The organism is Ornithinibacillus caprae, from assembly GCF_009728145.1.
Lineage (GTDB): Bacteria > Bacillota > Bacilli > Bacillales > Amphibacillaceae > Ornithinibacillus > Ornithinibacillus caprae.
In genome coordinates this window covers 57,672-115,342 of record NZ_WOCA01000001.1, presented here as the reverse complement: position 1 = coordinate 115,342, position 57,671 = coordinate 57,672, and the positions used below count along the sequence as shown (strand labels likewise).

The 57,671-nt window shown below is 34.9% G+C and carries 60 protein-coding genes and 1 other annotated feature (2 of these 61 cut by a window edge); of the genes, 9 read left to right on the top strand and 51 right to left on the bottom strand.

Annotated features, from left to right (window positions below; translation table 11 throughout):
- From thrS to polA, 10 genes are all read right to left on the bottom strand, one after another.
- On the bottom strand, positions 1–629 hold the beginning of the coding sequence (thrS, locus tag GMD78_RS00575; RefSeq protein WP_155666114.1) for a threonine--tRNA ligase. The gene continues 1,318 nt to the left of window position 1, outside the view; 629 of the gene's 1,947 nt are visible here — the first part of the coding sequence; its start codon is at positions 627–629; its stop codon lies off the left edge, out of view.
- A gap of 83 nt (positions 630–712) precedes the next feature.
- Positions 713–933: a binding site (T-box leader), on the bottom strand.
- A 58-nt stretch (positions 934–991) separates the two neighbouring features.
- On the bottom strand, positions 992–1,852 hold the full coding sequence (gene ytxC / locus GMD78_RS00570) for a putative sporulation protein YtxC (RefSeq protein ID WP_425495034.1): 861 nt from the start codon (positions 1,850–1,852) through the stop codon (positions 992–994).
- Positions 1,853–2,112: 260 nt separating this feature from the next.
- Positions 2,113–3,045, bottom strand: a complete 933-nt coding sequence (gene dnaI, locus GMD78_RS00565) for a primosomal protein DnaI (protein ID WP_155666110.1) — start codon at positions 3,043–3,045, stop codon at positions 2,113–2,115.
- A gap of 5 nt (positions 3,046–3,050) precedes the next feature.
- Complete coding sequence (locus tag GMD78_RS00560; protein WP_155666108.1) at positions 3,051–4,439, bottom strand: replication initiation and membrane attachment family protein; 1,389 nt, start codon at positions 4,437–4,439, stop codon at positions 3,051–3,053.
- Between the two features lie 183 nt (positions 4,440–4,622).
- Positions 4,623–5,093, bottom strand: coding sequence for a transcriptional regulator NrdR (gene nrdR, locus GMD78_RS00555; protein WP_155666106.1), 471 nt, complete (start codon positions 5,091–5,093; stop codon positions 4,623–4,625).
- 20 nt (positions 5,094–5,113) lie between these two features.
- Positions 5,114–5,500 carry a cytosolic protein gene (locus tag GMD78_RS00550; protein WP_155666104.1) on the bottom strand — a complete coding sequence of 129 codons (387 nt, stop codon included), beginning with the start codon at positions 5,498–5,500 and terminating at the stop codon, positions 5,114–5,116.
- A 145-nt stretch (positions 5,501–5,645) separates the two neighbouring features.
- Positions 5,646–6,674, bottom strand: coding sequence for a glyceraldehyde-3-phosphate dehydrogenase (locus GMD78_RS00545; RefSeq protein ID WP_155666102.1), 1,029 nt, complete (start codon positions 6,672–6,674; stop codon positions 5,646–5,648).
- 457 nt (positions 6,675–7,131) lie between these two features.
- Entirely contained in the window at positions 7,132–7,731 is a 600-nt protein-coding gene (gene coaE / locus GMD78_RS00540) for a dephospho-CoA kinase (RefSeq protein WP_155666100.1), read from the bottom strand.
- Positions 7,732–7,768: 37 nt separating this feature from the next.
- Entirely contained in the window at positions 7,769–8,596 is an 828-nt protein-coding gene (gene mutM / locus GMD78_RS00535; RefSeq protein ID WP_155666098.1) for a DNA-formamidopyrimidine glycosylase, read from the bottom strand.
- Between the two features lie 12 nt (positions 8,597–8,608).
- Entirely contained in the window at positions 8,609–11,245 is a 2,637-nt protein-coding gene (polA, locus tag GMD78_RS00530) for a DNA polymerase I (protein ID WP_155666096.1), read from the bottom strand.
- A 230-nt stretch (positions 11,246–11,475) separates the two neighbouring features.
- Between polA and GMD78_RS00525 the strand changes: the two genes are divergently transcribed.
- On the top strand, positions 11,476–12,495 hold the full coding sequence (locus GMD78_RS00525; protein ID WP_155666094.1) for a serine hydrolase domain-containing protein: 1,020 nt from the start codon (positions 11,476–11,478) through the stop codon (positions 12,493–12,495).
- Between the two features lie 54 nt (positions 12,496–12,549).
- Here GMD78_RS00525 and GMD78_RS00520 read toward each other — a convergent pair whose 3' ends face one another.
- The 7 genes from GMD78_RS00520 to citZ form a co-directional block, all read right to left on the bottom strand.
- Positions 12,550–13,095, bottom strand: coding sequence for a CBO0543 family protein (locus GMD78_RS00520; RefSeq protein WP_155666092.1), 546 nt, complete (start codon positions 13,093–13,095; stop codon positions 12,550–12,552).
- Between the two features lie 352 nt (positions 13,096–13,447).
- Complete coding sequence (gene pnpS / locus GMD78_RS00515) at positions 13,448–14,806, bottom strand: two-component system histidine kinase PnpS (protein ID WP_155666091.1); 1,359 nt, start codon at positions 14,804–14,806, stop codon at positions 13,448–13,450.
- Positions 14,803–15,498, bottom strand: a complete 696-nt coding sequence (locus GMD78_RS00510) for a response regulator transcription factor (protein WP_155666089.1) — start codon at positions 15,496–15,498, stop codon at positions 14,803–14,805. The genes pnpS and GMD78_RS00510 overlap by 4 nt, the downstream gene beginning before the upstream one ends.
- 171 nt (positions 15,499–15,669) lie before the next feature.
- Entirely contained in the window at positions 15,670–16,146 is a 477-nt protein-coding gene (locus GMD78_RS00505; protein WP_155666087.1) for a MaoC/PaaZ C-terminal domain-containing protein, read from the bottom strand.
- 361 nt (positions 16,147–16,507) lie between these two features.
- Complete coding sequence (gene mdh, locus GMD78_RS00500; RefSeq protein WP_155666085.1) at positions 16,508–17,446, bottom strand: malate dehydrogenase; 939 nt, start codon at positions 17,444–17,446, stop codon at positions 16,508–16,510.
- Between the two features lie 91 nt (positions 17,447–17,537).
- A complete protein-coding gene (icd, locus tag GMD78_RS00495; RefSeq protein ID WP_155666083.1) occupies positions 17,538–18,809 on the bottom strand; it encodes an NADP-dependent isocitrate dehydrogenase in 1,272 nt (423 codons plus the stop codon).
- 84 nt (positions 18,810–18,893) lie between these two features.
- Positions 18,894–20,009, bottom strand: coding sequence for a citrate synthase (citZ, locus tag GMD78_RS00490; protein ID WP_155666081.1), 1,116 nt, complete (start codon positions 20,007–20,009; stop codon positions 18,894–18,896).
- Between the two features lie 415 nt (positions 20,010–20,424).
- Between citZ and ytvI the strand changes: the two genes are divergently transcribed.
- Positions 20,425–21,531 (top strand): sporulation integral membrane protein YtvI, encoded by a 1,107-nt coding sequence (ytvI, locus tag GMD78_RS00485; protein ID WP_196493684.1) that lies wholly within the window; start codon positions 20,425–20,427, stop codon positions 21,529–21,531.
- 8 nt (positions 21,532–21,539) lie between these two features.
- On the opposite strand, the gene GMD78_RS00480 is transcribed toward ytvI, so the two are convergent.
- From GMD78_RS00480 to dnaE, 8 genes are all read right to left on the bottom strand, one after another.
- A complete protein-coding gene (locus GMD78_RS00480) occupies positions 21,540–21,929 on the bottom strand; it encodes an FxsA family protein (protein ID WP_155666077.1) in 390 nt (129 codons plus the stop codon).
- A gap of 151 nt (positions 21,930–22,080) precedes the next feature.
- Complete coding sequence (gene pyk / locus GMD78_RS00475) at positions 22,081–23,841, bottom strand: pyruvate kinase (RefSeq protein WP_155666075.1); 1,761 nt, start codon at positions 23,839–23,841, stop codon at positions 22,081–22,083.
- Between the two features lie 59 nt (positions 23,842–23,900).
- On the bottom strand, positions 23,901–24,860 hold the full coding sequence (pfkA, locus tag GMD78_RS00470; protein ID WP_155666073.1) for a 6-phosphofructokinase: 960 nt from the start codon (positions 24,858–24,860) through the stop codon (positions 23,901–23,903).
- 376 nt (positions 24,861–25,236) lie between these two features.
- Positions 25,237–26,193, bottom strand: a complete 957-nt coding sequence (accA, locus tag GMD78_RS00465; protein ID WP_343042040.1) for an acetyl-CoA carboxylase carboxyl transferase subunit alpha — start codon at positions 26,191–26,193, stop codon at positions 25,237–25,239.
- Complete coding sequence (gene accD / locus GMD78_RS00460; protein ID WP_155666071.1) at positions 26,190–27,050, bottom strand: acetyl-CoA carboxylase, carboxyltransferase subunit beta; 861 nt, start codon at positions 27,048–27,050, stop codon at positions 26,190–26,192. Before accD ends, accA begins: the two co-directional genes overlap by 4 nt.
- 136 nt (positions 27,051–27,186) lie before the next feature.
- The gene (locus GMD78_RS00455; protein ID WP_155666069.1) at positions 27,187–27,813 is read right to left on the bottom strand and encodes a FadR/GntR family transcriptional regulator; all 627 of its coding nucleotides are present in this window, start codon (positions 27,811–27,813) and stop codon (positions 27,187–27,189) included.
- A gap of 31 nt (positions 27,814–27,844) precedes the next feature.
- Positions 27,845–29,071 (bottom strand): NADP-dependent malic enzyme, encoded by a 1,227-nt coding sequence (gene ystJ, locus GMD78_RS00450; RefSeq protein WP_343042038.1) that lies wholly within the window; start codon positions 29,069–29,071, stop codon positions 27,845–27,847.
- A gap of 115 nt (positions 29,072–29,186) precedes the next feature.
- Complete coding sequence (gene dnaE, locus GMD78_RS00445; protein ID WP_155666067.1) at positions 29,187–32,528, bottom strand: DNA polymerase III subunit alpha; 3,342 nt, start codon at positions 32,526–32,528, stop codon at positions 29,187–29,189.
- Positions 32,529–32,668: 140 nt separating this feature from the next.
- On the opposite strand from dnaE, the gene GMD78_RS00440 reads away from it, so the two are divergent.
- From GMD78_RS00440 to GMD78_RS00430, 3 genes are all read left to right on the top strand, one after another.
- The gene (locus GMD78_RS00440; protein WP_155666065.1) at positions 32,669–33,004 is read left to right on the top strand and encodes a YtrH family sporulation protein; all 336 of its coding nucleotides are present in this window, start codon (positions 32,669–32,671) and stop codon (positions 33,002–33,004) included.
- Positions 33,004–33,507 (top strand): sporulation membrane protein YtrI, encoded by a 504-nt coding sequence (gene ytrI / locus GMD78_RS00435; protein WP_155666063.1) that lies wholly within the window; start codon positions 33,004–33,006, stop codon positions 33,505–33,507. The genes GMD78_RS00440 and ytrI overlap by 1 nt, the downstream gene beginning before the upstream one ends.
- A 124-nt stretch (positions 33,508–33,631) precedes the next feature.
- Complete coding sequence (locus tag GMD78_RS00430) at positions 33,632–33,829, top strand: YtzJ family protein (protein WP_155666062.1); 198 nt, start codon at positions 33,632–33,634, stop codon at positions 33,827–33,829.
- A 91-nt stretch (positions 33,830–33,920) separates the two neighbouring features.
- Here GMD78_RS00430 and GMD78_RS00425 read toward each other — a convergent pair whose 3' ends face one another.
- Entirely contained in the window at positions 33,921–34,865 is a 945-nt protein-coding gene (locus GMD78_RS00425) for a DHH family phosphoesterase (protein ID WP_343042037.1), read from the bottom strand.
- Positions 34,866–34,988: 123 nt separating this feature from the next.
- Between GMD78_RS00425 and GMD78_RS00420 the strand changes: the two genes are divergently transcribed.
- Positions 34,989–35,285, top strand: a complete 297-nt coding sequence (locus GMD78_RS00420; protein ID WP_155666060.1) for a YtpI family protein — start codon at positions 34,989–34,991, stop codon at positions 35,283–35,285.
- A 17-nt stretch (positions 35,286–35,302) separates the two neighbouring features.
- On the opposite strand, the gene GMD78_RS00415 is transcribed toward GMD78_RS00420, so the two are convergent.
- The 12 genes from GMD78_RS00415 to GMD78_RS00360 all read right to left on the bottom strand — a co-directional run bounded on the left by GMD78_RS00415 (position 35,303) and on the right by GMD78_RS00360 (position 45,107).
- Positions 35,303–36,610, bottom strand: coding sequence for a DRTGG domain-containing protein (locus GMD78_RS00415; RefSeq protein WP_155666058.1), 1,308 nt, complete (start codon positions 36,608–36,610; stop codon positions 35,303–35,305).
- A gap of 82 nt (positions 36,611–36,692) precedes the next feature.
- Complete coding sequence (locus GMD78_RS00410; protein ID WP_155666056.1) at positions 36,693–36,911, bottom strand: hypothetical protein; 219 nt, start codon at positions 36,909–36,911, stop codon at positions 36,693–36,695.
- A 104-nt stretch (positions 36,912–37,015) separates the two neighbouring features.
- On the bottom strand, positions 37,016–37,540 hold the full coding sequence (gene pilO / locus GMD78_RS00405) for a type 4a pilus biogenesis protein PilO (RefSeq protein ID WP_155666054.1): 525 nt from the start codon (positions 37,538–37,540) through the stop codon (positions 37,016–37,018).
- A complete protein-coding gene (locus GMD78_RS00400; protein ID WP_155666052.1) occupies positions 37,533–38,075 on the bottom strand; it encodes a hypothetical protein in 543 nt (180 codons plus the stop codon). The genes pilO and GMD78_RS00400 overlap by 8 nt, the downstream gene beginning before the upstream one ends.
- 11 nt (positions 38,076–38,086) lie before the next feature.
- Complete coding sequence (pilM, locus tag GMD78_RS00395; RefSeq protein WP_155666050.1) at positions 38,087–39,001, bottom strand: type IV pilus biogenesis protein PilM; 915 nt, start codon at positions 38,999–39,001, stop codon at positions 38,087–38,089.
- Between the two features lie 12 nt (positions 39,002–39,013).
- Positions 39,014–39,766: a prepilin peptidase gene (locus tag GMD78_RS00390; protein ID WP_155666048.1), complete on the bottom strand. Its 753-nt coding sequence runs from the start codon at positions 39,764–39,766 to the stop codon at positions 39,014–39,016.
- A gap of 83 nt (positions 39,767–39,849) precedes the next feature.
- Complete coding sequence (locus GMD78_RS00385; RefSeq protein WP_155666047.1) at positions 39,850–40,215, bottom strand: prepilin-type N-terminal cleavage/methylation domain-containing protein; 366 nt, start codon at positions 40,213–40,215, stop codon at positions 39,850–39,852.
- Positions 40,216–40,378: 163 nt separating this feature from the next.
- Entirely contained in the window at positions 40,379–41,578 is a 1,200-nt protein-coding gene (locus GMD78_RS00380) for a type II secretion system F family protein (protein WP_155666045.1), read from the bottom strand.
- A 3-nt stretch (positions 41,579–41,581) separates the two neighbouring features.
- The gene (locus GMD78_RS00375) at positions 41,582–42,619 is read right to left on the bottom strand and encodes a type IV pilus twitching motility protein PilT (RefSeq protein WP_343042036.1); all 1,038 of its coding nucleotides are present in this window, start codon (positions 42,617–42,619) and stop codon (positions 41,582–41,584) included.
- An 11-nt stretch (positions 42,620–42,630) separates the two neighbouring features.
- Positions 42,631–44,253 (bottom strand): GspE/PulE family protein, encoded by a 1,623-nt coding sequence (locus GMD78_RS00370; protein ID WP_155666043.1) that lies wholly within the window; start codon positions 44,251–44,253, stop codon positions 42,631–42,633.
- A 1-nt stretch (position 44,254) separates the two neighbouring features.
- A complete protein-coding gene (locus GMD78_RS00365) occupies positions 44,255–44,686 on the bottom strand; it encodes a hypothetical protein (RefSeq protein ID WP_155666041.1) in 432 nt (143 codons plus the stop codon).
- Positions 44,679–45,107: a prepilin-type N-terminal cleavage/methylation domain-containing protein gene (locus tag GMD78_RS00360; RefSeq protein ID WP_155666039.1), complete on the bottom strand. Its 429-nt coding sequence runs from the start codon at positions 45,105–45,107 to the stop codon at positions 44,679–44,681. The genes GMD78_RS00365 and GMD78_RS00360 overlap by 8 nt, the downstream gene beginning before the upstream one ends.
- 65 nt (positions 45,108–45,172) lie before the next feature.
- On the opposite strand from GMD78_RS00360, the gene GMD78_RS00355 reads away from it, so the two are divergent.
- On the top strand, positions 45,173–46,024 hold the full coding sequence (locus tag GMD78_RS00355) for a type II secretion system protein (protein WP_155666037.1): 852 nt from the start codon (positions 45,173–45,175) through the stop codon (positions 46,022–46,024).
- Positions 46,025–46,070: 46 nt separating this feature from the next.
- Here the strand turns inward: GMD78_RS00355 and GMD78_RS00350 are convergent, their stop codons facing one another.
- From GMD78_RS00350 to GMD78_RS21270, 4 genes are all read right to left on the bottom strand, one after another.
- On the bottom strand, positions 46,071–46,751 hold the full coding sequence (locus GMD78_RS00350; RefSeq protein WP_155666035.1) for a metal-dependent hydrolase: 681 nt from the start codon (positions 46,749–46,751) through the stop codon (positions 46,071–46,073).
- Positions 46,752–46,944: 193 nt separating this feature from the next.
- Entirely contained in the window at positions 46,945–47,610 is a 666-nt protein-coding gene (locus tag GMD78_RS00345; protein ID WP_155666033.1) for a PspA/IM30 family protein, read from the bottom strand.
- Between the two features lie 338 nt (positions 47,611–47,948).
- Positions 47,949–49,064, bottom strand: a complete 1,116-nt coding sequence (gene ald, locus GMD78_RS00340; RefSeq protein WP_155666031.1) for an alanine dehydrogenase — start codon at positions 49,062–49,064, stop codon at positions 47,949–47,951.
- A 141-nt stretch (positions 49,065–49,205) separates the two neighbouring features.
- Positions 49,206–49,358 (bottom strand): hypothetical protein, encoded by a 153-nt coding sequence (locus GMD78_RS21270; RefSeq protein WP_196493683.1) that lies wholly within the window; start codon positions 49,356–49,358, stop codon positions 49,206–49,208.
- A gap of 155 nt (positions 49,359–49,513) precedes the next feature.
- Between GMD78_RS21270 and GMD78_RS00335 the strand changes: the two genes are divergently transcribed.
- Complete coding sequence (locus tag GMD78_RS00335) at positions 49,514–49,948, top strand: universal stress protein (RefSeq protein ID WP_155666029.1); 435 nt, start codon at positions 49,514–49,516, stop codon at positions 49,946–49,948.
- Positions 49,949–50,037: 89 nt separating this feature from the next.
- Here the strand turns inward: GMD78_RS00335 and GMD78_RS00330 are convergent, their stop codons facing one another.
- The 6 genes from GMD78_RS00330 to GMD78_RS00300 all read right to left on the bottom strand — a co-directional run bounded on the left by GMD78_RS00330 (position 50,038) and on the right by GMD78_RS00300 (position 54,988).
- A complete protein-coding gene (locus GMD78_RS00330) occupies positions 50,038–50,547 on the bottom strand; it encodes a MogA/MoaB family molybdenum cofactor biosynthesis protein (protein ID WP_155666027.1) in 510 nt (169 codons plus the stop codon).
- Between the two features lie 408 nt (positions 50,548–50,955).
- Complete coding sequence (locus tag GMD78_RS00320) at positions 50,956–52,137, bottom strand: acetate kinase (protein ID WP_155666023.1); 1,182 nt, start codon at positions 52,135–52,137, stop codon at positions 50,956–50,958.
- A gap of 22 nt (positions 52,138–52,159) precedes the next feature.
- Positions 52,160–53,143 carry a class I SAM-dependent methyltransferase gene (locus tag GMD78_RS00315; RefSeq protein WP_155666021.1) on the bottom strand — a complete coding sequence of 328 codons (984 nt, stop codon included), beginning with the start codon at positions 53,141–53,143 and terminating at the stop codon, positions 52,160–52,162.
- A gap of 117 nt (positions 53,144–53,260) precedes the next feature.
- On the bottom strand, positions 53,261–53,761 hold the full coding sequence (gene tpx / locus GMD78_RS00310; RefSeq protein ID WP_155666019.1) for a thiol peroxidase: 501 nt from the start codon (positions 53,759–53,761) through the stop codon (positions 53,261–53,263).
- 82 nt (positions 53,762–53,843) lie between these two features.
- Positions 53,844–54,353, bottom strand: a complete 510-nt coding sequence (ytfJ, locus tag GMD78_RS00305; protein ID WP_155666017.1) for a GerW family sporulation protein — start codon at positions 54,351–54,353, stop codon at positions 53,844–53,846.
- Between the two features lie 38 nt (positions 54,354–54,391).
- Entirely contained in the window at positions 54,392–54,988 is a 597-nt protein-coding gene (locus tag GMD78_RS00300) for a DUF2953 domain-containing protein (RefSeq protein ID WP_343042075.1), read from the bottom strand.
- 198 nt (positions 54,989–55,186) lie between these two features.
- On the opposite strand from GMD78_RS00300, the gene GMD78_RS00295 reads away from it, so the two are divergent.
- Positions 55,187–55,984: an NAD kinase gene (locus GMD78_RS00295; protein ID WP_155666013.1), complete on the top strand. Its 798-nt coding sequence runs from the start codon at positions 55,187–55,189 to the stop codon at positions 55,982–55,984.
- A 65-nt stretch (positions 55,985–56,049) separates the two neighbouring features.
- Here GMD78_RS00295 and GMD78_RS00290 read toward each other — a convergent pair whose 3' ends face one another.
- The 3 genes from GMD78_RS00290 to GMD78_RS00280 all read right to left on the bottom strand — a co-directional run.
- Complete coding sequence (locus GMD78_RS00290) at positions 56,050–56,253, bottom strand: alpha/beta-type small acid-soluble spore protein (protein WP_155666011.1); 204 nt, start codon at positions 56,251–56,253, stop codon at positions 56,050–56,052.
- A 126-nt stretch (positions 56,254–56,379) separates the two neighbouring features.
- A complete protein-coding gene (gene thiI, locus GMD78_RS00285) occupies positions 56,380–57,585 on the bottom strand; it encodes a tRNA uracil 4-sulfurtransferase ThiI (protein WP_155666009.1) in 1,206 nt (401 codons plus the stop codon).
- Positions 57,586–57,591: 6 nt separating this feature from the next.
- On the bottom strand, positions 57,592–57,671 hold the 3' portion of the coding sequence (locus tag GMD78_RS00280; protein WP_155666007.1) for a cysteine desulfurase family protein. 1,060 nt of this gene lie beyond the right edge of the window; the window shows 80 of its 1,140 coding nt (coding positions 1,061–1,140); its start codon lies off the right edge, out of view; the stop codon is at positions 57,592–57,594.

Here is a 57,671-nt window from a genome sequence, read left to right as displayed (position 1 = left end):
TCTCCACGCCAATAAGCACCTGAAATACTTAATAATTTGAAGGCTTTAAGTTTACTTGTTGAAGGAACATGAACACCTCGACAAAGATCAAAAAACTCACCTTGTTTATAAATAGTCACTTGTTCTTCTTCAGGAATAGCATCAATTAATTCTAATTTTAACTCGTCACCTATTTCCTGGAACATTGACTTCGCTTCTTCTCGAGATACTTCGATTCGTTCTATTTCCAAATTCTCATCTACAATTCGTTTCATTTCTTTTTCGATTTTTGGTAAGTCTTCAGGTGTAATAGATTGCTCTAAATCCATGTCATAATAAAATCCTTCTTCAATAACAGGACCAACACCAAATTTAACATTTTTATAAGTACGTTTTATAGCTTGTGCCATCAAGTGGGCTGTTGAGTGACGTACAATTTCAATTCCTTCTTGATTTTTGTACGTAATAATTTCAATAGCTCCACCATTCGTAAGTTCTCTTCTTAAGTCATATAACTCTCCATCTAACTTAATTGCTAATGCTTGCTTTTTTAAACCGGGTGAAATTGATGCCGCAATATCTTCTCCAGTTGTACCTTGAGGAAAAGATTTACTTGCTCCATCTGGAAAAATAAATTCAATTTCTGCCATCTTGAACACTCCTTTTTTTGTATGTATTGTTTAGGGTTAAAAATTAAAAATAATCAAAAAACGCCCACCCCTTTGCCTAAATGCAAAGGGACGAGCGCTTGGTCACGTGGTTCCACCCTATTTCCCGCAAAATACATTGCGGCTCATAGATCTTTAACGCAGATGGTACGCCTCTATTTACTAGAAGTTCAATAGAAGAGTTCAAAGGTGGTAATCATTTGAGTAGTAGCGGAAGCTTTCAGCCTTGACTTCCTTCTCTGTACAACTAGTAGACAAATGATCATATCCTTCTCATAACTTGTTCGTTTATCGTATAATATAAACATCATTATAGCGTGAGTTAAATGTATAATCAAGCCCAATTATTGATTTTTTAAATAGTACGGAAAAGGAAATTTACTAACTGGTTCAAATTCCACTCTTTCTTGGAATACATTAATGACTGTTAATGTTTTTGGCTCAGAGGGATGATCTCCATAAATTTTAATCTTTTTTGGTGCCATGGCAACTAATGGAGCTAGATTTAATTCATCACTTTCTAAACCAACAATGTATAATGGCTCTTGCTGCAATATCATTCTTAATTCCATTTTAGAAAACCGTTTTCCATTTGGCTTAAAAAACGAAAAAGGATTTCCTTGTAATATATGAATCGTATTATATTTTGGTTCTTTTTTGGTAATAAATTCCCTGAGCATGTTCACAAATTCTTGATGATCCTCTTCTCGTTTAAATTCATCAATGGCTAAGCCAACAAAGTAAATAATTTGATCTTTAAATGCCTTCAATCGAAAATTTACTATAGAGTCAAAATGAACAGGACTTGTGTTTTTAATATTAGCTATAAATAATGAATATAAAAGCTCTGTAGGATCTTCCTTACTGTTTCTTACCTGTAGACTGTCATCATCTTCTCCTGAGACAATCCAATGGGTAATTTCTAATATCCTTTCAATTTCATCCGCATTTGTATAATAATAAAAATCCTCTATAACTCCTTTGATCATCGGTGAAAGACGATGTGATTTGAAGACATCGACCATCGATTTAGCTACAGTTTCAAACGTTTCATGATTCGTATCTTGATCATCAATCTGTAAATGATTCCCCCAATCTTCATGTGTTTTCCAATGTAATTCAATTTTTTTGTTATAACGAAATAATTGCTCGCAAAAACTAATTACTTCTTTATTCGAACTAAAATAAACATCCAGCAACAACATCACCCTCATCCAAAACCAAACTGTTACATTATATGGACAAGGAATCAAAAAAATGATTAATCAATCAAAACTAGTAACTTTAGTTAATTCTTCTATAAGAATACTTGGATTTCACCAAGCTTTACATGTTTTTATTAGAAAACTTGGCATTCGCCAAACCATTATGGTGATGGCCATAGTTGCATTTATGCAAGATAGGAAAGTTATTCTCTTTCTATATACTAAAAAAATAGCTAACAAAAATGTTAGCTATTTTTTGTCTACCCTCTTCGGTTTTCAGCAAAGATAGGAACTTCTCTACTTACCTGCCTAATTCTCTCTAATATACGCCCTGCCTTAACTTCATCTATATCGCCACGGTTGGTTTTAGCTAGATGACTTTCTAGTTGCTCCATACTATAGTTTGATGTAAAAAATACAGGTAATCCTTCCATCATACGGTATTGTAAAATAGATCCCAGTACTTCATCTCGAAACCAAGCAGACTGCATTTCTGCCCCAATATCGTCGATCATCAACACATCCGCTTTTTTAAAGTAATCAATCTTTTCATTGATTGAATCGTCTTTAAGGGAAGATTTTATTTCTCGAACAAATTCTGGCATATAGATTAGCATGGACGATATATTAAATTTTTTCAGTTCATTAGCTAACGCACCAATAAAATACGTTTTACCTACACCAAACGGACCGTAAAAATAGATTCCTTTAGAAGGGATTTCCCCTTCTCGAGCTTGATCAAGAAATGTAATTAACTCTCGTACTGCTTGACTTCTTTTCGGATCATGGTCTATATCAGGAATAGTTGCCTGCAATATCTCCTTAGGCATATACAGACTTTGGATTAAGCTTTGTTGCTTTTGCTCCTTTTCATACACAATTCTACTATGACACTTTTCATAGGATAAATGAATTTCATTATTATCCACATGCAACACAGGGGTGTACCCTTTAAGCATATTTTGGCAGGAATGTATGGATGAACACTGGTCACATTGTTTAGATTGCGATTTGTATTCATATAATTTAATCAGTTTTTTATCAATTTCTGTTTGAGGAATTTGCGGGTGTTGCTCTAAAAATTCCTTGATTTCTGGATCACTTAGTACTTCATTTTTTATTTTTGTATAATTTTCCTTGAAGTTACTATTCTCTTGCATCCATTTTTTTAATGTTGATTGTACTGGTTTCATTGAAATCATCCTTGGAAATGATTATTTTTAGACGACGTACTAGAATAACGATTTAATAATGCAGCAATCTCTTCTTTTTCCTTCTCTAAATCAACGGTTGCTTGTTTATTAGAAACTGAACCTTGTGGCTTTTTACTTTTTCTTTCCTTAAACCAATCAGGAATCACTTCCTTAGATTGCTGTTTCTTATAGTTATTATTATACGTTTGTGTTTTGGCTGTACTTGTACGATAACGTTCTCGCTTAGCAAAAACCATAGCTTCCTTTGCTGTTTTTAAATTAGCTCGTGACCAATGGCTTGCAATTTTTTCTAAATAGGCCTTTGATAGTTTCATATTTGACTGTAGTAATACGTAGTGAATTAACACATTCATAACTGGTGATGGTAAGCCTTGAGAAGTCATAACCTCACGTATTACTTTTAAATCTTGTGTAGAAGCTTGATTCCCACTTGAAAGGTCCTCTAGTAATTGCTTAGGAGATATTGTTTCTAATTCCTTAATTAACTGCTCTTCTTTTGATAAAGGTTTCATTTTATCTTCAGACCGATTGTCTACTATATGTTCATTTTTTTCAACTAATCTAACTTTAGATTGACTAGGTTTTTCACTGAATAAATCATGACATGCTTCTTTAAATTCTTCAATATTTAACCTATTTTCATCTGATAATGCCCAAAGAATAGCTTTTTCAATCTCATGACTTGCCAGGTCGTATAGTACCATCATCTGATTAATAATTCGTCGATTGTCATTTGTTAACACTTGTTTTGCAGGAATCATTCGTTGCTTTAACATTTGCTCAATCCAGGAAAAATCTAATTCTTCAATATTTGGTCCTCTATGCACTTGCTGGCTAGGTGCCGGTCCCTTTGTTCCATCCATTGGTGAAAAAGTATTAAAAACTTCACGAAATGTGACGGTCACTTCACGTCCATCTTCTTCCACCTGGTCGCTCTTTCGTACATAATGGTTTTGCAGCATGATATATTTATTTTGTCCGATATGATGTAATAATAATTGCGAAAGCATTCCGTCCTGAAAGAAATCGTGAGGCGCAAAAGGGCTCTGTAATACATACGTAAATGTCGTTTTGTCAGGTGAATTAGTTTCAAACGTTTTTAATAAACCGATTCCTTCCAACTTCAAACGTGCTTCATATATTTCATCTAAAGGAAGATTTAAATAATTCATTAATGTGTGGTGTGTTTGTTGAGGCGAATCATACTGAAAATCCATTTCATGGAGAAGAGTTTGATACAGCATGACTGCTTTCCCCCCGATTAATGGCTGATATAAATGAGTTAATGATTGCATATAATCAACTGGTAAAGCATTTCCTTTATAATGGACATGGTAACCATCGACCGGTAAAATTTTGCCGATAAAATTCATAAGTCATCTTTCCCCTTTAATTTAGAAAACTTAGCTTTCGTAAAGCTTTAGTAACACGTCTGCAGGATTAGAAAACTTTTATTTTCTTATCTGCAAAAAAACGTAACTTCCGTCAAGTCTTGATGACGAAAGCCTTCGTTTTCTTGATGTCTATCCACCAAAAGAAAGAGCCTATTTGTTGGCTCATTCAGATTCTTTTTTATCTATATTAATCAAGTCCTTTAATTCTTCTAAAAACACACTAATATCTTTAAATTGTCTATAAACGGAAGCAAAACGAACATAGGCAACTTCATCAATTTTTGAAAGTCTTTCCATGACCATTTCTCCAATTTCATTGCTGTCTATTTCAGAAGCTCCTGTATTCCGTAATTCCTTCTCAACATCAAGTGCTAGTGATTCGATCGTTTCAATAGATACTGGTCGTTTTTCACATGACTTGATAAGTCCTCTTATTAGTTTTTCTCTACTATATTCCTGTCTTGTTCCATCTTTTTTTACTACAATTAATGGGATTTCCTCAATACGTTCAAATGTAGTAAAACGAAATCCACATTGTTCACATTCGCGCCGTCTTCTGATAGATCGACCTTCCTCTATTGGTCTTGAATCTAGTACTTTAGTGCTCTTATATTGACAATTTGAACATCTCATCTGCATTAACTCCAATCATTTTACTTCTTATCGATCAAAGGTAATTCCTTATTGATCTGCCCATACAATTCTACTATTAACTTAGAACTATAACCAAAGTCGATAGGAAGCATTGATTCTGTTGTTACAGAGAAATCAATTGCAGTTTGATATGGACGTACCATAATTACAGTAATTACGATAAATGCTTTCTTTCCTTTTTTAACATGAACACTAATCTCTCCGTGTTCATGTGATAAGGAGTTTAATTTATATTTTGAAGCATTGTTAAAATAGTTCTCTAAAGAAGCTAAAGCTTTGTCCTTTGTTGTTTTATAATATTTTGTTTGTAATGCAGGATCCCAGTGTGATTCACTTGTTTCTGCATGATTATTTAAATACTTAGATACTTTATGACGAATAGCCATCTATGTCAACTCCAGTTATAGTTTAATTCCGACAAAATACTCTATTATTATTTTAACATGTTTTAGAAAAATCCCCTAGTAATTTTGGGCATAAAAAAAGAGCTGATTCTCATTTTGAATCAACTCCGGTAAAATTTCTATTAATCTAGGTTAAATTTACATGTTTTTCATATAGAAATGATCCGACATATTTGGTTAAATTAACGACTCGTTTCGAATAACCCCATTCATTATCATACCATGCTAGAACCTTGATTTTATTGCCTTCCATGACCATAGTTGATAATCCATCAATTATTGCAGAATGTTCTGTTGTCGTATAATCAATAGATACAAGAGGTTCTTCACTATATTTAATAATTCCTTGTAATTCGTTTAATTCAGCATACTTAAATGCGTGATTAACTTCATCAACAGTTACAGTATCTTCCACATCTACAACTAAATCTACTAATGAAACATTTGGAGTTGGAACTCGTAAAGCCATACCGTGTAATTTTCCTTCTAAATGTGGTAAAACTTCAGCTAACGCCTTTGCTGCACCGGTAGATGTTGGGATAATAGATTGTGTACAACCTCTAGCCCGTCTTAGATCCTTATGCGGGTTATCTAAATTTTTTTGATCATTGGTAAATGCATGAACTGTCGTCATTAATCCGTTAACAATTTTAAAGCGATCATCCAGTACTTTAACAACCGGTGCTAAACAGTTCGTGGTACAGGAAGCATTGGAAATAACCTCATCACTTTCTTCATAGGTATGATGATTTACACCCATTACAATAGTTTTATCAATATCTTTACCAGGAGCTGTAATTACTACTTTCTTTGCCCCTGCCTTTAAATGTAACCCAGCACTTTCTTTTGTCTTAAATTTACCAGTTGCTTCTATTACGACATCAATATCATTTTCTTTCCAAGGAAGTTTTTCAGGTTCTCTTGAATTAACTAAAAGAATTTCTTTCCCATTCACCTCTAACGCCTCTTGAAGCGCTTCCACTTTTCCATCAAAAATTCCATGGACACTATCGTATTTCACTAAATGGGCAAGTGTTTCTGGAGGATAACTTGCATTGATTGCAACAACCTCTAATTGATCATCTTGAATTGCTTGGCGAAATACCATTCGTCCAATGCGGCCAAATCCATTAATTGCAATTCGGGTTCTCTCCATTGATAGTCCTCCTAAGTGTGTTATACTTATTTCGCTTTTTTCATAAATAGTATAACATATATATATTAAAAAGGAATACTTTTTTACAGAAATTGAGACTTGAACAAAACAAACGCTCCATTTTAAAGGAGAATGATTCAAGGTCAGGAAGTATAGAATGTTATTTTTTCACTACTGGATCTTAATTCGTAGTTGATATAAAAGCGCAGTTACCAATTGTCCAGAAAACACTCAGGAGAATGCCGAGTAACAGCAACGTGATTTCCTCTACGAGCCCGTGGAAAGCGAAGTGTATTTTCGGAGCGGGGATAAAACACCAACCATCATTTCCGGTTACTGAGGATTCTATGTAAAATTAGCAATAAAGCTTACGAAAATTTCACAAAGGAAAATCCGAACAAATTTTTTGTTCGGATTTCCTTTGATTGATACACTTTTGTCTCAGCCTCTTCATAAATTACAAGACGTCCCAGATTTTAAGGATTTTCTCTAGTTGCTGAAAAGACTCATATTTAGTTCCGTTATTATTGATTACAGCATCAGCTAATGCTGCCTTTTCTTTTACAGGAATCTGTGCATTCATGCGTTGTAAAGCCTCATTCTCGCTAAAACCATCACGCTCCATTAACCGTTGGAGTTGTGTTTTTTCATCAACATAAACAACAATAGTTTTATCTACAAGATGCGTTAACTTACTTTCAAACAACAATGGAATATCTAAGACAACACACTTTTCTCCATCTTCAACCAATGAATCTCTATAGTACAGCATACGTTCTCTAACAGCTGGATGAACAATATGATTTAACGTTTTGCGTTTTGTTTCATTAGCAAATACAATTGCACCTAATTCCTTACGGTCAATTGTCTGATCGTCTCGTAAGATCTCTGTTCCGAATGCTTTTACAATTTCGTGATAGGCCGATTCTCCAGGTTTAACTACCTCTCTAGAAATCTTATCAGCATCGATTACAGGGATATTCAAATCATCAAACATTAGTGAAACCGTGCTCTTCCCACTAGCTATACTCCCGGTTAAACCGATAATTAACGCCATAGTGAAATTCCCTTCTCTACAAAGTAGACAATATTTATTAATTACGTTGGCAACTCGGACAAACGTGCGTACCTCGACCGCCAACTTTCATTTTAATTACTGGTTTTCCACATTTTTTACAAGCCTTATTTTCTTGTCCATATACAAATAATTCTTGTTGGAACATCCCCATTTCACCTTGTCCATTTACGTAGGAACGAATAGTAGTACCGCCTTGTGCCACTGCTTCCTTTAAGGTTAAAATAGCCTGTTCCTGGACCATCTTCACTTCTTTTTTGGTAAGTTTGTTTGCTTTTTTTAAAGGATGAACACCTGCTCTAAATAATGTTTCATCCACATATATATTTCCTAAACCAGCTACTACAGTTTGATCTAAAAGAACAGATTTGATGACTCGATTTGTTTTTTTAAGTTTTTGGTAAAAATAATCAAACGTAAACGTTTCATCAAATGGATCTGGTCCTAATTGATTTAGCGGCTTATCTGAAAACTCCTGTCCTTTAGGAAAGACATGCATCGTACCAAATTTACGGACGTCATTATAACGAAGTTCTTCTCCATCTGTGAACCTAAATATAACATGAGTATGTTTTTTAATTGGCTCTTCACGGTTGACCACACTATATTTCCCTTCCATTCTTAAATGCGAAATAAGTGTATATTCGTCTAATTCAAATAAAAGGAATTTTCCTTTTCGATTGATATTGTGAATGGTTTGTCCAATTAATAGATGTTTAAATTGTTCTACATCATCTGGTTCCTTGATAATTTTCCCCCAAAAAACATGTACATCTTCAATTTTTTTATCTAGAACAAAATGTTTTAGTGTATTTCTAATCGTTTCCACTTCTGGTAATTCTGGCATATTTATTTCTCCTTATTTTGCATCAAACCAGCTTGATCCATAAGCATAGTCAACCTTTAAAGGTACATTTAGTTCAACTGTATTTTCCATCATTGCTGGTACTATTTCTTTTAAAGAATCAACGTCTTCTTTAGGTGCTTCGATAATCAATTCATCGTGTACCTGTAAAAGAATTCTGGCTTGTAGTTTTTCATCCAACAATTTCTCATGCAAATCGATCATCGCTTTTTTAATAATATCAGCAGCTGATCCCTGAATTGGAGTATTCATGGCAGTTCGTTCAGCAAAACTTCGCAGGTTAAAATTTCGACTTGTTATTTCAGGTAAATACCTTCTCCGCTTCATTAAAGTTGTTACATATCCTTTATGTTTTGCTTCTTGAACGATATCCTCCATATACTGCTTTACACCAGGATAGCTCTCAAAATATCGATCAATAAATCGCTTGGCTTCTTTTCGAGTAATTCCTAGATTTTGTGAAAGGCCATAGTCACTTATTCCATATACGATTCCAAAGTTAACAGCTTTCGCCTGTCTTCGCATATTAGAAGTAACCTCATCTTTTTCAACATGAAAAACGTCCATTGCTGTTTGGGTATGAATATCTAAATCATTTTTAAATGCTGAGATAAGCTTTTCATCATTTGCGATATGTGCTAGTACTCGCAATTCAATTTGTGAATAATCCGCTGCAAACATGATCCAATCCTTTTTCGCTGGTACAAAAGCTTGGCGAATTTTCCTCCCCTCTTCTAAACGAATTGGTATATTTTGTAGGTTTGGATCGATAGAACTTAATCTTCCCGTTTGCGTTAACGCTTGATTAAAACGAGTATGTATTTTACTTGTCTGTTTATCCACAACCTTTAACAATCCTTCAATATAAGTGGATTGTAATTTCCCTAATTGTCTATATAAAAGAATCTTAGGAATTATTTCATGTTCATTTTCTAATTGTTCAAGAACATCGGCAGCTGTTGAATATCCCGTTTTGGTTTTTTTAATAACTGGTAGCTTTAGCTTCTCAAATAAAATCGGGCCTAATTGTTTAGGAGAATTCAGATTGAATCTTTCTCCTGCAATTTCATAAATACGTTGCTCAATTTCATCTAACCGTTCTTTGAGTTCAGAACCCATCTCCTCCAACCGGTCAATATCAACTTGAACACCAGTGTGTTCCATTTCTCCTAAAATTAATGCAAGTGGCATCTCTAATTCCTTCAGCAATTCTAATTGCTCATTATCTTCTAACTGCTTCTCCATCTCGGCTTGTAGTTCAAATAACACGTTAGTTTTTCGAACAATATGATCTGCTAATACAGATTCCTCGGGAACTTTCATTTTTGCACCTTTTCCATAAACCTCTTCATCAAATAGAATACCTTTCTTCCCAAACCGATGACCTATTGCAGGTATGTCATGATTGTTCTCTGATGGATTTAGTAAATAGGATGCGAGCAACATATCAAAATTTATACCCTTTAAATGGATATCATGCTTTAGTAATGCTACTAATGTTTTCTTTGCATCAAACACTACTTTTTTATTGGATGATTCTTCTGCCCAAGTTTTAAACTCTTTTGAAGCTGCTGCTACCTCTGTTGGAATAAAATATGCTCCACTATGATTAACAAGACCAATTCCTTCTATTGGTGTCTTATGATAATTATCAACTAACATTTCGATAACAAGAGCATCTTCACCTGTAAACATGTTTTTAGAAACTTCATCTACGATAGAGAAATCTAAAGCCTCTAATTCCGCTTTTTCTTCTTCCGATTCACCTTCTACACCAATTCGTTCCAATAATGATTGGAAGCCAAGATCCTTAAAAATAGTACTAACTTGATTGGGGTGATACCCTGTGTACACTAAGTCCTCAAGTGAAATTTCAATTGGAGAGGTACGATTGATCGTCGCTAACTCCTTACTCATAAATGCATCCTCTTTATGGTTAATGAGCTTGTCTTTTAGTTTTTTACCACTGACTTCCTCTACATGCTCATATACTTCTTCCAATGTTTTAAATTGTTTTAATAACTTTGTAGCTGTTTTTTCTCCAACTCCAGGGACACCTGGGATATTATCCGAGCTATCTCCCATTAGAGCTTTTAGATCAATGATTTGTTCTGGCGTAATTTCCATCTTTTCAAGCAGATAGGATGGAGTATAGGCTTCTACATCACTTATTCCCTTCTTCGTTACGTTAACTGTAACAGAATCAGAAACAAGCTGTAGTAAATCTTTATCACCCGAAATAACAGAAACATCCCATTGTTGTTCATTGCCTTGTTTAGCTAATGTACCAATAATATCATCCGCTTCATATTGATCTAGTTGGTAATGTTTAATATTAAATTTATCAAGCAATTCTTTTACGAGAGGAAATTGCTCAGATAATTCTGGTGGTGTCTTCTGTCTGCCACCCTTATATTCTTTATATGTACTGTGACGGAAAGTCGTTTTGCCAGCATCAAAAGCCACTAACATATGAGTAGGTTTTTGTTCTTCTAAAATACGTAGTAGCATTGTTGTAAATCCATAAACAGCATTTGTATATACACCTTTATCATTATTTAGTAGAGGGAGAGCAAAAAAAGCACGGTATATGATACTATTGCCATCAATTAAAACTAATTTATTAGACATAGATACGTTTCCTCCATTCTCAAATTACTATTATATCTATTTTATCACTTCGTTCACAAGGCGTAAAAAAATACGGTGTAATCTGTATCCTACATACAGGACCTATGTTATAATTTTTGAAAAGGAGCGATAATTATGAATTTATTCGTATGAAAGAAACTCTAATATTTACTTTTCTACTATCATGTGTGAATAAATATAAAAAAGTAAATATATAGGAGTGTAATTCAATGAACATGAAACTATTAAATCGTATCAATCGGATCTATAAAGAAATCCAATTATCCGGTACCACCTTAATTCAAAAAAGTGGAGAAGTACTTGCAGATACAAGCACTGGTTATGCAAATAAAGCAGACCAATTAAAAATCACAAATCACACCCGATTTGGAATTGCGTCTGGATGCAAAATTTTCACTGCTGTTGCCATTTGTCAGCTTGTTGAAGAAGCTAAATTATCCTTCGACACAAAATTAACGGATTGTCTTGATATTTCATTTCCGAATTTTGATAAGGGAATTACTATTCATCAGCTTCTAACACACACTTCTGGTATACCTGATTATTTTGATGAAAAAGTTATGGACGACTTTGAAGAATTATGGATCCAAAAACCAATGTATCAAATTCGTAGACTTCATGATTTTTTACCATTCTTCAAAAATGAAAAGATGAAATACAAACCAGGTGAGCATTTCCATTATAATAACGCTGGGTACATACTTCTGGGATTAATTGTGGAACAAGTAAGCGGGACCCCTTTCGCGGACTATATGGAGAAGTATATCTTTAGTAAAGCCAGGATGCTAGATTCAGGTTATTTTGCTTTAGATCAACTTCCAAAAGATACTGCAATAGGATATATTAAGAACCCGGATGGCACCTTTAGAACAAATATGTATTCTATACCAGTACAAGGTGGTTCAGATGGTGGTGCATTTGTTACCACCAAAGATATGCTACAATTTTGGGATGCCCTAGCAAATTATCGTCTTATTAACAAAGATTTGACTACGCAGCTTCTCACACCACATGTTCAAGAAGATGATAACGAATACTACGGTTATGGGGTTTGGATTACTAAAAAAGAAGAAGCTCTCTTTAAGTATCATGTTATGGGATATGATCCAGGTGTAAGTTTTCACTCTGCATATTATCCAAATCAAAACATTACATTAGCCGTATGTGCCAACATCTCAAATGGAGCTTTCGATGTAATGGATGGAAGTGAAGAAGAACTACTTACTTGATAATTAGATAATACGATGTACAAAATCAAGCTTACAAGGATTAGAAATTATATGCTAATCCTTGTTTTTTTCTAATAAATAATAAATTATTAATCGAAAAATAATAGGGAGAAGAATATAAATCGGAAAGGAATAAATTGGCTTCCAATACAATGTTTTATATATTCCCATTTTGATTAAAATAGGTTCAGTTACAAATGAAGCTAATACAGCAACACCCACGTTACCAAGGATAAAATGCTTCCACTTAGGGAAATAGTAATAAACAATCATATAGGCAACAGGAATAAAAGAAAAATTATATGGATTTAATCCTCTGTTTAATTGTGTTAATTGATAGGGATATGCCCAAGCGCCTAAATTAAGTCCTATTTCATCTAATTGACTAGCCAAAGCAGCTAATAAAAGACCAAAAGATAAACATTCCGCTTTCTTTTCTATTGGAATTACTTTGAACCAGATAATCCACGGAACAATGAACATTGCAAGTAAAAGCCACCATTGCCACGTAAATAAATCATGTTCAATCCAATATCGTTTTCTCCAATCAGATAATTTATGCTGCATATCAAGGATTTCTTCAAAAGATGGATAAGTCATGGCGCCTCCTAATCGGTCTCTGTTTTTTCTTCATTTACACTAACTTATATTATTAACTATTATTTTTAGAAATAGTTTTATTATGTACAATCACACAAAAATGAGCACTACATGATCGTTGTAATACCCTCATTACATTAAGTACATTTCCCTTCTTATTACGTTCGTTACATCTTTATTGAACCCATCTTTTCTTAACCATTCCTGACATGATGAAAAGGAACTCTTTTTTACGGCTTCACTACTTAAACCAATAACAATAAAACACATGGGATCCCTACTGGAAAACCCATGCGTTTAAGCTTGTTAATCATATCTAAAGTAAATCATTATTTTAAATTAAGCGAAGTATTCATTTCGGAAAATAAACATTAATTGATGTTCCTTTGTTTACTTCACTATCTATTTCAATTTTTCCTTCATGAACATCAACTATATGCTTCACAATTGCTAACCCTAGACCGGTACCACCTGTGTTTCTACTTCGCGCTTTATCTACACGATAAAAACGTTCAAATATTCGAGGTAATGACTCTTCCGGAATACCAATTCCCGTGTCACGAACTTCAATTCGAATATTTTCATCCGTTTCATCTACGGAAAGTGCAACATTGCCGTTAGCAGGCGTATAGTTAATCGCATTTGTTAAAAGATTTATAAACACCTGTTTGACTCGATCGTAATCTGCTGTAAACGATAGATCACTACACTTCATAGATAAGTTGATATGGTGTTGTTCGGCATACTGTTCTATTATCGGTTTAATTTCTTCAATTAACTGAGAAACATTAACTTCTGTCAATGTTAATTGAGAATCTTCCTTTTCCAACCTAGATAGTGTAAGTAAATCCTCTATTAGCGATTGCAACCTTTTGCTCTCATCATAAATAATTTGGGTAAAATGCTTTCTTGATTCAGGGTCTTCCATAGCACCATCAAGTAGTGTCTCAGAAAACCCTTTAATCGACGTAATTGGTGTTTTTAACTCATGGGATACATTCGCTACAAAGTCTTTACGCATTACTTCTAGTTTTTTTAACTCCGTAATATCATAAAATACTAGCACTGCACCTTTTAATATATTTCGTTCATTAAATATGGGTGCACCAACTATTTCTATATACTGCCTTCCTCCATTCATTTTTGTGAAGGATTTTTTTACATTTTTCTCATACAAAAATGTTTCTTGAACCGTACGGTGCACCTTCTCATTTGAAAGAACATCGTAATATAAATAACCAACGTAATCTTTTTGCGCCTTTCCAAACATCGATACGAACTTTCGATTGACTAAATGGATATACCCTTTTTCATCGATTAACACTAATCCACTTTGGGTATTATTAATAACTGTAGAAAATTGTTCCGCTTGCATTTGTTCATGGAATGATAGTTCACTTAAGTTTCGTGCTAAAGCATTAATTTTACTGCTTAGTTCCCCAATACTACCTGTTATTGGGTGGTGCATTCTCGCTCGAAAATTACCTTTAACTAATTCATCCATCGTTTTCGTTGCCTTTTGAATCGGTTTAATATAAGTATCAAATACATGAAGAAGAATCATGATCAAAATGATGTATTCCGTTAATAAAACAGAAGCCAATACGATATAATTATCAATTACTTGAAGTAATACGAAACCGGTAATAATGATTAAAATCGTAATACCTATTGCATAATAATTAATCGGTTTCTTAAAAAGCGACTTCATGTAGTTGGAACCTCCATTTTATATCCCAATCCACGGATTGTTTTAATATACACCGGTTTTTTTGTATCTGGTTCTATTTTTTCTCGCAAATGACTGATATGAACATCTACAATCCTAGTATCCCCAACAAAATCATAATCCCATACCGCACTTAATAATTGATCTCTAGAAAGGACTTTTCCTTTGTGATTTGCAAGATAATGTAGTAACTCAAATTCTTTACGAGTAAAGGTTAATACTTCATTCCCTTTTTCTGCTTCATATCTTTCAGGATAAATAATAATATCACCAATTTTTAGTGTGTTTTGGCGATTGTCTGACTGTTTCGTAGTCCTTCTTAATATTGCTTTAATACGTGCTACGACCTCTTTCGGACTAAATGGTTTGGTTAAATAGTCGTCAGCTCCTATTTCTAATCCTAATACTTTATCAAATTCTTCATCTTTAGCAGTCAACATTAATATTGGTGTGTCAATTTGTTGTCTTCTTAAATGTTTGCATACTTCCATACCATCCATCTCTGGTAGCATTAAATCCAACACGATTAAATCATATTCATTTTCTTCAACTTTATTAACGGCTTCCAATCCATCGTATGCTACATCAGTTTGAAAACCTGCCTTTTCAATATTAAACTTTAATAATGTTACAATTGAACTTTCATCATCTACAATAAGAATTTTTTCGTTCATTATCCATTCCCCATTTCGATAAAACAATCCCTTATATTTATCTTACAATGGATGATAAATAAAATAAACAAAGGATTTCAATTGTAAAGAAAACTTTAAAAAACATAATAGGTGAATATATGTTTTCTTATTTTAAAAAAACTATCCATAATTGGATAGTTATATTTTTTCTTAAAAGAAATTTTCTAATGAACTTGCAGTAATTGATTTGGGTTCATAAGCAGGACATACGGTTAATTTTCCATAGATCACTTCATCGCCTTCGACATCGAATCCATGAACGGATAATGTAACATGGTGATTTTTTTCATCAATAGCAGTTATTTCAATCGTAAATTTCACTTCGGTATTATGGTATACCGGCTTTGGAAATTTCATTTCATGCTCGATAATATGACTTCCTGGGCCTGGTAAGTGCATGGAAACAATAGAAGAAACCATCCCAAAAAGCATAACAGATGGTACTATCGGTTGGTGATAAGGGGTCTGAGATGCATAGTCATGTTGAATATAGAGAGGGTTTGCATCATTTGTTAAACCTAAATACAACAATAGATCCTTGTCTTGAATCATATGGGTTGCTGTATAAGATTCACCAATATGTAGATCGTTAATCTTTTTACCTAACTTTCTTTTTTTTCCAATCATTGTAGCACCTCCAAATATGTAAGCGTTTTCTATTATACCATATATCAACATTCTAGCATAGTTTTTAAAAATGCTGTTTCTTACTTACACAAACCAAATGGATCGTATGTTTGTCATGGTTTTAGATTTTCATTTATCTACACATTGGAAAACTTGGCTTTTGCCAAGTATTTATGGCAAAAGCCTTAGTTGCACTTATGCAGCATAAGAAATCTTATACTTTCTTATCTGCCAAAAAAATAGGCGATTCATCTCCTACCTAAACGCTGTCGCGTTTTGAGGAAGGAGTCTTCTCGCCCAAGTTCGATAAAATGTTAAAAAGCACCTTCCTACATAGAAAGATGCTTTTATTGATTTTTAATTAATTTAAGATATTTAAAACACTCTTAACAGATTCTGCTGATTTATCTAATGCAGCTTTTTCCTCTTCTGTTAAATCAAGTTCAATAATTTCCTCAATACCATTTCCACCAAGGATAGTAGGTACACCAAGATAGATGTCATTATATCCATATTCACCTTCTAAGTATGCTATAGAAGGAAGAACACGACGTTGATCTTTAAGGATAGCTTCCGCCATAACAGTTAAAGATGCAGCAGGTGCATAGTATGCACTCCCATTACCTAGTAGATTAACAATCTCTCCACCACCAGTACGTGTTCGCTGGATAATTGCATCCAAGCGATCTTTAGAGATTAGCTTTTCTAATGGAATACCACCGGCATAAGAGTAACGGATTAGCGGAACCATATCGTCCCCATGTCCACCCAATACAAAGCCAGTAACATCTTTAACAGACAGGTTCAATTCTTGAGCCACAAATGTACGGAAACGAGCTGTATCAAGTACTCCAGACTGACCAATGACACGTTCTTTCGGGAAACCAGATTCTTTATATACCGTGTATGTCATAGCATCAACTGGATTTGTTAAAACAACAATTGTTGTTTCAGGTGAGTATTTTACAACCTCTTGTGTTACTGATTTCATGATTTTAGCATTTGTGTTTACAAGATCATCACGACTCATTCCCGGCTTACGAGCAATTCCTGCAGTAATGATTACAAGATCCGAATCTTTTGTTTCAGCATAATCCGCAGTACCAATAATGTTTGCATCAAATCCTTGTACAGGACTAGCTTCCAACATGTCTAAAGCTTTACCTTTTGTCGGGTCTTCCATATTTGGAATATCAACAAGAACTACATCTCCTAGCTCTTTTTGAGCCACCATTAGTGCTGTTGTTGCTCCGGTGAAACCTGAACCGATTACCGAAATCTTCTTTCTTTTGTTACCCATGATAAATCCTCCTCTGTCGCGGTATTAGGATGAAAAACTAGAATCCGCCACGTCCTTGTATAAGGACGTGGCGAGACAAGTGCTAGAGCGATTACTCCATATTTTGAATTAATTCATTACCAAATTCCGAACATTTTACTTCCGTTGCACCATCCATTAGACGAGCAAAGTCGTATGTTACAACTTTAGAAGCAATAGTTTTATCCATAGATTTAGTAATTAAATCAGCTGCTTCTCTCCAACCAAGATGTTCAAGCATTAGTACACCTGATAGAATCACTGATGATGGATTTACTTTATCTAAACCTGCATATTTAGGCGCTGTACCATGTGTAGCCTCAAAGATTGCATGTCCAGTGTTGTAATTAATATTTGCACCTGGTGCAATACCAATTCCACCCACTTGTGCTGCAAGTGCATCAGAAATATAGTCTCCGTTTAAGTTCATTGTAGCAACAACATCAAACTCATTTGGACGAGTTAGAATTTGTTGTAGGAAAATATCAGCAATCGCATCTTTTACAATAATTTTACCAGCTGCAACAGCTTCATCTTGAGCTTTGTTCGCTGCATCTTTTCCTTCTTTTTCAACGATACGATCGTATTCTGCCCATGTGAATACTTTATCACCGAATTCTTGCTCAGCCACTTCGTATCCCCAATTTTTAAACGCACCTTCTGTAAATTTCATAATGTTCCCTTTGTGAACAAGTGTTACGCTACTACGACCTTCTGTTAACGCGTATTCGATCGCTGAACGCACTAAACGCTTTGTTCCCTCTTCAGATACAGGCTTGATTCCAATACCAGAAGTTTCTGGGAAACGAATTTTATGTACTCCCATTTCATTATTTAAGAATTCGATAACTTTTTTCACTTCGTCAGAACCTTTTTGCCATTCGATTCCAGCATAGATATCTTCTGTGTTTTCACGGAAAATAACCATATCCACATCTTCAGGACGTTTAACAGGGGATGGTACACCTTCAAAATAACGTACAGGACGTAAACAAGTAAATAAGTCTAGTTCTTGACGTAATGCTACGTTTAATGAACGAATTCCTCCTCCAATCGGAGTTGTTAGAGGTCCTTTAATTGCAATTTTGTATTCATCAATTTTATCTAGTGTTTCTTGTGGTAACCATTCACCAGTTTGATCAAAAGCTTTTTGACCTGCTAGTACCTCTAACCATTCAATTTTTTTCGTACCATTGTATGCTTTCTCAACAGCTGCTTCTAGAACTCTGCTAGCTGCTGCCCAAATGTCTGGACCAGTTCCGTCTCCTTCGATAAAAGGAACAATTGGATTGTTAGGAACTTTCATCTGTCCATTTTCTACTACGATTTTTTCACCTTGTGTCATAACGATATCCTCCTAGTCTTTATACCTGTAATTTATCAGAATAATAGCCGGGAAAATCCGGCTATTATCATTTTATTATTTCATCTAGCGATTTTCAATTGCTACATATTCTTGTGTATTTGGTCCTACCCACTCCGCACGAGGGCGAATTAAACGGTTATTTGAATACTGCTCTAGGATATGTGCTAACCATCCTGATACACGACTCATTGCAAAAATAGGTGTAAATAAATCATGATCAATTCCTAGACTATGGTATACAGATGCCGAGTAGAAATCAACGTTAGCAGGAAGTCCTTTATTCTCTTTAATGTATTCTTCAATTTTAACGGACATGTTATACCATTTTTCCTGTCCTGTAAGCTTCGTAAGTTCTTTTGACATTTTCTCTAAGTGTTTGGCACGAGGATCACCATTACGATACACGCGATGGCCCATACCCATGATCTTTTCTTTGTTTGCAAGCTTTTCTTTAATGTAAGGGATTGCGTTTTCTTCTTCACCAATTTCAGTTAACATCTTCATTACCCGTTCGTTTGCTCCACCGTGTAGTGGTCCTTTTAATGCTCCAATAGCGGCAGTAATACCAGAGTAAACATCTGATAAAGTAGCTACACATACTCTTGCAGTAAATGTAGATGCATTTAATTCGTGATCAGCATGAAGTACTAACGCTTTATTTATAGCTTCAACTTCAATAGCTTCTGGATCTTTTCCATTTAGCATATATAAGAAGTTTTCTGCATAGCTAACACCTTGTTTCGGTTTAACAGGATCTAGTCCTTTACGAATTCTAGCAAAAGCAGCCACTACACTTGAAATTTGTGCTTGTAAACGAATAGCTTTACGTCTGTTTGCTTCTTCGTCCATCACGTCTGCTTCTTCATCATATAATCCTAATAAAGAAACTGCAGTACGTAATGCTGCCATTGGGTGTACAGTAGATAAGTCATAAGAACGTAAATGTTCTATAACCGCGTCAGGCACCTCCATATGGTCTGCAAGGTCTTTTTTAAAAGCTTCTAATTCAGATTGAGTTGGTAGTTTCAAGTTCCATAATAAATAAACTACTTCCTCAAAACTTGAATTCTCAGCTAAATCATCAATTTTATAACCAACATATGTAAGTTGATCATCAATAATAGAACTAATCGATGATTGTGTTGCAACAACCCCTTCAAGTCCTTTCGTTGCTGTCATATAAACCCTCTCCTTTTCTATAGATAGTTTAAGAGTTATAACATATATAATGTTAAAATATTATCGACAATATCCCTTGTAAAAGAAAAACATTGCCATCCCCATGAACAATTATAAAGTATTCGGACGATAATGTGAATTGAAACCGTTTAATTTTCGAGGATTATTTCATAAATATTCATTTTCGAGCGACAAAAAACCTGTTTTTATGCCATTTTAGAAATCTTAATATTCAGCCCATCCTTTATGTGGAATGCCTTCTCTGCACGTATACACGATGCAAATGGTTTATGCTTTCCTACCTACTAAACAAAAACATGTATTTTTTATACATGGAGGCACGTCTAAATTTCCAAATGTGATCATAAGTAAAACTATAGAGAATTATAGTTCCAATTTAAAATGGGGTTATTTTATGTACAAGCAGGTATCTAATCAAATATTAAGATGTGTAATGATCATAGCTATTATCTTGGGTTGCTACTTTCTATTTGTATATACAATACCGTTTACGTATCCATTTCTTATTGCAATTGGAGTATCGTTTCTAATTAATCCACTAGTTACTTTATTAGAGGAAAAAGGAAGAGTACCTCGAACACTTGCTACTTTTATAGTGATTATATTTATATTTTTTATATTAATTGGAATCATCTTCTTAATCATTTCAGAAATTATCCAGGGAACCATCTATCTCGCTGACATGATTCCAACTTATTTTCAATCATTCATATCCATCATAGAGGAATTTGTTTACACGAAACTATTACCATTATATGAAACGATAACTTCATATTTCAACACGTTACACCCTGCACAGCAAGAAACCATAAGTGATAAAATACAGCAGTTTTTAAATAATATCACAACAACTGGAACTACCTTGTTGCAAAGCTTTTTCTTAAATATCCCAACGGTTATTCTAGTATTACCTAACTCTGTAACAATTATTTTATTTATCATTCTAGCTACATTCTTTATTACGAAAGATTGGAACAGCTTAAAGGAACACATTCACCGCTCTATTTCCCAAAAAGCGATGGACTTTTTTAAGAACATTAGTATTCATTTTAAACGAGCATTTGCAGGTTATCTAAAAGCACAATCTATTCTAATTTCAATTACAACATGTATTATTTTGATAGGGTTAATGATCCTTCAGGTTGAACATGCCTTAACGATTACGTTCATTGCAGCTATTTTCGATATTTTGCCGTTTATAGGAACTGGTATGATTTTTATTCCATGGATTATCTACTCATTTGTTACAGCAAATTATGCAATGACCATTAGTCTATCTATTTTATTCGGCATCATTATTGTTGTACGTCAAATCTTAGAGCCAAAAGTATTATCTGATAGCATAGGGGTTAACCCATTATTTGGATTATTTATTTTATTTATTTGTATTCAAATATGGGGAGTAATGGGTATTCTCTTTGCCCCAATCGTAATGATTAGTTTCTATGTACTCATACAGTCAGGTGCATTTCTGAGAATATGGAGTTTTATAAAAGGATAGGATTAGCACTACCATTTACGATAAATCACCATATCTTTGTCAATTAACCGTTTAATAAAGCGTTGCAACATTCCTTTGAACAATCCTCGTGTACTTGGTATAACTAGTATAAAACCAGCAATATCTGTTATAAATCCAGGTGTGAATAAAAATACACCACCAACAAAAATACAGATCCCATCTAGAATTTCTTCTGTTGGTACCTGGCCATAGTTCATCGAATTCCTTGCACGCTGCCAGGTTTCCATACCTTGTTGTCTGGCAAGCGCTACTCCAACAACTCCTGTAAGTAGAATTAATCCAACAACCCACCATGGTCCAATCATCCCTCCAGTCCATAGGAATACACCAATCTCTAGGGCTGGAACTATAAGAAAAGCTAGTAACAACCAGCGCATCCAACTTCACCCTTTCTAATTACAAATTATTAAGAATAGCGATCATGTTAGAGAATTTGGCTATTTCACCAAGTTTTATGGTAAAACAGCCATGTTGCACTTATGCAGTATTTCTTATTTGCTAAAAAAGAAGGGAGTTATCCCCTTCTTTTTAAAGTACACTAGCATGACCTTTATAAATATCACCTTTGCTACCATCTATTGTAATATCTTCTCCATCAGTAAGCTGATCAACAACATCTTTAACACCTACAATAACAGGTATACCCAAACTTAGCCCTACCACGGCAGCGTGTGAAGTTAGTCCGCCTTCTTCTGTGATAATACCACTAGCTTTTTCAATTGCAGGCATCATATCACGATCTGTTCCATAGGTAACAATGATATCTCCATCTTTTACTTTATCAATTGCTTCGTTTGAATTTTTCGCGATAATCGCTCTTCCATAAGCAACTCTTTTTCCAACACCTTGACCTTTCGCAATTACGTCCCCAATAACATGAACTTTCATCAAGTTAGTTGTTCCACTTTCACCTACAGGTACACCTGCTGTAATAATCACGCGGCTACCACGACTAAATAAGTTAGCACCAATTCCGGCATCGATTGCTACATCCAACATTTCGTCTGTTGACGATGCTCTACCACCCATAACAGCATGAACACCCCAAACTAAAGATAGCTGACGATTTACCCGTTCAGAGAAGGTAACAGCAACAATTGGTGAATCTGGTCTATATTTAGAAATCATTCTTGCGGTATGACCACTTTCAGTTGGAGTAATTATTGCATCCACTGATAAATTCATTGCAGTATGTGTTACAGATTGACTAATAGCATCCGTTATTGTCATATCGACTGATTGTGAACGATGCTTTAGAATTGTACGATGATCTAAACCAGTTTCTGTCTTAACAGCTATGTTGTTCATTGTTTTAACAGATTCCACTGGATAATTACCCGCAGCTGTTTCACCAGATAACATAATTGCATCTGTACCATCAAAGATAGCATTCGCAACATCAGAAGCTTCTGCTCTTGTTGGCCTTGGATTGCGTTGCATGGAATCAAGCATTTGTGTCGCTGTAATAACCGGTTTACCGGCTGTATTACATTTTCTAATCAGTTCCTTTTGAACTAACGGCACATCCTCTGCAGGAATTTCTACACCAAGATCTCCACGAGCAACCATTAAGCCATCACTGACTTCTAATATACTGTCAATATTATCTACACCTTCTTGATTTTCAATCTTAGGAATGATTTTTATATGCTCTGCTTGATGCTTCTCTAGCAATTCTTTAATATCTAATACATCAGAAGGACGACGAACAAATGAAGCAGCAATAAAATCCACATCCTGTTCAATACCAAAAACAATATCATTTGCGTCTTTCTCTGTTATTCCCGGCAAATTAACTTTTACGTTTGGTACGTTAACACCTTTTTTATTTTTAATTGTTCCAGAGTTTAACGTTTTTGTTTTTAATTCTTTATTTGCATGATCAATTTCTACTACTTCTAACTCAATTAGACCATCATCTAATAAGATTTTTGAACCTTCATGAACGTCATCAATTAATCCATCATACGTAATGGAAAAACGTTCTGCTGTTCCTTCTACTTCTTTCATAGAAATATAAACGATATTTCCTTCAACTAGTTCAGCCTGTCCATCCCTGAATGTCCCAGTACGAATTTCTGGTCCTTTTGTATCTAAAAGTATTGCAACTGTCTTTCCTGTTTTCTCAGCAGCAGCACGAATGTTTTTAATTCGATTGCCATGCTCTTCGTAATCCCCATGGGAAAAGTTTAAGCGTGCAACATTCATTCCAGCTTCAATTAATTGCTCTAACTTTCCGATCGACTCTGAAGCAGGTCCAATCGTACAAACTATCTTCGTTTTTCTCATTTAAAAATCCTCCTACATTATATGAACCTTATTATTTCAAAACCTAAATCAAACCAGGTTTAGATCGATAATTCTTTAGATAATTTATACATATCTTCGTCAATCATATGTTCAACCGTTAAGATCGTATTTATGTCATGGTCTACTAGTTTATTATTTTGAATACCAACCATTCTACCGGCTTTACCAGCCAATAATAAATCAACTGCTTTGGCTCCTAAACGACTAGCTAACACTCGATCGTTTGCTGTAGGGGATCCACCTCGTTGAATATGACCTAATACGGTTACTCTAGTTTCCAAGTCCGTAGCTTCTTGGATTCGTTTACCGTAATCAATTCCGCTACCTACACCTTCTGCAAGAATAATAATACTATGTTTTTTCCCGCGTTCATGTCCACGTTTTAGACGTTCAATAACATCCTCAAAATCATCTGGTTGCTCTGGAATAAGAATACTTTCTGCACCATCAGCTAAACCAGCCCACAAAGCAAGGTCACCTGCGTTACGACCCATCACTTCAATTACGTATGTACGTTCATGTGATGTAGCTGTATCACGTATTTTATCAATTGCTTCAATAATCGTATTTAATGCTGTATCAAATCCAATTGTAAAGTCAGTTCCTGGGATATCATTATCGATTGTTCCAGGAACACCTATACATGGATACCCTTTTTCAGTAAGTTTTTGCGCCCCTCTAAAGCTACCGTCTCCACCAATTACGACTAATCCTTCAATCCCAAACTTCTTAAGCTGTTCAATACCTTTATTTTGTCCAGCATCTGTTTTGAATTCCTCACAACGTGCAGAATATAATTTCGTTCCACCGCGTTGGATAATATCGCCAACTGAACCAATTTCCATTTTTTCTATATTACCTTCGATAAGTCCTTGATAGCCGTTTTTTATTCCATAAACTTCAACATTATGATAGATGCACTTTCTAACAACTGCACGAATTGCTGCATTCATGCCTGGTGCATCGCCACCACTAGTTAGTACGCCTATTTTCTTCATTAAACCTTCACCTCAAGTTGCTTAGATTCTATTTTAAATGACTTTTTTTAGTATGTACGACAAGATAAAAAAATAACATGAGATTATGAATCCGATCTTGTTTTACAAACCTCCAATTACAAGATAATCGTAAAAACAAAAAATATCAATTAAAAGCAGTCGAATCTGAGATATTTTTTAAATGTGTTTTACTTATTGATACATCAATGTTTAATAAGTATAAACCATTTAAAATAATACATACTTTTTACATGCAAATTGACACCGCCGTTTTAGAGGTTGAGAGACATTAATTTAGAAAATCCGAACACCCCAAAAGACAATTTCAGTAGTAACAAAAATAATCATGAGGGTTGCGAATCCTCATGATTATTTTCTATAGTTCTTTGTAATCTCCAATTTGTTTATATTTTTCCCATCTTTGCTCAAGTAATACATCTTCAGATACATTTTTTAGTTCATTCAATGATTTATCTAAAACTAGATCAATATTTTTGGCTTGTTCTTTGATGTCGCGATGAGCTCCACCTTTTGGCTCGGGAATAATCTCATCAATGATCCCTAATTCATGTAAATCAGGTGCTGTAATTTTCATGGATTCTGCTGCCTTTTGAGCCAGTCCTGAATCCTTCCACAAAAGTGCAGCTGCACCTTCAGGAGAAATAACGGAATAAGTTGAGTTCTCTAGCATATGAATTCGATCTCCGACACCTAGTGCTAAAGCACCTCCACTACCACCTTCACCAATAACAATACAAATAATCGGGACGGTTAATCCAGCCATTTCCATTAGATTTCTTGCTATTGCCTCACTCTGACCTCGTTCTTCGGACTCTTTCCCAGGGTCTGCACCCTTTGTATCTATAAATGTTATAATTGGACGATTAAATTTCTCTGCCTGTTTCATATGCCTTAAAGCCTTACGGTATCCTTCAGGGTGTGGCATGCCAAAATTACGACGAAGGTTTTCCTTAGTGTTTTTTCCACGTTGATGCCCGATAACCGTAATCGGTGTATCTTTATAAAAGGCAATCCCTGATACAATAGCTTCGTCATCGCCGAACGAGCGATCTCCATGAAATTCAACAAAATCAGTAAATAATTCATTAATATAATCTAGTGTAGTTGGACGCTCTTGATGTCTTGCCATCTGCACACGTTGCCAAGGCTTTAAATTGCCATATATGTCATCTTCTAAAATTGCTAGACGCTTTTCAAGTGTAATGATTTCCTCTGATAAATCTATCTCGCTATCGTCTGTGAATTTTTTCAATTCCGCAATTTTTTCTTTAAGATTTACAATCGGCTTTTCGAATTCTAATATCTGTTTCACGAAGAGGTCCCACCCTTCTCATGGATTTTCAGAATCGTAACTAAGAGCTGCTTTAAATCATGACGATGGACTACTTGATCCAGTTGTCCATGTTTAAATAAGAATTCAGCCGTTTGAAAATCATCGGGTAATTTTTCACGTGTAGTTTGTTCAATAATACGTCGTCCTGCAAATCCTATTAATGCACCCGGTTCTGCAAAATTATAATCACCTAAGGAAGCAAAGCTTGCTGATACCCCACCGGTTGTAGGGTGTGTCATAACAGAGATCATCAAACCTCCAGCTTCAGAAAATCTTTTAATCGCAACAGAAGTTTTTGACATCTGCATTAAGCTGAGAACTCCCTCTTGCATACGGGCTCCTCCTGATGCTGTAAAAATAATAAACGGTAGAGACTGCTCCTTAGCATTTTCAATAGCACGAGCAATTCTTTCTCCCATTACAGATCCCATGCTTCCCATACGGAAACTAGAATCCATCACAGCAAAGGCGGTTGCTTGTCCATCAATAAGCCCTTTCCCAGTAACTACACCTTCATTTAAACCAGTTTTTTCACGATCCTTTTGCAGTTTTTCTTCATAACCTGGAAACCCCAGTGGGTTACTTGGTGCTAAACCACTATCCCATTCTTGAAACGTTCCCTCATCAAATAAGCTTTCAATTCTTTCCCAAGCTCTTAACTGATGGTGATGACCACAATTCGGGCAAACATTTAAGTTTTTATTCATTTCTTTTCGATAGAATATCTTATAACAACTATCACATTTTTTCATAAGCCCCTCGGGAACATCCAATTTTGCTTGTTCATTTGGGATCGACGCGTATTTCTTCTTTTTGCTAAAAAGGTCTTTAAGCAAAATAACTTCCCCCTTTTTCGTAGGCGCTCATATTAAATATAAGGCGCCATAGTTCAGAAGTGATAATAGATTGACTCGTGTTCTACTAACTATATCGAAATAATAATAAAAAAGGTGTCATAAATGGTCGATAATACTAATTTAAGATTGCAAAATCTTTAAACAATAATTCAATGGATTGATAATCTTTTTTATTATATAGATCAGTTAAATTACGGTAAAAATTCTTTGGATAATGTACCTTATTCATCGTATGAGAATATTCCTCCATAAGCCACCAAATCTTTGATAGTAAAAGGTTTTCCGTCTTTTCAAATATATAACTAAAAAATAAACGATGTTGTTTAGTAATATCCATGGAGTTATCATCTATTATATTGATCAATTCATTTATATGGTCCTTATTTATTCGACCAAAAGCTAACTTCGCAGCTTCTTTTTCTAGAATTTGCTTTGTTGACAACAAACCACTTCTAGTAGAATTATCCTGAAGAATAAAAGATGCCAATACTTCAACGGTTTGAAAAGGTTTGTAGGCACTCAAAAAAGTTCCTTCGCCATGCCTTGTTTCAATTAATCCTAGTAATTCCATTGCGCGTAATGCCTCTCTAACCGAAGACCTACCGGCTTTTAATTTCTCAGATAGCTCTCGTTCAGAGGGTAATTTATCTCCCGTTTTTAATTTATGGTCATCTATTAACTTACGAATTTCCTGCAAAACTCCCTGATATACTTTTTGCTTTGGTGACATGGACACAGCCATGATCCACTCCTTTAAATTCTATTTGCTCCAGTTAAATTTGCGCTAATCTTCTTGTTTTCTCTGCTACTTCCTCCGGGTCAACTTGTATACGAGCTACACCAGATTCCATAGCAGCCTTTGCTACACTTGATGCTACTAAAGGTGCAACTCTAGCATCAAACGGCGCAGGTATTACATAGTCTGCATTTAATTCATTTTCATCAATGAGTGAAGCGATAGCCTCAGCCGCTGCTATTTTCATTTTTTCATTGATACGAGTTGCCCTAACATCTAATGCCCCACGAAAGATTCCAGGGAATGCTAATACATTGTTTACTTGGTTGGGAAAATCTGATCTTCCTGTACCAATTACTTTAGCACCTGCTTCCTTAGCAAGCTCTGGCATAATTTCCGGATCAGGATTAGCCATTGCAAAAATAATAGGGTCGGCATTCATCTTGCTAACCATTTCTTTTGTTAATGCTCCACCAACAGACACACCAATAAATACATCTGCTCCCTCAAGCATTTCTTCAAGGCTACCTTCCTTTTTATCCAAGTTAGTAAACTTAGCAACTTGATCTTTTACATTATTCATTCCGTAAGATCTACCTTCGAAAATAGCTCCTCTTGAATCACACATAACCATGTCACGGACACCAAAATGATATAATAATTTAATAATTGCTATCCCTGCAGCTCCGGCTCCGTTTGCGACTACTTTGATTTCTGAGAAGGATTTTCCAACTAATTTCAATGAATTGATGAGACCTGCAACTGTTACAATAGCAGTTCCATGCTGATCATCATGGAAAATAGGAATATTCGTCTCCTTTTTCAAACGATCTTCAATGATAAAGCAATTAGGAGCAGCAATATCTTCTAAGTTCACTCCACCAAATGTTGGTTCCATCAGTTTTACAGTACGAACAATTTCTTCTACATCATGGGTATCTAAGCAAATTGGGAATGAATCTACTCCTGCAAAGCTTTTAAAAAGTACAGATTTCCCCTCCATAACAGGCAATGCTGCTTCAGGACCGATATTACCTAACCCTAAAACTGCTGAACCGTCACTTACTACTGCAACCATATTTCCTTTCATCGTATAATCATAAACTGTTTCTTTGCGGTCATGAATTTCTTTACAAGGTTCAGCAACACCTGGTGAATAAGCCAGACTTAAATCTCTGGCATTACGTACTGGTACCTTTGATTGTGTGGTTAATTTTCCTTTATTTACTTTATGAATCTGTAATGCTTCGTCACGTAAATTCACGTTATTCTCTCCTTTTGCAGTAGAAGGTATTTAATTAGATATGGTGGTCAGACCACTCGACTATTACATTATAACAGAACGAATATGTCTGTAAAGTATAGACATATTCGTTCTCTTATTTTTCTAGTACAACACTGTTTCTTCCAAAATGTTGATTTAGTTCCTGCAAACAGCGATAGCTTGGCTCCACATTATATTCATGGGATAATTGATATGTTTTCTTTTGATCTTCTTGATAAATAATAATAGGTGTATCACCTGGGTATTGATAAGCTATTTGTTGCACATACTCTAAGGCATCTTTACTAGTTTGGTCGGTTAATTTTATAAATAAACGCTGCTTAGTAGTTATTTGAAGGCTTTTTTCATCAAAAGGTTGAATATCAGAAAGAATCCACTGTAACTTCTCATTCCGCTCCTCTATATTCCCTTGGATGAATATCATTTCTTCTTCCTTCATCCACCTATTTATATCACGATATAGGTCTGGAAAAATTACTGCATCCATTTCACTGGTTTCATCACCAATTGTAATAAAAGCCATTGGGTCACCACGTTTTGTTCGGATTACCTTAATTGATTGGACAATTACTGCGCTTTTTACATACTTTTTACCAGGTAATTTTCGAGCACGATCCATGGTTACATATCCATTTTGTCTTAATTTGATCCGGTAACCTTTCAGTGGGTGGCTTGATAAATAGACTCCTAATAACTCTTTTTCATCAGATAGCTTTTTCATTTGAGTAAAGTCTTCTATATCTACGTAGGTAATTTCTAAATCCAATTGATCTTGAAATAAATTTGGTTGATCGGAAAACTCTCTAAATAAATCCCCTTGTTCCATTGCTTGATCAATAGAAGCTAACAGACTCGCACGATTAGAATGCGTATCATCGAAAGTTCCTGCCATAATCAGTAATTCTAAAGTTGAACGATTGACTAATTTTGTAGAAATCCGTAAACAAAAATCAAATAAATGTTTAAAAGGTCCTGATTTTCGCTCTCTAATGACCTCCTTTACAACCTGATTCCCAATACCTTTAATAGCCATTAATCCCATCCGAATTCCGTCATTTTCAACCGTGTACTTTCCATAACTCTTGTTGATGTGCGGTGGGAGAATCGGAATATTTATATCCTTCATTTCATTTAAATAGAGATGTATTTTTTCATGCTGATTTATCGTAGAACTCAGTAATTCGGCATAGAAATTTTTCGGATAATGCGTTTTTAAGTAAGCTAATTGATAGGCAATTTTACTGTATGCAACCGCATGGCTTTTTGGAAAACCATAATTAGAAAATTTTACGATCCACGCAAAAAGCTCCTCACTTACTTCCTTTGAATAACCATTGCTTAAACAGCCTTGAATGAATTTCTCTTTTTGTTCGTCCATAATCGACTGTTGTTTTTTACTAACTGCTCTTCTTAGGATATCCGCTTCCCCATAGGAATACCCTGCAATCCGATTTGCTATTTGCATGATTTGCTCTTGGTATATTAATACCCCATAGGTAGATTCTAAAATAGGCTTTAGGTCTGGATGTGGATAAGTAATTTCTTTTCGTTTATGTTTACGATCAATATATGTCGAAATAAACTCCATTGGACCGGGACGGTACAATGCATTTACCGCCACAATATCCTCAAAAGCTGTTGGTTTTAATCGAGTTAAGACTTGTCTCATTCCTTCAGATTCTAACTGAAATATTCCATTTGTTAGCCCTCGTTGTAGTAAATTAAATGTAGTTGGATCTTCTTCTGGAATCTGATTTAAGGATAAATGTATCTTTTCTGTATATTGAATGGATTGTAAGATTCTTTCTAATAAAGTTAAATTGCGTAAACCTAGAAAGTCTATCTTTAACAGTCCAATGGATTCCAAATCTGTCATCGTAAACTGTGTTAAACTCGTTTCGTTGGTTCCAATCGTTAAAGGCACGTGCTCGACTAGCGGTTGTTCACTAATAACCACACCTGCAGCATGGGTAGAAACATGCCTAGGAAGTCCCTCTAACACTACAGCTACTTGAAATAACGCCCTCAGTTTTTCGGATTGTTTCACGTAGTTTGCTAGTTCGTTAGATGACTTAACATGTTCAAGGATCGTTTTAGAAGACTGAGCAGGTATCTCTTTTAATACAAAATAAGCATCCTGTTGATCTACTCCTATTGTTTTAATTAATTCACGCAATAAGGAACGGGCAGCAAATGTTCCAAACGTAATAATTTGAGCCACATGCTCTTGTCCATATTTCTCACGCACGTACTGAATCACTTCATCTCGACGCTGATCAGAAAAGTCAATATCTATATCTGGCATAGTCACACGTTCTGGATTTAGAAAACGTTCAAATAGTAAATCATATTTGATTGGATCAACGTCCGTAATTTCGAGTACGTAAGCAACAATTGAACCAGCTGATGATCCCCTTCCAGGACCAACAACAATCTGATTATCTTTCGCATATTTGATGAAATCCCATACAATTAAGAAATAATCACTAAAATGCATTGATTTAATAACATCTAACTCATATTCCAGTCTATTTTTTATCTTTTCCGTAACCGTATCATACCGTTTCTTGAGATTAGCGAAGCAAAGTTTTTCTAAATACTCCTGTGGTGAGGTATTGTCAGGTACAGGATAGGATGGTATCATTCGTTTCTCAAAATCAAAAGATACATTACATTTTTCTTGAATCTCTTGTGTAGCAGCAACAGCCTCAGAATATAACGCCTGCTCCATTTCAATTGTTGAGCGTAAATGGTGTTGTCTTAACTTGGGTACAGCTTGTCCCAATTTCCACTTTTCACCATATTTCATTGCTTGCAAACAATCGAATGCGATATCATCCTTTTCATTTACATAACGAACATCATTGATTGCAACAACTTTTGTTTGGTACTTCTCACCATATGCCTTAGTAGCTGTTGTAATGGCTTGATCTAGTTCCTCTCCATGTTCTTGTATACCTAAGTAGAAATCACCTGGAGCAAACATTTCTTCCCACGAATCGATATAAGGCTTTATTCGATCATAGGAAGTAGAGGTTATTCTCCTTTTCAGTTTACTGCTATGTATTGGTAAAATACCTATTAAATCCTTCGTGAAATCGGTTAGTTTATCTTTTTCAATCCCCGCTAATGAAGAAGTTTGTATTATCGTACTCAGTTTAATAAGTTGTTGATAGGCATAATTATTCTTTGCTAGAACAATACATTCTTCCTGCTCATCATCATTTAAAATCGTGATAACCATTCCGATGATAGGCTTTATACCGTATTTACGACATGCTTTATAAAAAGGTACAGCACCATACAATACATTCTCATCAGTTAAAGCAATTGCATCAAATTCTAATTCACTTGCTTTTTTTACTAACTTTTCAATCGTAATCGTGCTATTCATTAAACTGTATCCACTTCTTACCTGTAAATGGGTAAATGACATACGAATCCCGTCCCTTTAACAATCTCTACTATCTATTATAACGAAAATACATATGTTCTGTATATCCACACACCTTTAACATAACTAGTCCATCTCCATCATACAATGAAAGAAGTAGATCTAAAAAGGGAGCGTCTAATATGGAGGAAAGGTTTTTTGCTTCTCTTATTCATTGTTTCTTTATTGCATTTGGAGTAATAATTGGCGGAACAATTATTGGTAGTATCGGCGCTTTCGCAACTGGCGACGCACCATTTGCCGAAATGAGTCGATTAGCGAGAAAACTTCGTATATGGGCTATTGTTGCAGCTATTGGTGGCACATTTGATGCAATTGAGAATTTAGAAAAAAGTCTTGGTCCAGACGGATCTGCACTCGATATATTAAAGCAAGGATTACTCATTTTATCTGCAATGGGTGGAGTAAAAGGTGCTATGTTATTAATTGGTTGGCTAATTCAGGAGGAGATAACATAATGCATGTTCCACCGTATCATAAAAAACCAAGCTGGCAACGTTTTTTCGTAGGAGTATTTTTCGGGGCATTAATTTCTTATTTTGTTATTATCTTCATGTATGGAACGATGTATGAACGATTATTAGAGGAAAATAGTACAATCCAGTCTAAACTTAAAGACGCTGAAAATTATATTGAAGCATTAGAAGAAGATAATGAAAACCTTGATCAAAAATCCAAACAGCCTACCACCGTTGAATCAATAGAGTTAGAAATTACAAACGCAGAACAACTTCGTATCGATAAATTACTATTGGTTCAACTTGAAGACTTGGTCAAAGAAGAAATTAGTCACATTATCGGCCAAGATATAAATATTGTTTATGAAAGTAATCAATTATTAGAAGCAACGATTGAAAATAAAAATTTTAAGGTCGATGATTTTACGTACTCACTTGAAATCAACCGATTACTCATACATAAGACTGTGAAAATAAGTGCTAAAGCAAAAATATCGAATTAATGTGAACATTTGATGAAACCTTGTATATAATGTAGAGATTACGCAATTTTTTATGTAAAATAGAATTATAATATCATATTTTGTTCTTTACATTTATATACTCTAAAGAAAGGGGTAGATTTAAATGTTAGTCTTACACGAGAAAAGAATTTGTGAGCGTAAGATCAACCAGATTAAAAATGGTTTCTCTGCTTACGCCGAATCAAAAGAACTTATTCGCTTAATGAAAAGAGAGATCATGAAAAACAATCTAGATGTTTATTACGATGAAACACCAACTGGTTGCTGGTTTATACCTATAAAAGAAAGTAAGAGTAGTTAGAGCCATGGATATTCCCAGTTTGTATAACAAACCAAAGATGCATTAAATAGCATTGATCTTTAACCATTTAAAAATCAATGCTATTATTTTTTTACGTACTTTTTTGACAAGCTTCTTCAATTTCGCAAACAACCTTCTCCGCATCATCCCAAGAATAAATAGAAGCTCCCGCAGCTAACGGGTGGCCACCGCCATTGTATCTTGCCGCGATCTCATTAATTATTGGTCCCTTTGAGCGTAGTCTTACACGTATTAAATCCTCTTCCTCAATAAAAAACACCCATGCTTTTATCCCTTCAATATCACCTAGTACACCAACTAGCTGTCCAGACTCCGTTGAGCTTACATGATACTGTTCTAGAATATCTCTTGTTAGTTTGACTGAGCTTACTCCATTTGGAGACAACGTGAATGTTTGCAAAATATATCCCCTTAAACGGGCTATATTAGCTTTCACACTATAGATCCCATCATATAGTTTCGAACGGTCAAAGTTATATGTAACTAAATCAGCTGCATACTGTAATGTCTTTTTTGTTGTACTTGGGAATAAAAACCTTCCAGTATCCCCTACAATTCCTCCATAAAGTAGCCGAGCTGCTTCATCGGTCATCTTTAGTCCTTTCTTTTGATGATTTAAGAAAAATTCATAAATCATTTCACTTGTAGAGCTAGCAGTAGTATCAACCCAGGCAACATCTCCATATGCATCTACATTAGGATGATGGTCTATTTTTATGATTTTATCCGCTAATTCATATCGACCGTCATCAATTCTCTCCATATTTGCCGTATCACAGATAATAACGAGGGCGTTTTTATAGATGTTATCATCTATTTGATCCATCTCTACAAAAAATGTTAAGGAAGGATCATCTTCCCCTACAATATAAACGTTCTTTGTTGGAAAGGATTGATTGATAATTGCTTTCAAACCTGCTTGTGATCCTAATGCATCTGGATCTGGACGTACATGACGATGAATAACAATCGTGTCATAGTTGATGATATTTTCAAATATCTTTTTTGTAGTCACATTATTTTCTCCTTTACTGTTAAATTATTGTCATATCTCTTTCTAGCGTTATGAACAAAAACAAGCTACAATATAAAGTGAGCTCTTTTAGCTGAAAATTATTAACTAGGAGTAGATTATGATATGATTATTTTTCCAATACTCATTGTTTTATCACTTGTATTATATGTATATTATAAAGTTGCTATATTAAAAACGAAAGACGGATTAACACAAGCATATTTCAATGCAAAATCTCGTATTTGTTTAGGAAGCTTTATACTATTATTTGGAATCAATCAATACATATTTTACGGAACAAGAATCTCCCTATTTATCGGAATCATCTTTATTTTCCTTGGTGGGATACAAGTCGTTCGCGGCTTCAAAGAAACAAAACATTACCGCAGCGAATATCGACGCTTAAATCCAGCTGACTAGGTACCTAGTCAGCTTTTTTATCGATCCATAATTTGAGCCATTAATAATGCCTTACCTACTAATTTACGTTCATTAAAAACTTCAACGTCAATTTTTGCATAAATTCTTCCCGCTTCAAGTAACTTCGGTTTAATTGTTAACGAACTATCAATTGGGACTGGCTTTATAAAGTACACGGTTATGTTCTCTACGACCAATTCACCTTTTTTCACATGAGCTAGCATTCGACTACTCGCTTCAGTTACTAGTGATGTAAATACTCCATTTGATAGTGTTCCGAGTTGATTTGTCATCTGTGGAATAACTTTTGCTTGGTATGCCGCTTCTTCTTCCCCAACTTCAACCATGTTACTTGAGACAATATCATCGATCGTCTCCCCAATTTGTGGTTGACGTTGGATTTGCTGTAATGCTTTTATAACATCCTGCCTAGAAACAATCCCTTGCAAAACAGAAGATTGATCAACAACAGGAACTACTTCTATTCCCTCCCAAACCATCATGTGTGCCACATAAGCTAAAGAAGTTTTAGATTGTACAACTATTGGATTTTTAGTCATTACTTTTTCAATTAATAACTCACTGTCTTTCCCAATGATATCCTTCGAGGTTACGATCCCAATTACTCGTTTTTTTTCATCTAATACTGGAAATCTGGTATGAGTTGATCGTTCATTTAATTCATACCAACGTTTTACTGTATCTTTTGCTGTCAACGAAAACGCCTCATCTGATGGAGTGAAAATATCTCCAACAAAGACGATTTCTTTTTTAATCAACTGATCATAAATTGCCCTGTTAATCATTGCTGCAACTGTAAAGGTATCGTAACTAGTCGATATAATTGGAAGCTGTTTTTCATCAGCAAGCTTCTTAATATGATCCTCGGTATCAAATCCACCTGTAATTAAAACTGCAGCACCTTCATTCAAAGCTAATTCATGAGCTTTAACTCGGTTCCCAACAATTAATAGGGAATCCGCTTCCGTATAACGCATCATCGCATCTAATTGCATCGCACCGATTACAAATTTATTTAATGTCTTATGGAGCCCTTCTCGACCGCCCAAGACTTGTCCATCGACAATGTTTATAACTTCCGCAAAGGTTAATCGTTCAAAATTCTCTTTTCGCTTTCGTTCAATACGAACGGTTCCTACACGTTCAATCGTGCTAACTAACCCCTGGTTTTCTGCTTCTTTAATCGCACGATATGCAGTTCCTTCACTTACATTTAAATTCTTGGCAATTTGTCGTACGGATATTTTGTTACCAACATCTAAAGAAATGATATGTTGGATAATTTGTTCATGTTTTGTAGCCATGTTTTGTTCACCGACTTTCAACTGTACTAGTCCAAGTATTAACTAATATTATACAGTTGATTCAACAGAACCTCAATAATTATTAGCGTTGACGTTGCCTAATTTGTTCCTGTTCCATAACTGGTGGGGAAGTCATTTGTAAAAGCGTTGCAAAATTCGCACCTACCACTAACATAAAAAATACCAACCAAGCTCCCCAAAAAACAGCTTCTAATTGTGTTGTTGCAGCAGGGATTAATGGCCAAGCAAAATATAGAAAAAATCCAGCTAATAGCAAACGTAAAATAGCGTAATGAAGCATATCTATTCCTCCTTTATCTACTTTGTAGTAGTTTATGAAGGATCAACGATGATCAGAACCTGTACTACTTTTTCAGAAAAAAACAGGATGTAATTCCATCCTGTTTAGCTTTCTTTGTAATAGGTTGTAATTGTTATGGAAAGGGATACAGACTCCTCACTCTGTTGTACGTCCAACGTATCAATGGTAATTAATCGTTCGCTATCCATAATAGAATCTAAATATTCATTTACATGATCAAGATTCTTTCCTACAATTTCTAACGCATAATGGTTGGCTCGTAATGAAGATTCTTCCTCTTCTTCCCCCCGAGATAACGAGGATATAGATGATATACTTACTTCAGCAGCATCAGCAGTATGTTGAAGATTATATATTACATCGTCTGGCGACTTTTCATTTGGTATTTTTTTTGTAACTCTAGAAAATTCGTCGTTCTCGGTTTCTTCATTTGGTCGATTAATGATGGCTTCATATTGTTCTTCAAACATATTAGCCTGTTTTTCTACGGATAGCATTTCTTCCTTAAGAGGTTTCAACATTACTATATAACTAATCCCATAAACTAGAACAAGAGATAAGATCAATCCTATCGAAAACCAAGTATATGATTTTTTCCAATTATTCACGATGATTAAACTCCTCTCTCATGGAGTCGACGTCAACTTCAAAGGTTAAGGTGGCTTGATAGTTCTCTTCTGCTTGGTAAACATTTGATAATTCGGCATCAATAATGTAAATCTCGTCTAAAAGCATTCCTACATAATTAGCTACATCCTCCAACTGATTAAAGCTTGCTTCTACTGTGAATTGATTACCTTCAGAGTAGGTAAAGCTAGTTAATTGATTCGGTGATGTTAATAATTCCAGTACAGCATTATATAAAGCTACATTTGGTACATGATTATATTCTATTTCACTAATCAATCCCTGTAATTCTTTAAAATGCTCTACAGTTGCATTTTGTTGATTTTTTTCTCTTAGTGATTGTTCCATTTGACTTACTCTATGTTGATCAACTTCTATGGATTTTACATACTGATTTTGTTGGTAAACGAGAACCACTAGTACAACTGCTAACAGAAAAAGAAATATTATACCAAAAACAAGGGGAACAATGTATTTTTTTGGTTGTTTTTCAAGAAAGTTAATTTCTGTATTCATCGTTAGCCCCCTTATCCTTCGTTTTTCAATGCTAAACCTAAGACATCTAAATACTTTATTGATAATTTTTCTAATGGGAATTGAAAGACTGGAATAGATATATTCTCAGTTAAGTTCTTTCTTACACTAGGTAAAGATGGGTAGTCCCCAGATAATAAAATCAGTTCAATGGAAGATTGTCCCTTTGTAATCGAGTATTGATAAAAGTCAATAATACGATTCACTTCGATCATGTATTCATTAATCGTTTGTTCTGCAGATTCCTCTGCTATATTTCCTTGTGGTTCTCTTCCATTAATTTTCATATGTCTTGTAAAAACTGCTTTATCATGTTGAAATGCTGTTAATATAAGACCATCCCTGTTCCAATGAATCAACAACACATGATCGTTTTCTTCGTGTTTATGCTGATAATAAAAACGGAAAACCGATAATGCTGTTAAATCAGCTACAATAGGCCTCAACCCGCTTTTCTCAAATACTTCTTCATAAGCAGAAATTTTTTCCTTTGGGTACGCATAGAGCAGTACGTTTCTAGTTGTCTCACTAGCGTCTATAAAATCAACAGCTAATGATGGATTGGAAAAGGGTAAATATATACTACTTCCAATTTGTGTCCTTATATACCCAATCGCTTCGGCATTTGTCAAAGAAACAGGTATTTGTATTTGCCGAATAACTACTGTGTCATCTGGTACAGAGAAGTAAAGCTTTTTCCGCTTCCATTTATTTTCTTTGACAAGCTTATGTACCACCTCCTCAAAAACAGTTTTATTCTGGACCATACCGTCCACAATCGTACCTTCTGGTAACTCCACTTCCCCATGTGTAATCATACTAACAACAGATGGATTTTTGTGATAGGAATACCTTAAAGCTTGATTTGTGATCACTATATTTACCCTGCCATTATTCATTAAGCCCATGCTATCACCTACTTACATTAAAATGTTTAAATACCAACTGATCAATGTTTCACCATAAAAATATGCAATAAGTCCCGCAACTACAATATATGGTCCAAATGGGACGGGTTGCTTACGATCAATGATCCTAAGTAATAGTAGTATCATACCTACTAAAGCTCCAATAATACTAGCTAAAAAAAACGTTAAAATAACCAAATTTACCCCTAAAACAATCCCTAAAACCGCAAACAATTTCATATCTCCTGCTCCCATTCCACCATTGCTGATAAGAATAATAAGAGCGATCAAGCAAAATCCAATCAACCCGCCTATTAATGAACTCCACCACGGTTCAAGAGGTTCTATCCCTCGCAGAATAATAAAGAGCGGTAAGAAAAATAGCAAAACTTTATTTGGAATTAGCATATAATTAATATCTGTTATTACTATAATGACCAGCATAGAAACTAATAAAAGAGCAACGATTAATTCTATAGATATACCAAAGTGTACGTAACTAAACGCAAATAAAAATCCAGTTACTAATTCGATGACTGGATACAGGATGCCTATACTTTTTTTACAGTTCCTACACTTACCACCTTGAAATATGTATGATAACACTGGAATCAGTTCATACCACGACAGAGTATGATTACAATGCGGACATACGGAACGATCATTGGTAAATGGTCTTTTTTTTGGCACCCGTAGGCCAACAACATTGAAAAAAGAGCCTAAGATGAGACCGAAAAAAGCAAATAATGTAATATAAAACTCCATACTAATACTCCTTTAATAAGGTATAAAGAAAGGGCCCTGCTATTCAAGCAAGGCTTTATAATATAACACAATAATTAAACGTATTATTCGCTCTCACCAGGTCCAGAGTACGAAAATTTTCCATTAGATTCTTTTTTTACTTCACCTGTACTATAATCCCCATCTGTACCAGGAACTTCTGGAACTGAATCTAAATAACCCCCTTCTTTTAATTCTTCTACAGTCATACTATCACCACTAAATTCACCCGCTGCATCTGCTAACCTAGCTGCATTTAATATCAGATTTACATTAGCTTCTTTAGCTTCATTCTCTGAATTACTAATTATGTTACCAATCGTAGGTATAGCAATTGCCAAAATAATACCCAATATAGCTATTACAGCTAATAGTTCTACTAGAGTGAACCCTTTCTCCTGCTTCAACTTCTTCCTCATTTTCTTTAACATAGTATTCCCACCTTTATTATAAGATTGTTATGTTAAGACAATGTTGTCGGTTGCACTACTCATTCACGACTATCCAAGTGCCCAAATACAGATAGCCAGTCATCAAATCCTACATAAGTCCTAGTTATAATTATATAGGAAAATAGGACAAACATCTATATAATTATTGAATATTTTCGAACAATGAGAACATAGGTATAACAACTGCAGCAATAATGCCTCCAACAATTACAGTTAACACAATAATCATTAACGGTTCAATCAACGTCTTAATTCGATTGGACAATTGTTTTAATTCTTCTTCATAAAACTCCGCTGCCTTTAATAGCATGTGATCTAATGTCCCGGTCTTTTCTCCAATTTGAATCATCTGTACAACTAGCGCCGGAAAAGCCCAATGTTCTTTCATTGGCTTAGTGATGGATTCCCCTTTTTCTAATGACTTTCTTGAATGGACTAAAACATCACGAATTACTTGATTTCCAACAACCCTCTCCGTGATCTCTACCGATTGTAGAATTGGTACTGCACTATTCACCAATGTACTTAATGTCTGGGTCATTCTAACCATAACACCTTTATGCACTAAGACACCCAGTAATGGGAACTTTAGCTTCAAGTAATCAATCCGATAAGCAAACCTATCATATTGTAAGAAATACTTGTATCCAACTAACCCTATCCCAATTGCAATTAGTACAACCCACCAATACGATCCAGCTAAGTTACTTAGGTTTAGTATGAATTGTGTATATGCAGGAATATCCTCCCCAAATGAGTGAAACATGCTTACAAACTGAGGTACAATAAATACCAAAAGGAATAGTGTAAGGAAAAATGTCACAATTGCAACTACACTAGGATACATAAGTGCCGATACTAATTTTTGCTTATTTCGATGATCTTTTTCATAGTAGTCAGCCATCTGGTTTAAAATATCATCCAACTTTCCTGCTGCCTCTCCAGCGTGGATCATGTTAACAAGTAAGCTAGGAAAAATTTTAGGATGACGTTCAGCTGCAACAGACAGAGATATTCCTTGATCTAGTTGTTTATCTATATCATCTAATGCCGTACGCAAGGCATAATTATTCGTTTGCTTGCTCATCGTTTTTGTTGCATCAGATATAGAAATACCAGCATGAATTAATGTTGCATACTGTCTAAGAAAAATAACAAAGTCCTCATTCTTTATTTTTTTATTAATGATGATATCCTTGTTCCACGGCTTTGTTTCGTCAATATCAATAATAATAAGTCCGCTTTTCTCTAACTGCTCTAATGCTTCTTTTTTTGAATCCGCATCGATTTTCCCTTTAACCTTTTGTCCTGATAAACGTTTACCAGAATATTGATAATTCATTTATTAACCTCTTTCCTGCATAAACGGAGAAGCTGTTTCAAATGAAATAACATCTTCCTGCATCAATCTTCTTAGATCCATCTCTAATGTATGCATCCCTTGTTCTTTAGAGGTTTGCAGAACATTTTGCACTTGATGGAGTTTGTCATTACGAATAAGATTTTTTACTGCTGGTGTATTAATCAATACTTCTGTTGCTACTCTTCGACTGTTATGGTGCTTCGTTAGTAATAATCGTTGCGAAATTACAGATTTAAGAATCGACGATAGCTGAATTCGAATTTGCGTTTGTTGTTCACTAGGAAATACGTCAATAATTCGTTGAATCGTAGACACAGCATCTTTGGTATGTAATGTACCTAATACTAAATGCCCTGTTTCGGCAGCGGTAACTGCTGTAGATATGGTTTCCAAGTCTCGTAACTCTCCAACTAAAATCACGTCAGGATCCTGGCGCAAGCTCGATCTTAATCCATTGACAAAGCTATTCGTATCAAACCCTACTTCACGCTGGTCAATAATAGATTGCTTATGTGCATGCATGTACTCTATTGGATCCTCTAATGTAATAATATGTTTCTGCATGGTTTGATTCATATAATCAATCATCGATGCAAGTGTGGTACTTTTCCCACTTCCAGTTGGCCCGGTAACTAACACTAGCCCTTGTGGTTGCTGTACAATTTCCTTTGAAACTGGTGGTAAGTGTAATTCCTCTATCGAAGGAATACTTGTTGGTATAATTCGAATTGCTAACGATAGCTCTCCACGTTGATAAAAGGTATTGATACGAAATCTTGAAATTCCGGGAATACCATATGAAAAATCAAGTTCTCGTTCACTCTCTAATTTTTTCCATAACTCATCTGGAAGAATAGATTGTACAATTTTAGTCGAATCGTTAGGACATAATTTAGGCAATTCTTGCTCTAGCAACTTCCCATTAATTCTAAATATAGGGGCTTTCCCAATAGTTAAATGTACATCTGAAGCTTGCTTAAAAAAAGCATTCTTCAACCATTGATTAAATTGTTCCTTCACAAAAATCCCCCCTAAATACGAATAGAAACCTGCATAATTTCTTCCATTGTTGTTAAACCTGATTTAATTTTCTCTAGTCCATCATGGATTAAAAATTCCATTCCTTCATCTCTAGCATAGGTGTGGATGTCTGCAATAGAGCGGTTATTGAGTAACATACTTTTCATGTGATCATCCATTACTAACACTTCATGAATTGTTAACCTTCCACGATAGCCACGATGATGACAACTGCTACATCCACTTCCATAGGAAACATGTTCTGCATTTAATCCATTTTTCTTAAAAATTTGTTTTTCCATTGCGGTTGCTTCTCGCTCAGTTTTACAATCACGACAAATCTTTCGGACTAAACGTTGTGCTACAACTCCATTTAAAGAAGATACGACTAAATATGGTTCAATTCCCATGTCTATTAATCGAGGTATCGTATCTAAGGCACTGTTGGTGTGCAAGGTACTAAACACTAAATGGCCAGTTAAAGATGCTCGAATCGCTATTTCCGCCGTCTCTTGATCTCGAATCTCACCTATCATGATGATATTTGGATCTTGTCTTAAGATTGAACGTAAGCCATTTGCAAAGGTTAATCCAACCGTACTGTTTACTTGAACCTGATTAACACCTTCCAATTGAAATTCAACAGGATCTTCAATCGTAACGATATTGACGTTTTCCTTGTTTAATTGATTAATGGAGGCATAAAGGGTTGAAGTCTTACCAGATCCGGTTGGTCCAGTAAGTAAAACTAATCCAGAAGGTTGTGAAATTAGTTGTTTATATTTTTTTTGATTTTGGACAGAGAAATTTAGCTCATTTAATTGCATCAGTGCATTATTTAAATCCAAAATACGAATAACTATTTTCTCTCCATGAACAGTTGGTAAACTTGATATTCTTAGGTCGACAGGAGTAACACCAACTGTAGTTTTAATTCGTCCATCCTGTGGTAACCTAGATTGTGTAATATTTAAATCCGCTAATATCTTAATTCTTGCTATTAGCGAATTTTGAAATTGCTTTGAAACTGTCTTTTCAGACCTTAATTGACCATCGATTCGGTACCGAACTTGAACACTTGCTTCCTGGGGGTCAATATGTATGTCACTTGCCTTTAATTGAACACCAGTAGTTAATATTTGATCCAGCAAATGAATAATTGGCGATTCATCATCATCAACTTGTCCTTCTAGTTCAACACCATCATTTTTAAAATAATACTTATTAATTGCATATAAAATATCATCCTTCGATGCGATAACTGGCGAGATACTTAGACCAGTCGATAATTCCAAATCATCGATAACATAGTAATCCATTGGATCCTTCATCGCGAGCATCATTTCATTATCCTGTATTTTTAGTGGCATAATATAATTTTCTTGTGCTACTTCCTGTGATACAAACCCTAACACCCGTTCATCTATTGGATATTGATATAAGGATACATGAGGAATACCTAATTGAAATTCTAGAACTTCAATTAATTGTCGTTCCGTAATAAACCCACGTTCTAGTAGTGCATCCCCTAGCTTTTGATCACGTCGTTTATGTTCTATGGTTTCGTTAATTTGCCCCTCAGCTACAAGTCCAGCTTCTACTAACAGATCACCTAATCTTTTTCGTGTAGGCATTTTATTCCCCACTTTCTATTTGTATGGTAATAGACGAATCAATAGTTGTTATTTTTCCGTATGCTTCACCGACAGTCGTAAAGTTTATCATGATTTCATTTTCAGATCGTGTTGCAATTTCCTGGGTTTCAATCCAATATTTAAATTTTCCTTCTGAATCAAGGATTACTTCTTCTTGTAGTTCTATATCTGGAAGTAGAATTTCGCTAGAGGCAGAAATGGTTTCAGGTATAGTGGCTTTTGTATATGACCGGTAATAGTCAACTCCCATTTCTGCAATCTGTTCTGAAATGATTTGTTTTTCCATTGTAGTAACCTGTTTTGTTGTATTCGCTATTTGATAAAAAAGGGTTAGAACGAATAACAGAATTAATGTAATAATCATCAATGTTAGTACTAAAGCTGCTCCAGATTCGTTTCTAAACCTATTCATTGCTCTCACCTATATATGTGTATGATTCACTCACTAGCTTATGATCTGGTGAATATATCCGTATATTCGTACGATATAAATCCACATCAATTTCCTGACATATGTTTAATTCAATTCTATATTCTCGATTATTAAGTACGTACGTTGCAGATTCTCCCAACGAATCTAATCCAGTAATTGTTTTCATATCGGGACAGCTATTAATGGTTGTTGAATCTACTAATGGTAGTTGTTTTATATCATAGGTCACTTGACCTAGTAAGTTACTAGCAACTAATTCATCATCTGCATTGTTCGACCATTGCATAATTTGCGGGAAAATAGGTAAAAATACCGCAATTACCATGCCTAAAATAGCAATTGATGCTATAATTTCAATAAGGGTAAACCCATTATTATTTTCATATAATTTTTGATACATAGAGTTCACTCCCTAAAAAAGCATGACCTTCTTCCTATTATATCATTATATTGGATGTGGAAAAAATGATATTTCGACAATTTAGACTAGAAAGAGGGATAACCTTAGTAGAATTACTTGCAACAATAAGTCTTTTTGCAGTGGTTATTCTTTTAGCATCAACGGTAATTTTCCAAGTATTAGGAAATAATACCGTGACTTCGGAACACATAGATCGTAATCAACGAGTGAATGTGATTGTGTCTGAATTAAGATCGCAATTTTTAGAGGGGAATTCACAACTTTGTAGCACTCAACTCGATGAAAAATATTATATAGAGGTACGAAATGAGAACGGTGCTGTCGTAGAAAATTGTATACAGGATGTTGATTCATCTTCTCCATTATCTATTAAAATTTCATCTACAATTACTGACTTTTCCTTAGAGACCACATTCACATCGAAGAATAGTTATGTCTTAGACATCTCCATAGACAATGAAGAAGGAGTAGATGTTGCTGACTGTATTTTTACCAACCCAACTTTTATTGCTGATAGCCCTAGTGGTTTTATCAAATTTAAGAAAAACATCTGTAAAGATGATATATATTTGGTAAACGGTGATGCAAATATTAAAGGAAACCTTTCTCTTTACAATTCGGTTCATTTTATAATAAGTGATGACTTATATGTTTATGATCCGACCAAAACACTTGAATTAAAGAACGGTTCTATTCTTCAAGTAGATGGTAACGCTCATTTTGATAGTGAAATTACATTAAAAAATAATTCCCAACTAATTGTTGAAAATGACGCTCATTTTTATAAGGAATTTTCACAACAGGGTAACAGTGGGAAAATTTGTGTTAAAGGAAATACTATATTCCATAATGGCTTAAAAGAAGAAGACTTTACTCATATATTAGGATGTAATTGAAAAAAAACATAACAAAAAAACGCGAGCTGTTGCTCACGTTTTTTTGTTATAACTGGATTGACTCTCCTATAGATAGAACACGAGCTTCACCCGTGTTTACTCTCTGAACATATTCTTTAGGATCCTGTTCAATTACAGGAAACGTATTATAATGTACCGGAACTACCACTTTTGCTTGTATCCAGTCAGCCGCAATCACTGCATCCTCTGGTCCCATTGTAAAGTTATCACCAATTGGAATAAACGCTAGATCAATTTCATTCATTTCACCATACATTTTTAGATCGGTGAAAAGGGCCGTATCACCTAAGTGATAAATTGTTTTCCCTTCTACTGTAAATAGTATTCCACCTGGCATTCCTGTATATATAATGGAGCCATCCTCTTCGGTATAGGAAGATCCATGAAATGCTTGCGTAAATTTCACCCTTCCGAAATCAAAATCACGTGCTCCTCCTATATGCATTGGATGTGTATTAATTCCCTTTTGACCTAAATAAACTGCTAATTCATTAGGAGCAACCACCAAGGCACCTGTTCTTTTGGCAATATCAACGGTATCTCCTACATGGTCGTTATGACCATGCGTTAAAAGAATCACATCTGCCTCTACTGTATTTGCATCCAAATCACATGCTTCATTTCCAGAAATAAATGGATCGATCAATATTGTATGTTTCTTTGTTTTCACCTGTACAACTGAATGTCCATGGTATGATACTCTCAACGTAATCTCTCCTTTTAGATTTGCTACATTAATTATTTCGATGTGATAGTTAAAAATTCCTTCTATTAGTGTACATTTATTAACCTTTTTATCATAGAATCTGCTAGCCAATGGTTTAGTTAAACATATACATACGTATGTTTTTACTTCCATTATCCAAAGAAGGGCCTGCTTCAAGAGCAAGCCCTTCCGTCTATTCTTTTCCCATTGCTTTTTTTAAAGCTGCTAATTCATCATCTACATCATTGTCTAGCTTTTTAAATTCATCGTCTAATGTACGACTTGCTTGCTTTAAATCCTCGGATGTTTCTGCTTCCGCTTCAAATCGCATTACTTTTTCTTCCATTCGTTCAAAGCCTTGTTTGGACTCATCTCCACCAATAGATGACATGGTTCGATTAAGTCTTGTTCTTGTTTTAGCTGATTCAGCGCGTGCCTTCAATGAATCTTTCTTTATTTGCATTTGTTGATATTCTTTCTTCATTTCGTCTAGTTTACTTTTAAGTACTTCTGTATCATTTTTGGCTTGTTCCCACGATGCATGGAGTGAACTTTCTTGACCTTCATATTCCTTTTTATCCTGAAGTGCCCTTCTGGCTAAGTCCTCTTCCCCTGCTTCAATTGCTTTTTCAGCTTGATTCTGTCTTTTTTCTACCATTGCACTAGCATCATCTGCTTTTCGTTTGAGCATTTTTTCATTGGCAATTTGTTTAGCAACAGCTGACTCTACTTCTCGTATTTCGTCACCCATTTCTCTCATAAACTGATCTAACATTTTTACTGGATCCTCGGCTTTATCCAACATGGCATTTAATTCCGAACTAACGACAGTCTTCATTCTCTTAAAAAATCTGAACATCAAATGCTCCTCCTTTATTAAGTGGTAGAACTACTTACTTAGTAATACGCATCTCCTTGAATAAGGTTTCAGAAAATAACGGAAAAGGTGCTCTTGATACCTCGTGTTAAGCAATCAAACGTGTAAAGGAGTATGTAAGCAACGATCTGCACCCTTTACTTATAGTTCCAACAGGGAAGTTGAAAATGGTACATGCAAGTTGGCAATATGAGATGATCACTTCCCATGAAAATCTCATGGGAACTTTTTCTATCATTTCTAAATAAGCAGAAAAAAATACCTCAATCGATTGAAAATACAAAAGGACTGGCTCTTTAAAGAGTCAGTCCTTTTTACTATTATTTCAAATGCTCCATTACATTATCGTATTCCAAACCATGTGCATCAGCAACAGCTTGGTAGGTTACATAACCTTCTATTGTATTAATTCCTTTTAATAAAGATCCATTGTCTAAACATGCTTGTTTATAACCTTTATTAGCAATTTGTAATGCATATGGTACGGTAACATTTGTCAATCCAATTGTCGAAGTACGTGGAACAGCCCCAGGCATATTTGCTACAGAATAATGCAATACGCCATGTTTGGTATATGTTGGATTATCATGTGTTGTGATACGATCTACTGTTTCAAAGATACCGCCTTGATCGATTGCAACATCTACAATAACGGAACCTTCTGTCATCGCTTGAACCATCTCTTCATTAACTAGTCGAGGGGCTCTTGCTCCAGGGATTAATACTGCACCAATTACAAGGTCTGAGTCAGCTATAGAATCTGCAATATTCATTGGATTAGACATAATCGTATTAATAGAAGAACCGAATATATCCTCTAACTCACGTAAACGTTCTGGGTTTAAATCAATTATTGTAACATTCGCACCCAATCCAATTGCAATTTTAGCTGCATTCATACCAACGACACCACCACCAATAATGGTAACTTTAGAACGTTTCACTCCAGGAATACCACCTAATAGTACTCCTTTTCCACCTTTAGATTTTTCTAAGAATTGTGCCCCAATTTGTGCTGCCATTCTTCCCGCAACCTCACTCATTGGTGTTAACAAAGGTAGACCACCATTAGGCAATTGAACGGTTTCATATGCAATCCCTACTACCTTGTTCTCTATAAGTGCTTTTGTTAAACCAGGCTCTGCAGCTAGATGTAAATATGTAAATAATATTAATCCTTCATAAAAATATTCATATTCTTCGGGGAGGGGCTCCTTTACCTTCATTACCATTTCTTGTGCCCATGCCTCTTTTGCAGTTGGAACAATGGTAGCGCCTGCTTCACGATACTGATCGTCTGTAAAACCGGAACCAGATCCTGCTCCCGCTTCCACTACTACCTCATGTCCTCCAGTTTTCAATGATAATACTCCTGCTGGTGTAATTGCTACTCTGTTTTCATTGTTTTTTATCTCTTTTGGTACCCCGATAAACATCTATTTCATCCTTCCCTATATGATAGTTATGTAAGCACTTTCATTGTACCAAAGTATACCAAAAAAAGCACTCTCATATTAAATATATTAGATAGCTTTAAAACAATCCACCCTTTTTTTGGGTGGATTGTAATTTTTTCATTAAGCTTTACGGTTATTAAAGTGCCAAACCCCAATGTTATTATGCTTTTGATCCTCAACTACACCACTTTGATAACTTTGAAATAACTGATTCTGAACTGCAGCTACACCTTGCCTGTCTTCAACTACTTTTTGATTATTCTTTTTAGCCAACACGTTCACCTCCAAAAGTTGACGACCTCATTATGAGGTTTCTATATTAGTGTGTACAAAAATCTGTAACATTGTCCTGTATTCTTTTACCAAATGTAAGCGTTTTTATATTATAATAATAGTGTAAGGAGATTGGCAAGAAGGAGGAAGAAGATATGGAGTTCGAGTACAATAATATTGTTGTTGCTGTGGATGGATCTGAAGCTTCTGAAAAAGCGTTTAAAAAAGCCTTAGCAATTGTAAAAAGAAATAATGCTCGACTGATTCTTGCTCACGTAGTTGATTCAAGAACGTTTGCTACCGCCGAAGCTTATGACCGAACTCTCGGAGAACGAGCAGAAGAATATGCAAAGGACTTAATTGATAGTTATGTCGAAAATGCAAAAGAAGTAGGCATTACCAATATTGTTCGATGTATAGAGTATGGCTCTCCAAAAGTTAAAATAGCAAAAGATATTGCTAAAAGTTGTCAAGCAGACCTTATCATCTGTGGTGCAACTGGAATGAATGCAGTAGAACGCTTCTTAATTGGTAGTGTATCTGAAAGCATTACGCGTTACGCTTCTTGTGACGTATTAATTGTAAGATAGGAATCGGTTTTATGCCGATTCCTTTTTAATTACACCTGTATCCAAAAATTTTCCCATAACGTATTGGAAAGAACATCGGTTATCGACAATTATAAATCCTTTTTAATTTCACGAACTACATGAGAAAGCTCAGGAAGTATGATTTTTTTCATTGCAAGTCTCACTGCCCCAGAAGAACCAGGTGTAGCAAAAATAGCTGTTGAATTACGAACGCCTGCAATAGCTCGAGATAGGATCGCTGCTGAACCGATATCCTCTTGATAACTTATCATACGAAATATTTCTCCAAAACCAGTAATTTCTTTTTCAAGCATAGGTTTTATAGCCTCTATCGTAACATCTCTTTTCGCAATTCCAGTACCACCATTTGTTAAAATAACTTCTATCATAGGATTTTCACATCCTGCTTGGATTTGCTTTTGAATGGCATCAAACTCATCTGTAACAATTTCTCTAATTAACACATGGTGTCCTGCTTCTTCTAGAAGTTCTTTCATTAATGTTCCGCTTTTATCTGTGTCATGATTTCTTGTGTCACTAATAGTTATCACCATGCAATTAACACTTGTTTTATTTTTCATATGATCATGAACCGACATTCTTTCCCCTCCCTTTGTAAAACCCCGAAGTAATTCCGCTTCGGTATAGATATTGCTTTCTGCGCTGTCTCAAACCGGGTGCTATAACACCAATTTGGATTTAACGGATCCAGGATCGCTCCAGTGTTTTTGTTGAATCTTCATTCCGCTATTTGCTATAAATTCCTTGTTTTAGACATGATCTCGGATCGTTCCGTTATTTGACCTTTTCAATACAAATTCATCTGTTTTGATGCATTTAGTGGAACGAGGATCCACTCCATCCTCTCTAGAGCAACTTTTTCACCTATTAACGGAACCTGGATCCGCAGTCCAACTGATTCAGATAGGACTCTCACACCATTACCAACCATCATAAAACAAAAACAAGGCTCTGCTTTATTATAGCAAAACCTTGATTTTTAATTACTATGAAAGTCGAATCGTATCTCTAGCAATCATTACCTCTTCATTCGTTGGAATAACAATTACTTTTACTGGTGAGTGCGGATAACTAATAAACGCTTCTTTTCCACGTGTATTATTTAAAGCAGGATCCCAATACACTCCCATAAATTCTAATCCTTTAAGTACTTTTGCACGGATAGTTGCACTATTCTCACCAACACCAGCCGTAAAAATAATTGCATCTACCCCTGACATTCTAGCTGCATAAGAACCAATGTACTTATGAATTCTACCAGCAAAAACGTCAAGAGCAAGCTCCGCACGTTTATTTTCTTCTGCTTGTTGTTCAATATCTCGTAAGTCACTTGAAAAACCAGATAAAGCTAACATACCACTCTTTTTGTTTAATACATCAATAACTTCTTCTGCAGTTTGTCCTGTTTTTTCCATGATATAAGGGATCAATGCTGGATCAATGTTACCCGAGCGCGTTCCCATTGTAACACCTGCTAATGGGGTAAAGCCCATAGAAGTATCAATAGATTTTCCACCTTCAATAGCAGTTATACTCGCTCCATTTCCTAGGTGACATGAAAGTAAACGTAATTGCTCTAAAGGAACTCCAAGTAATTCAGAGGCACGTTGTGATACATATTTATGACTAGTACCATGGAAGCCATACTTACGGATACCATATTTCTCATAGTATTCATAAGGCAAGCTATAAAGAAATGACTTTTCTGGCATCGATTGATGGAAGGCTGTATCAAAAACAGCTACCATTGGAACATTAGGTAACACTTCCTTAAACGCACGAATTCCAGTTAAGTTTGCAGGATTGTGTAATGGTGCCAAGTCAGAAATTTCCTCGATTTCACGAATTACTTCATCCGTAATTTTCACAGAATCACTAAATTTTTCTCCTCCATGAACAACACGGTGACCAACTGCGTCTATTTCATCAAATGAAGAAATAACCCCTGATGCCATTAGTTTTTCTAATAGTAGTTTTACTGCTACTTCGTGATCAGGAATTTCCGTTACTTGTTTATCTTTATTATCGTTTGCTTCAATGGTAAAGACAGCATCCTCTAAACCAATTCTCTCTACTAGTCCTATTGCTAATACAGTTTCTTCCGGCATCTGCATTAATTGAAATTTCAAGGATGAACTTCCAGCATTAATAGCTAATACATTACTCATTTTGTTTCACTCCTAATTGTGCTTAACTTTTGTATGATGTAAACCAATTATTCATCTGTCCTAATATATCTTCCATTGCCTTCGTATTTTTTAATGAAGGTAGTGTAACTAGTAATGGTTGATTAGGCGCAGTTGTATTTTCTCCTTTCTTTTGCAAAATTAATATGCTTTTTAAATTTTTCTCCGATTTAAAAGCTGTTTCCGGCAACTGAAGGACACCAACAACATGAGCAACTTTATGGATATACTGGTTTAATTTATCTGATTGATCACTATCAAATAAAAAGTTGGGAATTACAAATATGCAATACCCTCCGTCAACTGTATACTGTAAGCTTTGTTCGATAAATAAATGGTGTGCATATGAATGACCTTCGTCAGCTTTTAATTCAAAGTCATTTGCTCGAATATCGTCAGGATAATAGCCTACTGGCAAGTCAGAAACAATCAAATCCAATGGGTCTATTAAAAACGGACGTAAACTATCTTGATGGAAGAACTCTATTTGCATTTTTTGTAGGTTTGCACTTACTAAAGCCAATTTAATTAACGTTTGATCTACTTCACTAGCAAAAGCTTCTACTTTATCCCCTAGGTGGCCGATCACAGTCGTAAGTAAATTTGCGGTACCACTTGCAGGATCAAATACTCGAACTTTTTCTTTGTCTTTTGTTAATTTTTCTGCAATATACCCAATTATTAATGCAACTGATTCAGGTGTTATCATATGTTGCTGTTGAGTTGTGTTGCTCATTCCTTTTAATACTGCAAATTGAATTGCTTTTCGAATCTCCTCTGGAAGATACGAATTTATGTCAACTTCTTTTATAGCTTGTTCCAACTTATGTGTTAAAATATCGTCCATCGTATCTTCTACACTTTGATAGAAAAAAGTTTCTAATGTAATTGCTAAACTATCTAAATATGGCTCTTTTTCATGCTGCTCAATCATCTGTGTTGTTTTATCCATCCATTCAAATAGTGTTTCTACGTTTGATTTTTCCATAACCAATCCTCCGTTCATTCTAGAGCGTATCCATTGTACCAAATAGATAGCACTTCTGTACAAAGAAAAACCCTCTCTCGACAGGGTCGAAAGAGAGTTTCATTTCAATGTAAACACTTACTTTGCTTGTTTAGCAGCATCTAATGCTTTATCATAATCTGGATGATTAGAAACTTCTTCAACATACTCCACATAAGAAACTTTATCATCAGAATCGACAACAAAAATGGAACGTGCTAATAATCGTAATTCTTTAATTAAAACCCCATAGTTTTCACCAAAGTTTCCATCTCGATGATCAGATAAAATTTCCAAATCCTTAACTTCATTAACCGTTTTCCAACGTTTTTGAGCAAATGGTAAATCCATACTAATCGTAATAACTTGAACATTATCTAATTTTTTTGCCGCGTCATTAAATCGTTTTGTCTGTTCTGCACAAACACCTGTGTCAATAGACGGAACAACACTTATAAGTTTGATTTTACCTTTGTAATCATGTAAAGTAACTTCATTTAAATCATTAGATAAAACTGTAAAATTTGGAGCTTGATCTCCTTCTTTAACTTCTTTCCCTAATAGTGTGACTGGGTCTTGATGGAATGTAACGTTCGCCATATTCATTCCTCCTATATCGAATAATGTTCACTTTTAATTATGAGGATGTAATAAATAATTGTCCAATCATCTGCTATAAAAATTATATATCATAAGCCATGGACTCATCATCATCACTATTATCTTCTTTCTGCTTATCCTTTTGACCCTTCTCTTTCTTGTCCTTACCCTTATTTGATTCATCGCTTTTTTGAGACTGACCTGAATTCTTTAACATTTGTTGAATCTTATCGACTGCCTTTGGTGCGAAATCAATCATTTTTTCATAAATATGAGTGCTTTCGTCTAAGTGTACCATCTTTACTCCTTTTGGGGTTACAATTAAAAAAGCTACAGGAGTAATCGAAACTCCTCCACCACTACCACCACCAAAAGGTAATGAGGAATTACTTTCACTATCTGAACCTTGTGAATTACTAGCTACAAATTCACTTCCACCTGCAGCAAAACCAAAACCAAGCTTTGAAACAGGAATAATGACACTACCATCTGGAGATTCAATGGCATCTCCAATAATTGTATTTACTTCTACCATATCTTTTAAATTTTCCATTGCAGTCGTCATTAAACCTTGAATTGGATGTTCTTCCATGATGATCCTCCTTAAAAACGATTTCTAAATTTTAATAGTTAACTTATATAAGCTTCCTTTTTTACAGGAATTTTTCGTACTGCTTTAAAAACCGTGTATATAGCTTGTCCTATTCTAATTGATACAATGCAATCAATTTTAGACTCTAGTTGTTTCATTTGAAAATTAGGATTGATTGAGATAATCGGATGTCCTGTTACATTTCCTAACTCGTTTAGTAAAGCTATAATCGATCCCTTTAACGTCCACATTCCACCAGTTAATATACCTGTAGAACTAGCATTACCAGTACCAATTGTCGTTTGCCAATTCAGTTCATGAAAGTATGATTTGGCTAACAGTCGTTTTATGATTTTCAATCCAATTTTCATGTTCTCTACCCCATATTTAAAGCTATTTTTGAATCCCTCCATTCCACTAGATGCATCTAATTCACCAATTAAATCCAGAATATCTATATCCTCATCCCTTTTAATACACCATTCTTTTGAAAAGAGCCTTAATTGATAAATTTTTACCGTAATATGAATTTCATGGGCATGCTTTTTATATGTATAACAAAATGATATATACATTTTTGATAGCAGCATGATCGTCATGAGTATCAAAATAATAATTGCAATGATTACCCACACCAATGTTCATTCAACTCCCATTTTTAAAGACTCGTACATAAATAGCTTCTTATCCATATATAAGTAAGTCAGACTTTTAATTGTTATCATGTTACATTTTTCCAATTATATGTATTGATTATGTATGAATTAGAAATAATTTCTCAAGAATGGTAAAATTATCTTAAAAATATGTAGGAGGAGGCTCATAAGTTACCCATGTCTAATAGAAAAAATATATATTTTTATCAATATGACAATGAACTTAAACAAAAGCTAGACCCTTTACTCCAGCTAGCAAAAAAGAATGGATTTACAATCGTTTCTGATGATAAAGATGCTAATATAATCATTAGTGTTGGAGGAGATGGCGCTTTTTTACAGGCTGTTCGTAAAACCGGTTTTCGACAAGATTGTTTATATGTAGGTATTACCAAAGACAATGAATCAGGATTATATTGTGATTTTAACTTAGATAATTTCGATGAAATGTTACATACCATGGAACATGAAGAAATGGAAGTAAGAAGGTTCCCAGTATTACAAGGAACTGTAAATGGAGAATCAACATTCGATTGTTTAAACGAAGTTAGTATTCGATCTTCTATTATTAAAACAATTGCGATGGAAGTAATTATTGACAATAACCATTTCGAAACGTTTAGAGGAGACGGGCTAATTGTAGCAACACCAACAGGAAGTACAGGCTATAATAAATCAACAAATGGTGCAGTTATTGATCCCTTAATTCCAAGCTTTCAAGTTACAGAATTAGCTTCATTAAACAATAACCGTTATCGTACATTAGGTTCATCATTTGTGCTCGGAAAAGAACGAACATTAAAACTTGAAATTATACAAGATGGAAATGATTATCCAGTCATCGGATTTGACAACGAAGCATACTCCATCAAGAACATAAAAGATATAACAATTACATTAAGTGATAAAGTCATCAAAACTGTTAAATTAAAAAATAACTCGTACTGGGACCGTGTTAAACGAACCTTTTTATAGATTAAAAACAAGGACTATTCCATATGGAATAGTCCTTGAGCCATTTCTATTCAATTTCTAATTGATTAAGCTTGTGGTCCGCCAAATTGTTGTTCAGCCATTTGAACTAGACGTTTAGTAATTTCTCCTCCTACTGAACCGTTAGCACGAGAAGTTGTGTCAGCACCAAGATTTACACCAAACTCTGATGCGATTTCATACTTCATTTGGTCTAATGCTTGTTGTGCACCAGGGACTACCAATTGGTTATTATTATTATTGTTTGCCATGGTATATCACCTCCTTGGTACTCTTATAATGTGAGTTTAGGAGGTAATTCATTCACTCTTTTAACTGGTAAGTGTTGTTAGTTTTACTAATTTGTTGGAAATCCAATCATTTCAATCTTCGATACGTTAAAACAAGTCTTGAAACGCATCATCTTTCACCTGCTTTTCATCTGATATTTCAACTATTTCGATACCGTTTACTGCTTCATCAATTAATTCCTGATAATCGTATTTTTCCTCAAAATAATTAACACGATCCTTCTTCGGTTTCGTTTTAGGCGCTTTTGGTACAAATATAGTACAGCAGTCCTCATAAGGTCTAATAGAGATATCAAATGTATCGATTTCACGTGAAATATCAATAATTTCATCCTTATCCATGGTTATTAACGGACGAAGAATGGGATAATTTGTAACTTCATTAATTGTATTCATACTCTCCATCGTTTGACTTGCAACCTGACCTAGGTTTTCACCAGTTGTTAAAGATAATATGCCTTCATTTTTACATACTTGCTCACTAATTCGTAACATCATCCGACGCATAACGGTCATACCATACCCATCAGGTGTCTCTTGAAAAATACGTTGCTGAAGCTTTGTAAATGGAACCATATGAATTTTAACTTTTTGTCCATACCTAGTTAGTTTTTCTGCTAGGTCAATTACTTTCTGCTTAGCTCGCTCACTAGTAAATGGTGGTGAATGAAAATGAATGGCTTCTACTTCCACTCCACGTTTCATAGCTAAATATCCGGCTACAGGACTGTCAATACCTCCGGAAAGTAGTAGTAACGATTTACCCGATGTGCCAACAGGTAAACCTCCTAACCCTTTTACCACTCCCGATGTAATATAAGTTGCCTCAGATCGTATTTCAACCTTTATCTCAAGGTCTGGATGATGAACATCTACCTTATAGTCCTGTGTATTTGTCAACAAATGACCTCCGAGAATTTGGTTCATCTCCTGAGAACGTACATCGAAGTTTTTATTAATTCGTTTAACTGTTATTTTAAATGTTTTGACGTCTTTCCCATTTTGTAACGCAAATAATGCAGCATGTTTTATTTTATCTAGATTATTTTCTACTTTTATAGCTAAACTGAAACTATGAATTCCAAATATATGTTTACATTTTTCTATTACCGCATGAGGGTCTTGCCCGTTCAAGATAACAAACATTCTACCCTGCGTTCTTTTTACGGTTACGTCAGGAAATTCCTTTAATTTATGACGGATGTTTTCCTGAAGCTTTACTAAGAATTTTTTTTGATTTTTTCCTTTTAATGCTATTTCTCCATAACGTATTAAAATATGATCATATTGCATAATTATCTACTCCATAACTTCTTTTAGTTGTTGAATTGCTTTCTTAAATTTATTTAGAAATATCTCTAATTCTTCCTGCGTATTAT

Coding starts and splice junctions, on each gene's coding strand:
- GMD78_RS00430 (WP_155666062.1), top strand. CDS start 33,632: ATGTTAGTCTTACACGAGAAAAGAATTTGTGAGCGTAAGATCAACCAG.
- mdh (WP_155666085.1), bottom strand. CDS start 17,446: ATGGGTAACAAAAGAAAGAAGATTTCGGTAATCGGTTCAGGTTTCACC.
- coaE (WP_155666100.1), bottom strand. CDS start 7,731: ATGGCGTTAATTATCGGTTTAACCGGGAGTATAGCTAGTGGGAAGAGC.
- GMD78_RS00380 (WP_155666045.1), bottom strand. CDS start 41,578: ATGAATTATCAATATTCTGGTAAACGTTTATCAGGACAAAAGGTTAAA.
- GMD78_RS00330 (WP_155666027.1), bottom strand. CDS start 50,547: ATGTCGGTTCATGATCATATGAAAAATAAAACAAGTGTTAATTGCATG.
- polA (WP_155666096.1), bottom strand. CDS start 11,245: ATGTCTAATAAATTAGTTTTAATTGATGGCAATAGTATCATATACCGT.
- dnaI (WP_155666110.1), bottom strand. CDS start 3,045: ATGAAACCAGTACAATCAACATTAAAAAAATGGATGCAAGAGAATAGT.
- GMD78_RS00545 (WP_155666102.1), bottom strand. CDS start 6,674: ATGGAGAGAACCCGAATTGCAATTAATGGATTTGGCCGCATTGGACGA.
- citZ (WP_155666081.1), bottom strand. CDS start 20,009: ATGACAGCAACGAAAGGACTTGAAGGGGTTGTTGCAACACAATCATCG.
- GMD78_RS00505 (WP_155666087.1), bottom strand. CDS start 16,146: ATGATTGGAAAAAAAAGAAAGTTAGGTAAAAAGATTAACGATCTACAT.
- GMD78_RS00290 (WP_155666011.1), bottom strand. CDS start 56,253: ATGGCAAACAATAATAATAATAACCAATTGGTAGTCCCTGGTGCACAA.
- GMD78_RS00400 (WP_155666052.1), bottom strand. CDS start 38,075: ATGAATACAGAAATTAACTTTCTTGAAAAACAACCAAAAAAATACATT.
- GMD78_RS00295 (WP_155666013.1), top strand. CDS start 55,187: ATGTCTAATAGAAAAAATATATATTTTTATCAATATGACAATGAACTT.
- GMD78_RS00315 (WP_155666021.1), bottom strand. CDS start 53,143: ATGGAAAAATCAAACGTAGAAACACTATTTGAATGGATGGATAAAACA.
- GMD78_RS00365 (WP_155666041.1), bottom strand. CDS start 44,686: ATGAATAGGTTTAGAAACGAATCTGGAGCAGCTTTAGTACTAACATTG.
- pnpS (WP_155666091.1), bottom strand. CDS start 14,806: ATGAAGTCGCTTTTTAAGAAACCGATTAATTATTATGCAATAGGTATT.
- pilM (WP_155666050.1), bottom strand. CDS start 39,001: ATGGGCTTAATGAATAATGGCAGGGTAAATATAGTGATCACAAATCAA.
- nrdR (WP_155666106.1), bottom strand. CDS start 5,093: ATGAGATGTTCAAATTGTCAATATAAGAGCACTAAAGTACTAGATTCA.
- GMD78_RS00480 (WP_155666077.1), bottom strand. CDS start 21,929: ATGCGCTGGTTGTTACTAGCTTTTCTTATAGTTCCAGCCCTAGAGATT.
- mutM (WP_155666098.1), bottom strand. CDS start 8,596: ATGCCAGAATTACCAGAAGTGGAAACGATTAGAAATACACTAAAACAT.
- GMD78_RS00550 (WP_155666104.1), bottom strand. CDS start 5,500: ATGGCTATTCGTCATAAAGTATCTAAGTATTTAAATAATCATGCAGAA.
- ald (WP_155666031.1), bottom strand. CDS start 49,064: ATGTTTATCGGGGTACCAAAAGAGATAAAAAACAATGAAAACAGAGTA.
- GMD78_RS00520 (WP_155666092.1), bottom strand. CDS start 13,095: ATGACTTATCCATCTTTTGAAGAAATCCTTGATATGCAGCATAAATTA.
- tpx (WP_155666019.1), bottom strand. CDS start 53,761: ATGGCGAACGTTACATTCCATCAAGACCCAGTCACACTATTAGGGAAA.
- GMD78_RS00360 (WP_155666039.1), bottom strand. CDS start 45,107: ATGTATCAAAAATTATATGAAAATAATAATGGGTTTACCCTTATTGAA.
- GMD78_RS00320 (WP_155666023.1), bottom strand. CDS start 52,137: ATGAGTAATGTATTAGCTATTAATGCTGGAAGTTCATCCTTGAAATTT.
- ytrI (WP_155666063.1), top strand. CDS start 33,004: ATGCATGTTCCACCGTATCATAAAAAACCAAGCTGGCAACGTTTTTTC.
- dnaE (WP_155666067.1), bottom strand. CDS start 32,528: ATGTCATTTACCCATTTACAGGTAAGAAGTGGATACAGTTTAATGAAT.
- GMD78_RS00525 (WP_155666094.1), top strand. CDS start 11,476: ATGAACATGAAACTATTAAATCGTATCAATCGGATCTATAAAGAAATC.
- GMD78_RS00560 (WP_155666108.1), bottom strand. CDS start 4,439: ATGAATTTTATCGGCAAAATTTTACCGGTCGATGGTTACCATGTCCAT.
- GMD78_RS00355 (WP_155666037.1), top strand. CDS start 45,173: ATGATATTTCGACAATTTAGACTAGAAAGAGGGATAACCTTAGTAGAA.
- GMD78_RS00455 (WP_155666069.1), bottom strand. CDS start 27,813: ATGGCTGTGTCCATGTCACCAAAGCAAAAAGTATATCAGGGAGTTTTG.
- ytvI (WP_196493684.1), top strand. CDS start 20,425: ATGTACAAGCAGGTATCTAATCAAATATTAAGATGTGTAATGATCATA.
- thiI (WP_155666009.1), bottom strand. CDS start 57,585: ATGCAATATGATCATATTTTAATACGTTATGGAGAAATAGCATTAAAA.
- GMD78_RS00345 (WP_155666033.1), bottom strand. CDS start 47,610: ATGTTCAGATTTTTTAAGAGAATGAAGACTGTCGTTAGTTCGGAATTA.
- GMD78_RS00440 (WP_155666065.1), top strand. CDS start 32,669: ATGGAGGAAAGGTTTTTTGCTTCTCTTATTCATTGTTTCTTTATTGCA.
- GMD78_RS00510 (WP_155666089.1), bottom strand. CDS start 15,498: ATGAACGAAAAAATTCTTATTGTAGATGATGAAAGTTCAATTGTAACA.
- GMD78_RS00370 (WP_155666043.1), bottom strand. CDS start 44,253: ATGCCTACACGAAAAAGATTAGGTGATCTGTTAGTAGAAGCTGGACTT.
- pyk (WP_155666075.1), bottom strand. CDS start 23,841: ATGAGAAAAACGAAGATAGTTTGTACGATTGGACCTGCTTCAGAGTCG.
- GMD78_RS00335 (WP_155666029.1), top strand. CDS start 49,514: ATGGAGTTCGAGTACAATAATATTGTTGTTGCTGTGGATGGATCTGAA.
- ytxC (WP_425495034.1), bottom strand. CDS start 1,852: ATGTTGTTGCTGGATGTTTATTTTAGTTCGAATAAAGAAGTAATTAGT.
- GMD78_RS00420 (WP_155666060.1), top strand. CDS start 34,989: ATGATTATTTTTCCAATACTCATTGTTTTATCACTTGTATTATATGTA.
- GMD78_RS00410 (WP_155666056.1), bottom strand. CDS start 36,911: ATGCTTCATTACGCTATTTTACGTTTGCTATTAGCTGGATTTTTTCTA.
- GMD78_RS00390 (WP_155666048.1), bottom strand. CDS start 39,766: ATGGAGTTTTATATTACATTATTTGCTTTTTTCGGTCTCATCTTAGGC.
- GMD78_RS00415 (WP_155666058.1), bottom strand. CDS start 36,610: ATGGCTACAAAACATGAACAAATTATCCAACATATCATTTCTTTAGAT.
- ytfJ (WP_155666017.1), bottom strand. CDS start 54,353: ATGGAAGAACATCCAATTCAAGGTTTAATGACGACTGCAATGGAAAAT.
- GMD78_RS00385 (WP_155666047.1), bottom strand. CDS start 40,215: ATGTTAAAGAAAATGAGGAAGAAGTTGAAGCAGGAGAAAGGGTTCACT.
- pfkA (WP_155666073.1), bottom strand. CDS start 24,860: ATGAAGAAAATAGGCGTACTAACTAGTGGTGGCGATGCACCAGGCATG.
- icd (WP_155666083.1), bottom strand. CDS start 18,809: ATGACACAAGGTGAAAAAATCGTAGTAGAAAATGGACAGATGAAAGTT.